The organism is Streptomyces sp. NPDC007901 (assembly GCF_042959465.1).
Taxonomy (GTDB): domain Bacteria; phylum Actinomycetota; class Actinomycetes; order Streptomycetales; family Streptomycetaceae; genus Streptomyces.
The window spans coordinates 285,229-340,736 of record NZ_JBIBKW010000009.1 but is presented as its reverse complement, the minus strand read 5'-3'; the positions used below and the strand labels follow the sequence as shown (position 1 = coordinate 340,736).

The window sequence follows — 55,508 nt, the reverse complement described above, 5'->3', positions numbered from 1 at the left end:
GCGGCGACCTCGGGGTCGGTGCCGGTGGTGGCCAGGGCCAGATGCCGGGCCCGCTCGATCGGGTCGGAGGCGGCCGTCGACAGCGCCGCGTGCGCGGCCCGGCGCTCCTGGGCGGGCGCCTCGGCGTACAGCGCGGCGGAGATCAGGGGATGCGCGAAGCGTACGGCGGGACCCTCCGGCTCGGTGGCCAGCAGCCCGAGTTCGGCCGCCTGGGCGCACTCGGCCTCGGCGTTCTCCCGGCCGGCCGCGTGCAGCAGCGCCTGGGTGGGGCGGGCGCCGGCGCTGGCCACCAGGAGGGTGCGGCGGGCCTCCACGGAGAGCATGTCGAGGCGGCTGAGCACCAGGGCGCGCAGCGAGGTCGGCACCGGGAGCGGCTCTCCCGGGCGCGGCGGGGTCGGGTTCTCGGCGAGGGCGCGGCCGAGCTCCAGGGCGAACAGCGGGTTGCCGCCGCTGGTGCGGTGGATCTCCCGGACCGCGGCCCGGGTCAGGCCGGTGTGGCCGCGGTGGTCGAGCAACTCGGCCACCTGCCGGTGGGTGAGCGGGCCGAGGCGGACGGCGACGGTGTCCGGGGGCGACGCGCGTAGGTGGCGGTCGTACTCCTGGCCCTCCGTGCGGACCGCGCACAGCAGTTGGACGGGGGTGCCGCCGAGCCGGCGGGCGGCGAAGCCCAGCAGCTCGGCGCTGGCCGGATCCAGCCACTGGAGGTCGTCGGCGACGATCAGCACGGGGCCCTCGGCGGCCAGCGCGCGCAGCGTGGAGAGCACCGCGAGGCGCAGGGCGAGGCCGTCGCGTTGGAGGGTGGACTCGCCGCGGCCGGTGAGCGCCGACTCCAGGGCGGTGCGCTGGGCGCCGGGCAGCCGGGGCGCGATCTCGTCGAGGACCAGCCCGAAGAGGTCGGCGAGCGCGAGGAAGGGCAGGTGGGATTCGGACTCGGTGGCCGAGCAGCGCAGGACCGTGCGGGCGGTGCCGGCGTATTCCGCCTCCAGCGCCCGCAGGACCGTCGATTTTCCTATTCCGGCGGGCCCGTGCAGGAGGACGCTGCCCCCCGAGGCGAGTTGCTCCCGGGCGGCCGCGACCAGTTCCGCCCGGCCGATGACCAGGTCGGGGCGGCATCTGGCAGGCTCCTGGAAGTCCCGTCGCACGGTCACCGCTCCCCTCGTGTGTCGTGTCCGGGCCAAATTCTAGGCAACGGAGCCAGGAATTCGGCCGGAAGGCGTGGTGAGGGAAATAACAGCGTGTCGGCAGCTGGAAATTCAAAGCGCGTCCGCATGAATGGAATGGGTCCCCTCCGCTACGGCAACAACCCCGTCCGACGAGCCGCCGACACCGCCTCCCCCCGGGTGTGCGCGCCCAGCTTCCGCATCGCCGAGCGCAGATAGCCCTTGACCGTCTCGGGCCGCAGCCCCAGCCGCTCGGCCACCGCCGCGTTGGTCGCACCGGCCGCCACCCACGCCAGCACATCCAGCTCCCGGGGCGCCAGTGCCGCCTCGGCCACCGGCGCCGGAGCGGTCAGCAGCCCGCAGGCGGCGAGCAGTTCGGCCCGCAGCCCGGGGTCGCCGATCCGCGGCGCCAGCGCCCGCAGTGCCGCGTGCGCCTCCCGCACCTGCTCCCAGGCGGCCCCGGGATCCGGTACGACGGCCGGTTCCGGCCGTGCCGCCGCCAGCAACCGCCTGGCCTCGTCCTGCACGACCAGCGCCTGTTCCACGTCCCGGGCCGCCGCCACCGCCGCGCCCAGCGTGCGGTCGCCCAGCGGCTGGGCGGAGCGCAGCGCGCCGTAGAGCACGCCCCGCACCCGGCGTCGTACCACCACGGGCACCGCGAGCACCGAGCGGATGCCCTCGGCGGCCACCGGGATGTCGTACTCGTGGCTGATCTGCCGGGAGACGGAGTAGTCCGTGACCGCGCACGGGCGGGCCAGTGCGACCGCCCTGCCGCCGAGGCCGTTCCCGGAGGTGACCGCGAGGGAGCGCAGGGCCGCCGTGTTGGTGCCGGTCAGTTCGCTGATCCGCACCTGGGTCCGGCCCGCCTCGACCAGCCCGCCGAAGGCGATCGGCAGCCCGGTGGCGCGCCGGAGTCTGGCCAGCGCACCGCGTATCTCCACCGCCCCCGCGACCTCTGCTGCCACCTGTCCTGCCCCTTCGACCCCGGCTTGTGCCGTCCACACCCCCGTTCGGGGGTAGTGAGACCTGCATCACGGATTACACGATGCCAGAGAGCCGCCCGGCAATGGTCCGGTACTGAAGGAGACGCGTATGACGAGTGCGACGGAGGAGTTCCGCAGGGCCCGGGACTTCCTGCTGGAACACCGTGCCGACTATGCCACCGCGTACGAGGGCTTCGTCTGGCCGCGTCCCGGCCACTTCAACTGGGCGCTGGACTGGTTCGACGTCATCGCCGAGGGCAACGACCGCACCGCCCTGCACATCGTGGAGGAGGACGGCGCCGAGACGAAGCTGTCCTTCGCCGAGCTCGCGGAGCGCTCCGACCGGGTCGCGAACCACCTGCGCGCGCGGGGCGTCGAGCCCGAGGACCGCATCCTGGTCATGCTCGGCAACCAGGCCGAGCTGTGGGAGACCGCGCTGGCCGCGATGAAGCTCCGCGCGGTCGTCATCCCGGCGACCCCGCTGCTCGGCCCCGCCGACCTGCGGGACCGTGTCGACCGGGGCCGGGTGAAGCACGTGATCGTGCGGGCCGAGGACGCGGCCAAGTTCGCCGAGGTGCCGGGGTCGTACACCCGGATCACGGTCGGCGGGCCCCCGGCGGCGGGCTGGGAGCCGTACGAGGACGCGTACACCGCTCAGGCCGGTTTCGTGCCCGACGGGCCCACCCTGGCCGACGACCCGCTGATGCTCTACTTCACCTCGGGCACCACCGCCCGCCCCAAGCTCGTCGAGCACACCCACACCTCGTACCCGATCGGGCATCTGGCCACCCTGTACTGGATCGGTCTGAAGCCGGGCGACGTGCATCTGAACATCTCGTCCCCGGGCTGGGCGAAGCACGCCTGGTCGAACCTGTTCGCGCCGTGGAACGCGGAGGCGACGGTCTTCATCCACAACTACAGCCGGTTCGACGCGGGCCGGCTGATGGCCGAGATGGACCGGCACGGGGTGACCTCCTTCTGCGCCCCGCCGACGGTGTGGCGCATGCTGATCCAGGCCGATCTCACGCAGCTGCGGACCCCGCCGCGCGAGGTGGTGGCAGCCGGGGAGCCGCTGAACCCCGAGGTGATCGAGCAGGTCCGGCGGGCCTGGGGCGTCACCATCCGGGACGGGTTCGGGCAGACGGAGACGGCGGTGCAGGTCTCCAACAGTCCCGGGCAGCCGCTGAAGACGGGGTCGATGGGCCGTCCGAGCCCGGGCTACCGGGTGGAGCTGCTGGACCCCGTGTCGGGCGCGCCGGGGGCGGTGGAGGGCGAGATCGCCCTGGACCTGTCGGCGCGGCCGGTGGGCCTGATGACCGGCTACCACGGCGACCCGGACCGTACGGCGGAGGCGATGGCCGGCGGCTACTACCGCACCGGTGACATCGGGGCGCGGGACGAGGACGGCTACATCACGTACGTGGGCCGCGCGGACGACGTGTTCAAGGCCTCCGACTACAAGATCAGCCCCTTCGAGCTGGAGAGCGCGCTGCTGGAGCACGAGGCGGTGGCCGAGGCGGCCGTCGTCCCCGCGCCGGACGAGCTGCGCCTCGCCGTCCCGAAGGCGTACATCGTGCTGGCGGCGGGCTGGGAGCCGGGACCGGACACCGCGAAGGTGCTCTTCGAGCACTCCCGGCAGGTCCTCGCGCCCTACAAGCGCGTCCGGCGGCTGGAGTTCGCCCCGCTGCCGAAGACCGTGTCCGGCAAGATCCGGCGGATCGAGCTGCGCGAGGCCACGGCCGCGGGCTCGGCGGACGAGTACCGCGAGGAGGACTTCCGATGAGCCCCGAACCGTCCGAGTCGTCGTACACGCACGGCACGAGCGGCACCGTCCTGCTCGGCGACACGATCGGCGCCAACCTGGACCGGGCCGTCGCCGCCTGGCCCGACCGCGAGGCACTGGTCGACGTGCCCACGGGACGGCGCTGGACCTACGCCCGGTTCGGCGCGGACGTGGACCGGCTGGCGCGGGCCCTGCTCGCGAGCGGGGTCGTCAAGGGCGACCGGGTGGGCATCTGGGCGGTGAACTGCGCCGAGTGGGTGCTGGTGCAGTACGCCACCGCCCGGATCGGCGCGATCATGGTCAACATCAACCCGGCCTACCGGACCCACGAGGTCGAGTACGTCCTCAAGCAGGCCGGAGTCTCGCTCCTCTTCGCCTCGCTCCGGCACAAGACGAGCGACTACCGGGCGATGGTGGAGGAAGTCCGGGGCGGCTGCCCGGAGTTGCGCGAGGTCGTGTACATCGGGGACCCCGGCTGGGAGTCACTTCTGGAGCGGGCCGCCGCCGAGGTGTCGTACGAGCCGCTGTCCTGCGACGACCCCATCAACATCCAGTACACCTCGGGGACCACCGGCTTCCCGAAGGGGGCCACGCTCTCCCACCACAACATCCTCAACAACGGTTACTTCGTCGGGGAGTTGATCTCCTACACGGAGCAGGACCGGATCTGCATCCCGGTGCCCTTCTATCACTGTTTCGGCATGGTGATGGGGAACCTGGCGGCCACCTCGCACGGCGCCTGCATGGTGATCCCGGCCCCGTCCTTCGACCCGAAGGCCACCCTGGAGGCCGTCCAGCAGGAGCGGTGCACCTCGCTCTACGGCGTCCCGACCATGTTCATCGCGGAGCTGAACCTCGCCGACTTCGCGTCGTACGACCTGTCGTCGCTGCGCACCGGCATCATGGCGGGCTCACCCTGCCCGGTCGAGGTGATGAAACGGGTGGTCGCCGAGATGCACATGGCGGAGGTCTCCATCTGCTACGGCATGACGGAGACGAGCCCGGTGTCCCTGCAGACCCGGATCGACGACGACCTGGAGCACCGCACCGGCACGGTCGGCCGGGTGCTGCCGCACCTGGAGGTCAAGGTCGTCGACCCGGCCACCGGAGTGACCCGGCCTCGAGGTACGGCGGGCGAGTTGTGCACCCGCGGCTACAGCGTGATGCTCGGCTACTGGAACGAGCCCGAGAAGACGGCGGAGGCCGTCGACCCCGGCCGCTGGATGCACACCGGCGACCTGGCGCTGATGCGCGAGGACGGGTACGTCGAGATCGTCGGCCGGATCAAGGACATGATCATCCGGGGCGGCGAGAACATCTACCCCCGCGAGGTCGAGGAGTTCCTCTACGCCCACCCCAAGATCCGGGACGTCCAGGTCGTCGGCGTCCCGCACGAGCGGTACGGCGAGGAGGTCCTGGCTTGCGTCATCCCGCACGACCCCGCCGACCCGCTCACCCTGGAGGAACTGCGGGCGTTCTGCGAGGGACGGCTGGCCCACTACAAGGTGCCGAGCCGCATCCAGATCCTGGAGGATTTCCCGATGACGGTGTCGGGGAAGGTGCGGAAGATCGAACTGAGGGAGGCTTACAGCGCCCCGTAGGGGCGCGGGGCTGTATTCGATGTGCGGCTACCGCCGCGTGGGCGCGACCAGCCCCCACCGCCCCGCGGCCGCTCACGCGCCCCTGGCGCCCAGCTCATCGGCAACCCCGTTCACCGGCTGCGGCGTCCCCGTGAGGTCCAGCACGAACAACGGCACCCCCAGCGCGTCCGCCCCCTCCTGCGCGTCCTCGGCGTACCCCGCGAGGGAGAAGTAGACGCACCCCGAGTCCTCCGTCATCGCCGTCAGCCACAGGCACTCCACGTCCCGCCGCGAGGCCGGCCGCGCGGTCGGGTCCACGTGGGCGACCAGCCCCCGCGCGGCCAGCCCGACGCCGGACGGCGGCCGCTGGTCGGCGCGGCGGATGTCCCGGTAACCCAGCCAGCGCAGATAGAGCGCGGCCGCGGTGATCGCGTCCAGGGCGGTGCGGATCGTCACGGGATGGAAGGCGGGTCGCGGCTCGGGTGCCGGCGCCGGCGCGGACGCGGTGCCGGCGACCGGGACGCGCAGCACCGCCCCGCACGGGCAGCCCAGCTCCGGCCGCGGCCACTGGTCCCGGCGGCCGCAGGAGCCACAGCTCACCGTCACCCAGTCCTCGTCCCAGGCGCGGTGCGCCACCGGCGTCGGCTCGGCCGTGTCGTCGAGGCACGGGGTCACCGGCGCGCCACAGGCGCAGGGGTACGAGGGCGCGGTGTAGACGTGCTCGCGCCGACAGGCCGGACAGCGCACCGGCACGCTCTCGGACATGGCCACCTCGGGCGTCGCGTCGGTTCAGCCGTCCCATGGTGCTCCTGTCGGGGCCCGGTTGTCCGTGCCTTGACGACGTTCGCCCCCACACCTACATTGATTTCAGATAGTAGAAGTTAATTTCCGCAATGCGGAATCAATGCGGAATCAATGCGGAAAGAATGCGACGTGATGCTCACCGCGGGGCGCGACGGGAGCAGGCATCCGACAGCCGAAAGCAGGAGTTCTCGATGGCTCGTATGACCGCTGCCCGCGCGGCAGTTGAGATCCTCAAGCGCGAGGGCGTCACCAACGCGTTCGGTGTGCCCGGCGCGGCGATCAACCCCTTCTATGCGGCGCTCAGGGCCTCCGGCGGCATCCACCACACCCTCGCCCGCCATGTGGAGGGCGCCTCGCACATGGCGGAGGGCTACACCCGTACGCACCCCGGCAACATCGGCGTCTGCGTCGGCACCTCCGGCCCGGCCGGCACTGACATGATCACCGGCCTGTACTCGGCGACCGGCGACTCCATCCCGATCCTCTGCATCACCGGCCAGGCGCCGACCGCGGTGATCCACAAGGAGGACTTCCAGGCCGTCGACATCGCCTCGATCGCCAAGCCGGTGACCAAGATGGCGGTCACCGTACTGGAGGCGGCCCAGGTGCCGGGCGTCTTCCAGCAGGCCTTCCACCTGATGCGCTCCGGCCGTCCGGGCCCGGTCCTGATCGACCTGCCGATCGACGTCCAGCTGACGGAGATCGAGTTCGATCCGGAGACATACGCGCCGCTGCCGGTCTACAAGCCGGCCGCGACCCGCGCCCAGATCGAGAAGGCGATCGGGATGCTGAACGCGTCCGAGCGCCCGCTGATCGTCGCGGGCGGCGGTGTCATCAACGCGGACGCCGCCGAACTCCTCGTCGAGTTCGCCGAGTTGACCGGCACTCCGGTCGTCCCGACCCTGATGGGCTGGGGCGTCCTCCCCGACGACCACGAGCTGAACGCCGGCATGGTGGGCCTGCAGACCTCGCACCGCTACGGCAACGCGACCTTCCTGGAGTCCGACTTCGTCCTCGGTATCGGCAACCGCTGGGCCAACCGCCACACCGGCCGGCTGGACGTCTACACGGCGGGCCGGACGTTCGTCCACGTCGACATCGAGCCGACCCAGATCGGCAAGATCTTCGCCCCGGACTACGGCATCGCGTCGGACGCGAAGGCCGCACTGGAGCTCTTCGTCGAGGTGGCGCGGGAGTCGAAGGCGTCGGGCGGCCTCCCCGACCGCTCGCGGTGGGCGGCCGCGGCGCAGGAGAAGAAGGCGACGCTGCAGCGCCGTACGCACTTCGACGACGTCCCGATCAAGCCGCAGCGCGTCTACGAGGAGATGAACAAGGCCTTCGGCCCGGAGACCCGGTACGTCTCCACGATCGGCCTCTCGCAGATCGCCGGCGCCCAGATGCTGCACGTCTTCAGGCCGCGGCACTGGATCAACTGCGGCCAGGCGGGCCCCCTCGGCTGGACGGTCCCGGCCGCGCTGGGCGTGGCGAAGGCCGACCCGGAGGCGTCCGTGGTCGCGCTCTCCGGCGACTACGACTTCCAGTTCATGCTGGAGGAGCTGGCGGTCGGCGCGCAGCACAAGATCCCGTACGTCCATGTGCTGGTCAACAACGCCTACCTGGGCCTGATCCGGCAGGCGCAGCGGGCCTTCGACATCGACTTCCAGGTCAAGCTGGAGTTCGAGAACATCAACTCGCCCGAGCTGGGCGTGTACGGCGTCGACCACGTCAAGGTCGCCGAGGGGCTGGGCTGCAAGGCGATCCGGGTGACCGACCCGGCGGAGCTGGGCGCGGCCTTCGAGGAGGCCAAGAAGCTGGCCGCGGAGCACCAGGTGCCGGTGGTGGTGGAGGCGATCCTGGAGCGGGTCACCAACATCTCCATGTCGACCACCAACGACATCTCCGACGTCGTCGAGTTCGAGGAGATCGCGACCGAGCCGGGGCACGCCCCGACCTCGATCAGGACGCTGAAGGTCTGAGCCGGCGCACGCGGGAGCGGGCGGTCCGTCCGGGGGGACGGGCCGCCCGCCGCACGTTGTCGGTGACACGGTGCCCGCCGCCCCCGTGCCGGCGGGCACCGTGTGCCGTGAATATGCCCCCTGACTGGGGCGGTTGAAGCATCCTGAACAACGTTCAGAGCATTTCTTGAGGATTCGCCACCCCCTTCACACCGGTTCATCAGCTTTCGGGATGCTCGCTCAGCCCCGGCCAGTCGTCCGGGCCGCCGCCCTGCCACTCGATGAGGTCGCTCTCCTCGACCTCGATCCGGTCCAGATCGGCCATCCGCAGGATCTCGACCACGTCGTCCAGATGCGAGGCGATCCCCAGGGTCACGTCCCCCTCGGTGACCCGTCGGGAGCCGTCCAGGGCGGGAGCGTGCACGACGATGTGCGGGAACTCGGTCGGTGGGTGCGCTGTCATGCCTTCAGCGTCCTGCGGGACGGGCGGATGCGCACGCCGGAGGCGTTGTCATCCGCGGGTGACGCCGAACGCTCCCCGTCCGGAGAGGATCCGGTGCAGGGAGCGTCGGGAGTTGGGCCGTCCGACGGCGCGAGGCTGGGCGCGTCAGGTCGTTCGCGCCGCCGGACGGGGTCGGGGGTCGGCTGGGACCGCGGCGGGTGCGACGGAGCCCGGCGTCCTTCCCGCTGGTCGGGACGGGTGCTCGGTTCCTTCACCACCGCACTGGCTCGCACGCCGCCGCGGTCCGTGCCACGCCCGCGCACCTCCGGCCGGCCACCCCTCATCCGGGCCGTCCGGCTGTGCGCGGGCCGTCTGTGTCAGTCCTCGCGCAGGGCGCGGACCGCCTCCGCCACGCGCCTGCCGTACTCCGGGCCGGCGGCGTGGAAGTGGGCCAGGTTCTTCTCGATCACGTCGTCGCGGGAGACCTGTGCGAGGCCGCCGGCGATGTCGGCGACCAGCCGGGACCGCTCCTCGGCCGACATCAGCCGGTACAGCTCGCCCGCCTGGGGGGTTTCCGGGCGGCGCCGGCACCTGGGCGCGACAGGACAGATGTCGGCGCCGACGCCGCCCGGAAGTCGGGGGGGCGGCTCAGACCTGGGCGCCGGAGAGGCGCTCGACCGCGCGCAGCAGCGCGGAGTGGTCCAGGCCGCCGTCGCCCTGCGCGCGCAGGGAGGCGACCAGTTGGGCCACCACGGCGCCGACCGGGAGCGCGGCGCCGACGGTACGGGCCGCGTCCGTGACGATGCCCATGTCCTTGTGGTGCAGGTCGATCCGGAAGCCCGGCTTGAAGTCGCGGTTCAGGAAGTTGTCCTTCTTCCGCGTCAGCACGGTCGAGCCGGCCAGGCCGCCATTGAGGACGTCCAGCGCGGCGGCCAGGTCCACGCCGGACTTCTCCAGGAAGACCACGGCCTCGGCGCACGCCTGGATGTTCACGGCGACGATCAGCTGGTTGGCGGCCTTCACGGTCTGCCCGGAGCCGTGCGGACCGCACAGCACGATGGTCCTGCCGAGGGCCTCGAAGATGGGCTCCGCGGTGTCGAAGTCGGCCTGCTCGCCGCCGGCCATGATGGACAGCACGGCCTCGACGGCGCCTGCCTCGCCGCCGGACACGGGCGCGTCCAGGACGCGGATGCCCCTGGCCGTGGCCGCCTTCGCCAGGTCGACGGAGGTCTGCGGGGTGATGGACGACATGTCGACCAGGAGCGCGCCGGGCCGCGCGTTCTCCAGGATGCCGTCCGGGCCGTACGCGATGGCCTCGACCTGCGGGGAGGCCGGCACCATCGTGATGACCACGTCGGCGTCCCGTACGGCCTCGGCGATCGAGGCGGCGGCACGGCCGCCGGCGGCGGCCAGCCGGTCCAGCTTGTCCTGCTCCAGGGTGAAGCCGGTGACGTCGTAACCCGCCTTGAGCAGGTTCTCGGACATGGGGGAGCCCATGATGCCGAGACCTATCCAGGCGATCTTGGGGAGGGTGCTCATATCGGGGATGCCTCTCTGGGTGCGTCAATCAGGCAGCCCGTCCGGTGTTTGAGGACGAGGCCGTTCAGGCCGAAGCGGGGGTCCGGGGGCGGAGGCCCCCCGGGGGGGCGGTCACATCAACGCGCGGCGCGCTGCTCCACCGGCAGCCAGTCGAACGCGTCCGCGCTCGGGCGGTCGCCCGGCTTGTACTCCAGGCCCACCCAGCCGTCGTAACCGGCCTTGCGCAGCCGGTCGAGGAGGTCCTCCAGCGGGAGCGAGCCCGTGCCCGGGGCGCCGCGGCCGGGGTTGTCGGCGATCTGGACGTGGCCGGTCTTCGACGCGTACCGGTCGATCACCGCCGGCAGGTCCTCGCCGTTCATGGACAGGTGGTAAAGGTCCATCAGGAAGCGGGCGTTGCCGAGTCCGGTCGTCTCGTTGACCTTGTCGACGACGGCGACGGCGGCCGGCGCCGACACCAGCGGGTACCGCGGCGACTCGGGCTCGTTGAGGGCCTCGATCAGCAGGATCGCGCCGTTGCGGTCGGCCGCCTCGGCCGCGAGGGCCAGGTTCTCCAGGGCCAGCGCGTCCTGCACGGCCGGGTCCACGCCCTCGACGCGGTTGCCGTAGAGCGCGTTGAGCGACCGGCAGCCCAGGGTCCGTGCGAAGCCGGCCGCCACGTCGATGTTCGCGCGGAACCTCTCCGACTCCTCGCCCGGAACCGACAGGGCGCCCCGGTCGGGTCCTGGCAGCTGTCCGGCGTAGAAGTTCAGCCCGGTCAGCCGGACGCGCGCGTCCGTGATCGCCGTCCGCAGCGCGTCGAGCTCGGACCGTTCGGGAGTGGGGGAGTCGACCCAGGGCCACCACAGCTCGACCGCCGTGAAGCCGGCCGCGGCGGCGGCCGCGGGGCGCTCCAGGAGCGGGAGTTCCGTGAAGAGGATCGACAGGTTGACGTTGAAGCGCTGCTCTGCAAATCCCATGAGGGTCGCGCTCCCTTCCGCTGCCTAGTAGCCAAGTGGTAATTCCGTATTACGGAAGTTGGTTTCTGCTTAATGGAAGACTGCCTGTGGCCGGGGAGAGCTGTCAAGAGCGCCCGTGCAAAACCCGCGCCCTACCCTGAAGGCATGGCTCGGTCCAACGACGAGGTCGCCGCCCTGCTCCAGGAGTACGCGGACCTGATCTCGATCACCGGCGGGGACGCGTTCAAGGCGCGGGTGTACGAGAAGGCCGCCCGGTCGGTCGGCGGCCACCACGCCGATGTCGCCACGCTCGACCTCAAGGGGCTGCAGGAGATCCCGAACGTCGGGAAGTCGATCGCCCAGAAGGTCCGCGAGTACCTCGACAGCGGCAGCGTGACCGCCCTCGAGGAGCTGCGGGCGAGGATCCCGGACGGGGTCCGCCGGCTGACGGCCATCCCCACCCTCGGCCCGAAGAAGGCGATGGCGGTCTACGACGAACTGGGCGTCTCGTCGGTCGAGGAGCTCGCCGACGCCATCCGCGACGAGCGGCTGCGCGACCTCAAGGGCTTCGGGCCGAAGACCGAGGAGAACATCCTGCACGGCATCGAACTGCTCCGGTCCTCGGGCGGCCGGGTGCAGATCGACGTGGCCATGGAGCTGGCCGAGGACATCGTCGGCGCGCTCTTTGGCGTGACCGGCTGCGAGCGGTGCGCGTACGCCGGATCACTGCGCCGGATGCGGGAGACCATCGGCGACATCGACATCCTCGCCGCCGCCGAGGAGTCGGCGCCGCTCATGGCGGCGTTCACCCGGCTGCCGTACGTCACCGAGGTCATCGGGCAGGGCGGGACCAAGACCTCCGTGCGCACGCGTAAGGGCCTCGACGTCGACCTGCGGGTCGTACCGCCGGACTCCTGGGGCGCCGCCCTCCAGTACTTCACCGGATCGAAGGCCCACAACATCCGCACCCGCGAGATCGCGGTGCGCCAGAAGCTCAAGCTCTCCGAGTACGGGCTCTTCGACGTCGAGAGCGGCGAGAAGATCGTCTCCGAGACCGAGGAGGAGGTCTACGCCCGGCTCGGCCTGCCCTGGATCCCGCCGACGCTCCGCGAGGACCGCGGCGAGATCGAGGCCGGGCTCCGCGACGAGCTGCCCGAGCTGGTCACCGAGGCCGACCTCCGGGGCGACCTGCACACCCACACCGACCTCACCGACGGCCTCGCCCCGCTGGAGGAGATGGCCGAGGCGGCCGCCGCGCGCGGTTACGCCTACTACGCGGTTACCGACCACGCGCCCGACCTGGTCATGCAGCGGATGACCGACGAGCGGATGCTGGCCCAGCGGGAGCGGGTCCGCGCGCTCGACGGCACCTACCCCACCAAGGGCCGGCGCGGCGGCCTGCGGCTGCTGCACGGCACCGAGCTGAACATCGGCCCGGAGGGCGAGGTGGACTGGCCGGGCGACTTCCTCGCCGGGTTCGACCTGTGCGTGGCCTCGGTCCACTCGCACTTCAAGCAGAGCCGCGAGGCCCTGACCCGGCGGCTCGTCCGCGCCTGCGAGAACCCGTACGTGAACATCATCGGCCACCCCACCACCCGCCTCATCGGCAAGCGGCCCGGCATCGACGCCGACCTGGACGCGGTCTTCGAGGCCTGCGCCCGCACCGGCACCGCCCTGGAGATCAACGCCCACCCGCACCGGCTGGACCTGCGCGACGAGGACATCCTGCGGGCCCGCCGGCACGGCGTGAGGTTCGCCGTGAACAGCGACGCCCACGCCGTGCCGCACCTGGCCAACATGCGCTACGGCATCGGCACCGCCCAGCGCGGCTGGCTCACCGGGGACGACGTGATCAACACCTGGCCCGAGCGGCGGCTGCGGACCTTCCTGCGCAAGAGCCGGTGATCCCGGAGGGCTGCCCGAACATCGGCGCCGCGCGTTAGGTTGAGCGCGTGCGATTGAGAGTGGAGTTCACGACCGAGCCCTTCGACCTCGACGAGGCCCCCGCGCACGCGCTGGTCGCCCGTGAGGTCATCGAGGCGGCCGAGCTGGACGCGGTGGACGTCGGGCCGTTCGGGAACACGGCGGAGGGCGGCGCCGACGCCGTGCTCACCGCCGTGGACGCGCTGCTGCGCCGGAGCCTGGCGGCCGGGGCCACCCGGATCTCGCTCCAGGTCAACGTGGTGGGGGAGGGTGAGGGCCGGTGACCGGACACGGCGACGAGCCCTTCATCACGGCCGTGAAGCCGCTGGTCGACGCCATGGGCGGGGAGATGCTCCCGCCGGACGAGGCCGGCCCCGACGACGTCGTGCTCGCCTGGGAGGGCGCCGACGTGGTCGCCGTACGGCTGCCCCAGCTCGCGGACTCCCTCGACCACATCCTGGCCGCCATGGAGCGCAAGCAGGGCAAGCCGCTGGCCGACCTGGACCGCAAGGCCAAGCAGGAGGTCGTCCGCATACTGGAGGCGCGCGGCGCCTTCTCCGTACGGCACGGCGTGGAGACCGTGGCGAGCGCGCTCGGTGTGAGCCGCTTCACCGTCTACAACTACCTGAACCGCGAGAAGGAGAGCTGAGCGCAGACTCCTGGGCGGGGGTTGTTACGCGGAATTTTCAACAAAGTGTTGACGCGGTGTTCCGGAGAGCGTTAGCTAACGGCAGCCCGTTCAGCACGAAGGCCGCCTACGGCCACGGAGGCTCCCGTGACGTCGACTTCCAAGCCCCCGGGCCTGGCCCGGTTCAACGATCTGGAGGAGCGCGCGGCCCTCGCCGCCCTCCACGAGGCGTGTGCCTCCACGGCCTGGGCCCGGCAGCTGCTTGCCGCCCGGCCCTACGCCACCCCCGAGGCCCTCTACTCCGCCAGCGACGCCGCCATGGCCGCGCTGGACACGGCCGACCTCGCGGAGGCCATGGCCGGACACCCGCCGATCGGCCGCCCCAAGCCGGGCGACCCGACCTCGGCCCGGGAGCAGTCCGGCATGGCCGGCGCCGCCGAGGCGCTCAAGGCCGAGATGCTCGAACTCAACCTGGCCTACCAGGAGCGGTTCGGCCATGTCTTCCTGATCTGCGCCACCGGCCGCAGCGGCGAGGAGATGCGGGACGCGGTGAAGGAGCGGATCGGCAACGCGCCCGAGCAGGAGCGGGAGATCGTCCGCACCGAACTGGGCAAGATCAACCGTATCCGGCTCGCCCGCATCGTCGAAGAGGACTGACAGCACCATGAGCACCAGCTCCACCGCCTCCGTGTCCACCCACATCCTGGACACCAGCGTCGGCCGCCCCGCCGCGGGCGTCGCCGTCCGGCTCTCCGCCCGCGGCGGCCGGGAGGCGGACTGGCAGGCGCTCGGCGGCTCCGCGACCGACGCGGACGGCCGGTGCAAGGACCTTCCGGACCTGCCGGAGGGGACGACACACGTACGGCTCGACTTCGCGGTGGAGCCGTATTTCGAGAAGCAGAAGCACAAGCAAGCCGATGCGCAGCAGGACGCCCCCGCGAACCGGGACAGCGGACCGGCCGTGTTCTTCCCGGAGGTGGCGATCACGTTCGCCGTCGTACCGGGCGAGCACTACCACGTACCGCTGCTGCTCAACCCGTTCGGCTACTCCGTTTACCGAGGGAGCTAGCTACACATGCCTACGATTCTTGGACAGAACCAGTACGGCAAGGCCGAGAACCGGGTCGTCAAGATCACGCGGGACGGCGCCACCCACCACATCAAGGACCTCAACGTCTCCGTGTCGCTCTCCGGCGACATGGACGAGGTCCACTACTCCGGCTCCAACGCCAATGTCCTGCCGACCGACACCACCAAGAACACGGTGTACGCGTTCGCCAAGGAGTACGGCATCGAGTCCGCCGAGCAGTTCGGCATCCACCTCGCCAGGCACTTCGTGACCTCGCAGGAGCCCATCCACCAGGCCCGGATCCGCATCGAGGAGTACGCTTGGGAGCGCATCGAGGCCTCTGACGCCAACTCGAAGTTCATCGGCGCCGACGAGGTCAAGCACTCGTTCGTGCGCAAGGGCCAGGAGACCCGGCTGACGCAGATCACGTACGACGGTGCGTCATGGGAGGTCGTCTCCGGCCTGAAGGACCTGGTCGTGATGAACTCGACCAACTCCGAGTTCTGGGGCTACGTCAAGGACAAGTACACGACCCTGCCCGAGGCGTACGACCGCATCCTGGCCACCCAGGTCTCCGCCCGCTGGCGGTTCAACTGGACCGACGACGAGCAGAAGATGCCCCACTGGGAGAAGTCCTACGAGCAGACGAAGAAGCACATGCTCCAGGCCTTCGCCGAGACGTACTCGCTCTCGCTCCAGCAGACCCTGTACCAGATGGGTTCGCGGATCATCGACCACCGCGGCGAGATCGACGAGGTCCGCTTCTCGCTGCCGAACAAGCACCACTTCCTCGTCGACCTGGAGCCGTTCGGGCTGAAGAACGCGACCGAGGACGGTGCCGTGTACTACGCCGCCGACCGGCCCTACGGCCTGATCGAGGCGACCATCCTCCGCGACGGCTGCGAGGCGAAGATCCCGGTGGACCTCACCAACCTCTGACCCGCTCTTTCTCGGCACCCTCGGCCGGGGAGTCCCACTCCCCGGCCGAGGCACTCAAATCCCCAGGGTCCTGCCGTGCCCACTTCCCAAGTCCACTGAGCGAAAAGGACGAATCATGGCAGCAGACCGGCGCACCGTCATCGAGAACTGTTCGATCGCGACCGTCGACGCCCACGACACCGAGTACGCCGACGGGTACGTCGTCATCGCCGGCCACCGCATCGAGTCGCTCGGCGCCGGCAAGGCCCCCGAGGGCCTGGAGAACGTCGGGCGCCGCATCGACGCCACCGGCCATCTGGTGACCCCCGGCCTGGTCAACACCCACCACCACTACTACCAGTGGATCACCCGGGGCCTGGCCACCGACCACAACCTCTTCAACTGGCTGGTCGCGCTGTACCCGACCTGGGCGCGGATCGACGAGCCGATGGTCTACGCGGCCGCGCAGGGCTCGCTCGCGATGATGGCCCGGGGCGGCGTGACCACCGCCATGGATCACCACTACGTCTACCCGAAGGACTCCGGCGACCTCTCCGGCGCGATCATCCGCGCCGCCCGTGAGACGGGCGTCCGCTTCACCCTCGCCCGCGGCTCGATGGACCGCAGCGAGAAGGACGGCGGCCTGCCCCCGGACTTCGCCGTCGAGACCCTCGAAGGCGCCCTCACCGCGACCGAGGCCACGGTGAAGGAGTACCACGACGCCTCCTTCGACGCGATGACCCAGGTGGCCGTGGCCCCCTGCTCGCCCTTCTCCGTCTCCACCGAACTCCTCCGCGAGGGCGCCGAGTTGGCCCGTCGGCTCGGAGTGCGCCTGCACACGCACGGCTCGGAGACGGTCGAGGAGGAGAAGTTCTGCCACGAGCTGTTCGGCATGGGCCCGACCGACTACTTCGAGTCCACCGGCTGGCTCGGCGAGGACGTGTGGATGGCGCACTGCGTCCACATGAACGACTCCGACATCGCCGCGTTCGGGCGGACGAAGACCGGTGTCGCCCACTGCCCGTCCTCCAACGCCCGCCTCGCGGCCGGCATCGCCCGCGTCCCCGACATGCTCGCCGCCGGTGTCCCGGTCGGCCTCGGCGTCGACGGCACCGCGTCCAACGAGTCCGGCGAACTCCACACCGAGCTGCGCAACGCGCTGCTGATCAACCGCCTCGGCGCGCACCGGGAAGCGGCCCTGAACGCCCGTCAGGCGCTGCGCCTCGGCACCTACGGCGGCGCCCAGGTCCTCGGCCGGGCAAGCCAGACCGGCTCCCTGGAACCCGGCAAGCTCGCCGACCTGGTGCTCTGGAAGCTGGACACCCTCGCCCACGCCTCGATCGCCGACCCGGTCACCGCCCTGGTCTTCGGCGCCGCCGCTCCCGTCACCGCCTCCTTCGTGAACGGCCGTCAGATCGTCGAGGCGGGCCGCCTGCTGCACGTCGACGAGGACGCGATCGCCCGCTCCACGCGGACCGAGGCCCGGCGTCTGGCACGGATCGCCGCGCAGTAACTCCTCTTCTCCACAAGGCACTTGAGCTCCGACTGGGAGGGACGGCTCCCGGTCGGTAGCCGTGGACCCGCACGGGTCCACGGCGGCCGTCTCCTGGGCGCGTACGCCGGTCGTGCGCGCCCGGGAACGGTCACCGTCCTCCTCTCGGGTCCCGCACGACCTGGATCACCCGCACCACCTCCCTGACACCCGCGTCAGAGCCGACGTGTAACCGACCGGAGGAGCCGCCGTGTCCGCGCAAGAAGTGCATCCCGTCGACGAGAAACTCCCCGCCCTGAAAATGGCGACCACGGGTCTTCAGCACGTGGCCGCCATGTACGCCGGGGTGGTCGCCCCGCCCCTGATCGTCGGCGCGGCCATCGGCCTGTCCGGCACCGAACTGACCTTCCTCACCGGCGCCTGCCTCTTCACGGCGGGCCTCGCCACCTTCCTGCAGACCCTCGGCGTCTGGAAGATCGGCGCCCGGCTGCCCTTCGTCAACGGCGTCACCTTCGCCGGGGTCGCCCCGATGACCGCGATCGCCGCCGCCACCCACGACAAGGCCGACGCCCTGCCGGTCATCTTCGGCGCGGTGATCGTCGCCGGCCTCCTCGGCTTCCTCGCCGCCCCCTTCTTCAGCAAGGCCGCCCGCTTCTTCCCGCCCGTCGTCACCGGTACGGTCATCACCCTCATCGGCGTCTCGCTGCTCCCGGTGGCCTTCGGCTGGGCGCAGGGCCCCGACCCGGCCGCCGACGACTACGGTTCGGCGACCTACCTGGGCCTGGCCGCCGCGACCCTCCTCATCGTGCTGCTCCTGCGCCGCTTCACCCGCGGCTTCGTGAAGCAGATCGCCGTGCTGATCGGCCTGGTCGCCGGCACGGTCGTCGCGATCCCGTTCGGGGTCACGGACTTCGGCCCGGTCGCGGACGCGGACGTCGTCGGCTTCCCGGCGCCCTTCCACTTCGGCGCCCCGCAGTTCCAGATCGCGGCCATCCTGTCCATGTGCGTGGTGATGATGGTCTCGATGACCGAGTCGACCGCGGACATGCTGGCGCTGGGCGAGATCGTCGAACGCCCCGCCGACGAGCGGACGATCGCCGCCGGGCTGCGCGCCGACACCCTCGGCTCGGCGATCAGCCCGCTCTTCAACGGGTTCATGTGCAGCGCCTTCGCCCAGAACATCGGGCTGGTCGCGATGACCCGGATCCGCAGCCGGTTCGTGGTCGCGGTCGGCGGCGGTTTCCTCGTCCTGATGGGGCTGTGCCCGATGGCGGCCTCCCTCATCGCCGTCGTCCCCCGGCCGGTGCTGGGCGGCGCGGGTGTGGTGCTGTTCGGCTCGGTGGCGGCCAGCGGTATCCAGACCCTGGTCAGGGCCGGCCTGGAGAAGGACGAGAACGTCCTGATCGTCGCCGTCTCGCTCGCCGTCGGCATCGTCCCGATCACCGCGCCGGACTTCTACCACGCCTTCCCGGAGACCGCCCGGATCGTCCTGGACTCGGGCATCTCGACGGGATGCGTGGCGGCCGTGGCACTCAACCTGGTCTTCCACCACCTCGGCCGGCGGCCCGAGGCGGCGAAGGGTACGACGGCGACGGCCGCCGTACCCCGTCCGGCGCCTCAGTCCATCTCGTGACTGTCCCCGTACACCTTCTACTTGAGCGGGATGTCCAGGTCGAAGTTGCCCGCCTTGAGGAAGACCCGCTGGGCCGTCTCGACCCGGCTGACGGCGTCCGTGCCGGGGCCGTGCATGACCATCGCGTCGTAGTAGACGAACTGCCCGAGCGTGCCGAGACCGTCCTTCCTTGCACGCGCCACGGCCGGGTCGAAACAGACGCGGTCGCGTTCGTGGCGCTGTGCCCTGCGGAAGGCCGCCGTCCGCGCCGCCTTCCGCCAGGCGGCGCGGAACGGCGTCCGTGCCGGGGCCGTCTCACCAGCCGCATCGCGATGTCCTTGTGCACCGGGTCGGCCGGCCCGGTCGCGTCCGCCGCCTCGGCCGCGGGCCATCGCGAGGTCAGCAGCGCGGCGCCCAGGGTGGCGAACAGCGTGCGGCACGTGCGTGCAGGATCGGCACAGGAACTCCCCAGCAGGGGGCTGTCAAAGGATGTCGAGACTGGCGCGGCACCTTGGGAGAGCGGTGGGGTGGCGGTACGAAGTCACTGTGAGCCGGCGGACTCAGCGGCGGCGGACCGCCTGGCAGGGCGCCGCCGCGGGCAGCCGGCCGGTGAAGTAGGAGCGGGGCGGGACGCCCATGAGGGCGCGGAAGTCGGACGTCATGTGCGACTGGTCGTAGTAGCCGGTGACGGCGGCCAGTTCGGCCCAGGAGACCTCGGCGGCATGGCTGACCACCGCCCGGACCCGGTCGATCCGGGCGTAGTGCTTGGGGGAGAGGCCGACCCCCTCGGTGAAGAGGTTGCGCAACTGCCTTTCACTGACCGCCAGTTCACGTGCCGTGTCGCGGACGGTGCCGGGTGTGTGGCCGGAGCGGACGGACAGCGCCGCGACGCCCGCGCGGACCAGCCCGGTCCGGCCGCCGTCCGCGAGGGATGCCAGCCGTTCCGGCAGCTCGTCCGCGAGCCGGGCCACTGCCTCCTGAGGCTCCAGCCACCGCATCTCGTGCGCGAGCCCACGGGCGGCCGCCCCGGGCACCGCCTCCAGCGGCAGGGACCGGCCCACCAGCTCGGCCGCCGGAAGACCCAGCAGCGGACGGGCCGTGCCGGGCGTGAGCCGCAGCTCCACGCAGGAGGTGAGGGGCTTGCCCTCGTGGTACGAGGCACGGACCCGCGGCCCGACGACCAGCACACTGCGGTGACCGTTCGCCGCGACCCGCAGGACCAACTTGGTGTCCGCGTCCGGGAGATGGACGTACGGCCCCTGCGCGGCGGCCTCGACGTCGAGGAGGCCTACGCGTGAGATCCAGGGGCGCAGCGGGCGGGGCACGGGCAGCGTCCGCGGGAAGACGGCGTTCGTCACCCCTTCACGGTAGGCGCCGCGCGGGGCGGACGGAGGGCCGAGCCGTGCCGGATTTTCCTAGCGCCCCGGGCCCGGCGCGGCCCACCGTGGTGGTCATGATCCTCGTGATGGGTGCCACGGGCACCACAGGCGGTGAAGTCGTACGACAGCTCGCGGCGCGCGGCGCGAAGGTGCGCGCCCTGACCCGGGACCCGGCACGGACCCAGCTGCCCCCGGGGGTGGAGGTGGTGCCGGGGCACCACCGTGACCCGGCCTCGGTGGCGGCGGCCATGGCGGGTGCCGAAGCGGCCTTCCTGGTGGGCGTGTTCGGACCGGACGACTCCGACCACGACCGGGCCCTCCCGGCGGCGGCCCGGGCCGCCGGGGTGCGGCGGGTCGTGAAGCTCTCCGGCATCGGCTGCGGCGACCCCGCCGTCGGTCCGGTCGGCACCTGGCACATGGCGGGCGAACAGGCCGTGCGGGACAGCGGACTGGAGTGGACCGTACTGCGTCCCTCGGCCTTCGCGTCGAACACGCTCGGCTGGGCGGCGGCGGTGCGCTCGGGCGGGCCGGTGCCGAACCTGAGCGGCGCCGGCGGACAGGGCGTCGTCGATCCCCGCGACGTGGCCGAGGTGGCCGTCGCCGCCCTGCTCGACGCGCGGCACGACGGGCGGCACGCGGGGCGGACGTACACCCTCACCGGCCCCGAGGTGCTCAGCGTCCCCGACCAGGCCGCCGTCCTCGCGGAAGTCCTCGGCCGCCCGGTCGGGACCCGCGAGCTCACCGCGGACGAGGCCCGGGCGCATCTGCGGACGCTGGGCTTCGACGACACGTTCGTCGACGCCTCCGAGCAGAGCCGGGCCTTCGTGCAGCGGGGCGGCAACGAGGTCGTCACCGACGACGTGCCACGGCTGCTGGGGCGGCCGGCGCGGACCTACCGGGAGTGGGCCGTGGACCACAGGGAGCTGTTCGTCGACGGCTGAGACTGGCAGGAGCGGGCTGGCAGGAGCGGGCTGGCTGGAGCGGCCCGCCCGGCTCCGTTCCGGCCGCGCTCGGTCCTGCCCGGCTCGGTCACCGGAGGGCCACCCGGCTCAGTCCTGCCCGGGCCGCAGCACGGCCGCCGCCAGGACCAGCGCCGCCACCGCGAGGCCCACCGCCACCCGGAAGGCGAGCCGGTAGCCCTCGGCGGTGGCCGGGACCAGCTCGGCGCCCCCGCCCAGCAGCGCGTCCGTGCGGCTCGCCGCCAGCGTCGACAGCACCGCGAGCCCCAGCGAACCACCCACCACCTGCGTGGTGTTGAACAGTCCCGACGCCAGACCGGCGTCCTCCTCGGGGGCGCCGGACATGGCCAGACCGGTCAGCGGGGGCATCGCGGCGGCGAACCCGGCGGCCAGCAACAGCATGGGCGGCAGGACGTCGGCCGGGTAGGAGCCGTCGGCGGGGGCCCGGCTCAGCAGCGCCATGCCGCCGGCGATCAGGACGAGGCCGGTCAGCAGCACCGGGTACGCCCCGAAGCGGCCGACCGTCCGCGCGGACAGGGTCGTCATCAGCAGCCCGATCGCCACGGGCGCCGGCAGGAAGGCGAAGCCGGTGGCCAACTCGTCGAATCCCAGGACGCGCTGGAGGTACAGCGCGCCGATGAACTGGAAGCCGTACATCGTCGCCACCATCAGGACCTGTACGGCGTTCGCGCCGGTCAGCAGCCGGGAGCGCAGCAGCCCCGGTCGCAGCAGCGGGCGGTCGGCTCGGGTCTGCCGGACGGCGAACGCCACGAAGAGGGCGAGGGCGAGCGCCGCCAGGAGCGCGGTGGCGGTCCTGCCGCGGTCGCCGGAGCCGACGACGACGTACACCGTGAGCATCAGCGCGCCGGTGACCAGCGCCGCGCCCGGGTAGTCGGCGCCGTCGCGGAGCCCGGCGCCGGGCTCGGGGGACAGCCCCCGGACCGCCGCCAGCCAGGCGACCACGCCGATCGGCAGATTGATCAGGAAGATCCAGTGCCAGCTCGCCGCCTGGGTGAGCGCCCCGCCCAGGAACGTGCCCAGCGTGGCCCCGCCCGCCCCGACCGCGCTGAACACCGCGATGGCGCGGGCCTGTTCACGCGGTTCCGGGAAGAGCGCCACCAGCATGCCGAGGACCACCGCCGACGCCATCGCCCCGCCGACCCCCTGGACGGCCCGGGCCGCGACCAGCAGTTCCCGGCTCGTCGCCAGTCCGCAGAGCACGGAGGCCACGGTGAACACGGCGATCCCGGCCGTGAACATCCGCTTGCGGCCCAGCAGGTCGCCCAGCCGGCCGGCCAGCAGGAGCAGCCCGCCGAACGGGATCAGATACGCGTTCACCACCCAGGCCAGCCCCGCCCCCGAGAAGCCCAGGTCCGTTTGCATCGCGGGCATCGCGACGGTCACGATGGTGCCGTCCAGGATCGTCATGAGGGCTCCCGCGCACAGCACGACCAGAGAGGCCCAGCGGGAGTACGTTCGGTGCGGTGTCCGGGTCCGTGTCCGTGACGAGGTGAGGGCCGTCATGGCGGCGTGGCCTCCGTTTTTTGCGTAGTCTCCGGAGGAACCGTCGGTGTCGGCTGGTATCGATCGGTTCCTTGGTGCACGACTTGTAACGGAGTTCATCGTGGGTGACCATGGAGGCCGGCGTAAGGAGGCAGGTCGATGTCCCTGAGGAACACCGGTGTTACGTCGCAGGTCGTGAACGCGGGCTCGTGCCCGGTCCGCGAGGTTCTTGACAGGGTGGCCGGCAAATGGAGCGTCCAGATCCTGGTCGCGGCCTCGCACGGCCCCATCCGCTTCACCGAGCTGGAGCGCGGCATCGAGGGCATCAGCCGCCGGATGCTCACCCTCACCCTGCGCAACCTGGAGCGGGACGGACTGATGACCCGCACCGTCCACCCGACGGTGCCCCCGAAGGTGGAGTACGAGCTCACTCCGGTGGCCTACGAGCTGCACGAGACCCTGCAGCGGCTGACCGACTGGGCCGAGCGCAACCGCGGGTACATCGCGCAGGCGCGGGCGGCCTACGACGTCGAGCACAATCCCGAACTGCTCGACGCGTAGACGGAGTCCGCGGGACCCTGGACGTTCCTAGAACCCGAACAGCTCCGGGTCCGAGGTGAGTTCCTTGAAGATCTCGCGCGGATCGGCGACCAGCTTGCGGGCCTTGAGATCGAGCAGCCCGCCGACCGCGTCCACCTCGGCGGCCAGCGTGCCGTCCGCCTTGGTCATCTGCTGCAGGATGCGGAACGCCTTGCCGCCGCTCCAGTCGAACGCACAGGTCACATCGACCTCGTCACCGGCGAGCAGCTCCCGCTTGTACCGGATGGTCGTCTCCAGCGCCACCGGGCCCACGCCCCGGCCGATCAGCCGGGCCTGGCTGATCCCGGCCGCCTGCAGCAGCGACCAGCGGGCGTGCTCCGCGTAGTTGATGTACACCGCCTGGTTCAGATGGCCCTGTACATCGGTCTCGTAACCACGGACCGTGACGCGGACGGAATACGGTTCGCTCACGACTTCCCTCTCTCGTGTACGACGCACTGATCTTCCGTCTGCATCCTGACACGCCCGTCACACCCGGCGGGGCGATGCCAGCAGATAGCGCGTTCTGGTCCGGGGCTCCGTGTACTCGCCGGTCTGCCAGCCGGCCTGCTCCAGCGTGGCCGCGCACGCCCGCAGGCGCTCGCCCTCCGGTGCGTACACGGCGACCGCCTCCGGCTGCGGGGTCGCCCGCACCCGGTAGCCGGCGGTGTCCGGCCCCTCGGGTGGCTGCCCGGCCGCCTCCAGGGCGAGCGCGGCGGCCCGCACCAGATGCGTGCGCTCCCAGCCGCACGGCCGGTCCACGGCGCCGTCGGGGTTGGTCATCCGGCGCAGTTCGAGCAGTCCCTGCCAGGCGCTGTGCACCTCCCGCACGCGGGCGGGCCCGCCGTCGGCCGTCTTCTCGCCGCCGACGCGCGAGGCGAAGACCCCGTCCGGTTCCGGTGGGGCCGCCGCCCGCGGCTGCGCGGCCGCTTCCCGGGTCCGGTGCCCCGCCGGTGTCAGGAAGTGGTCGTGCGGCGGGCGCGGGTGCCGGAAGGCGAGGCCGTGCCGCACCAGGGCGGCCAGCTGGGCCTCCGTGCCGCGCAGCCGCCCGGTGACCGGGTCGGCGGCGTCGATGACCCGCCGCTGCGCGGCGGTGGGCGGTCGGGTCACGGCGTGTTCCTTCCCGGTGTCGAGCGGTACTGATCCCTTCTTCGAAGGCTACGACCGGGGACTGACAGCGGGGTCGGACCAGCAGTGGGGCCGGACTAGGTGCCCGGGCGGATGTTCCAGCCCGCGATCACCGGCCGCGCGTGCTCCGTGCCCAGCCGGCACAGCGTCCCGGTCGCCAGCTGGAAGAGGGCCCCGGCGGACGGCTCCAGGCCCAGGCGGCGGGCGGTGAGGACCCGCAGGAAGTGGCCGTGGGCCACCAGCAGTACGACCCCCTCCGTGTTGGCCAGGGCCGCGTCGACCTTGGCCAGCATCCGGTCGGCGCGCTCCCCGACCTGCTCCGGGGTCTCCCCGGGATGCTCCGGCGGACCCGGCGCCACCCCGTCCGTGAACAGGAACCAGCCCGGCCGGGTGCGCTGGATCTCCACGGTGGTCACGCCCTCGTAGCCGCCGTAGTCCCACTCCCGCAGATCGGCGTCCACGCGCGCGTCCGGCACCCCGATCAGCTCGGCGGTCTCCCGGGCCCGCTGCAGCGGGCTGACGAAGGCGGCGCCGATGCGGTGGGAACGGATCAACGGCACCAGCCGGCGCGCCTCCTCCCTCCCGTGCTCGGTGAGGGGAACGTCGGTCCAGCCGGTATGCCGTCCGGACCGCGACCACTCGGTCTCACCGTGCCGGACGAGAAAGACATCAGCCATACGTCAGAGGCTAAGAGCCCGGCGCTCCGGTTCGGCGGACGCGCGCGCCCGGAGTGCGTACCCCGCATCCCCCGGAAGGAGCAACGCGGGGCGCGCGCGATGCCCCGCCGAATCACCCGGGGGATGGGCAACGGCCGACCAGGGTTCACACCGCTGCCGCTACTGCCGGTAGCCGCTGAGGAACCGTCCGATCCGGCCGATCGCCGTCTCCAGGTCCTCCGCGTGGGGGAGGGTGAGGATGCGGAAGTGGTCGGGGGTGGGCCAGTTGAAGCCGGTGCCCTGGACGACCTGGATCTTCTCCTGGAGGAGGAGGTCAAGGACGAACTTCTCGTCGTCGTGGATCGGGTGGACCTTGGGGTCGAGGTGCGCGAAGGCGTACAGGGCGCCCTTCGGCTTGACGCAGGAGACACCGGGGATCTCGTTGAGCTTCTCCCAGGCCACGTTGCGCTGCTCGTACAGCCGGCCGCCGGGGGTGACGAGTTCGCGGATGGACTGGCGGCCGCCGAGCGCGGCCTGGATGGCGTACTGGGCGGGCGCGTTGGCGCACAGCCGCATGGAGGCCAGCATGGTGAGGCCCTCCAGATAGTCCTTGGCGTGCTGCTTCGGGCCGGTGACGACCATCCAGCCCGAGCGGAAGCCGGCCACCCGGTAGGTCTTGGACAGGCCGCAGAAGGTGAGGACCACCAGGTCGGGGGCGAGCGCGGCGGTCGAGTGGTGGACGGCGTCGTCGTACAGGATCTGGTCGTAGATCTCGTCCGCGAAGACCATCAGGCCGTGCCGGCGGGCCAGGTCGAGGATGCCCTCCAGGATCTCCTTCGGGTAGACGGCGCCCGTCGGGTTGTTGGGGTTGATGATGACCACGGCCTTGGTGCGGTCCGTGATCTTCGACTCCATGTCGGCCAGGTCCGGGTACCAGTCGGACTGCTCGTCGCAGAGGTAGTGCACCGCCTTGCCGCCGGCGAGGGTGGTCACCGCCGTCCAGAGCGGGAAGTCGGGGGCGGGGATCAGGATCTCGTCGCCGTCCTCGATGAGCGCCTGTACGGCCATCGACACCAGCTCGGAGACGCCGTTGCCGAGGAAGACGTCGTCGACGCCGACCTCCAGGCCCAGCGTCTGGTAGCGCCCGGCCACGGCCCGGCGGGCGGAGAGGATGCCGCGCGAGTCGGTGTAGCCGTGCGCCTGCGGGAGCATCCGGATCATGTCCTGGAGGATCTCCTCCGGTGCCTCGAAGCCGAACAGCGCGGGGTTGCCGGTGTTCAGCCGCAGCACGCTGTGGCCCGCCTCCTCCAGCGCGTTGGCATGCTCGATCACCGGTCCGCGGATCTCGTAACAGACCTCGCTGAGCTTGTTGGACTGCCGGAACTCCATGCGCCCCTCCGGAAACTCGTGATGCTTGGTTTTACCAAGTAGGAGCTTGGAAAGTCCAACATCTTGTCTAGACTGCGTCGCATGCCACCTCGCCGAAGCTACGACCAGTACTGCTCCGCAGCCCGCGCCCTCGACGTCGTCGGCGACCGCTGGGCCCTGCTGATCGTCCGGGAGCTGCTCGCCGGTCCCCGCCGCTACACCGATCTGCACGCGGATCTGCCGGGGGTCAGCACGGACGTCCTCGCCTCCCGGCTGAAGGACATGGAGCGGGACGGGGTCACGGCCAGGCGGCGGCTGCCGCCCCCGGGTGCGGTGTACGTCTACGAACTCACCCCGCGTGGGCGTGAGTTGCTCCCGGTGCTGCAGGCGCTGGGCAAGTGGGGCGAGGCCGAACTGGGCGAACGCCGGCCGACCGACGCCGTGCGCGCCCACTGGTTCGCGCTGCCGCTGCTGCGGGCCCTGGAGGGCGAGGGCCTGGTCGAAGTCGGGCTGGGGGAGGGGGACTTCCATCTGTTCCTCGGCGTGGAGGACGGCCCGGTGTACGGCGACGGTCCGGCGCCCCGCGAGCCCGACGCACGGCTCGCACTCGACGCCGGGACCGGTACGGCCCTGGCCCGGGGCGAGCTGCGCCTGGTGGACGCGGTACGCGACGGGCGGGTGACGGTGACCGGCGACGGCACCCTGGCCAAGGCGCTGCGGGAGGCCTGAGACGACGACCGGGCCCCCGTGGACGGAGGCCCGGTAGGCTGAGCCGGCAGTGGATCAGGCGGTGGGTCAGGCGCCCGGCGGCACCCGGGTCGGCCGTCCCGTCCCCCGCGTCAGCGCGTACCCGCCGATGCCCGCCAGCGCGGCCAGCACACCGCCGATCCCGGTCCACACCCAGCGGTCGGTCCACCACCCGGAGGACCAGCCGTCGTCGGGCTCGATGCTGGACAGCACCGCCGACTTCGTGGACGAGGAACCGTCCTCGCCGGACGAGGAGTCCGACGCGGAGTCGGACGTGGAATCGGACGCGGAGTCCGACGCCGACGAGACCGCGATCCCGGGCACCAGCGGCTTCGCCAGTGAACCGTCCACCGCCGCCGAACCGCCGATGTCCTTGGAGTCCACCCGGACCTCGGCGCTCACCGGCTGGCCGAGGTCGGCCGAGGTCAGGTTCACCACGGTCAGCCGGATGTAGTACGTGCCGGGCAGCGGGTCGTTGGCCCACGGCTCCGACCAGGCCCGGACGGTCCGCATCACGCACGCCAGCTCCACCGACGCGGTACCCGGCGCGGCGGTGCGGGTCTGCGCGCCGTACTGGCAGGACTGGCGGCGCCGCAGACCGTCGTACACGTCGATCTGCCAGGTCTGCGCCGCGTGCGAGTCGGGGAGCTTCACCGTGGCCTTGACGTCGGGGCGTTGGCCGGCGTCGGCGGCGAACGACCAGTAGAGGTAGTCGCCGGTGGAGCCGCTGGCCGTCGCCTGCTGACCCTGGTCGACCTCCGTGGCCGTACGGAAGGACGTGCCCGCCTGGGTGGGCGCGCCGCTGTCGTCCGAGGTGCTGGGCGAGGGCGAGGCGTCGTCGGCGACCGCCGGGCCCGCCGCCAGGCCCACCGCCAGCAGGGCGGCGCTCAACACACGTGTGATCCCCATCAGTTGGTCCTCCAGACCGCGACCCGCCAGCGCGACACCCAGCCCCACACCAGACCCGCGAGGAAGCCGGTCAGCACGAGTGCGCCGAGCAGCCACCAGCCGCGGCCGAGCCCGAAGGAGGCGACGTCGCTCGCCTTCGACGGCCCGTCCACCACGTCGACCGTCAGCTCGACCGGCAGACCGGGGCTGGTCTTCACCCCGGCCGTGGCCGAGAAGGAGTTGGTCACCTGGAGGCAGACGGTCTCCGGGGTGGTGTCCTCGTCGTCGTCGCTCTCGGCCTTCGGGTACCGCAGCCCGGTCGAGACGACATCCGTACGGCCCGTGCCGGACGCCTCGCCGCGCACGATCTCGCGGCCGTGGACCGTCACCGCCCGCAGCAGGACGCCGTAGTTGGCGTTGACGGCCCGGTCGGCGGCGACGCTCACCGAAGTCCGCAGCTCCTGGCCGGGGTTGACCTCGACCTTGTACCAGCGCTCCTGGCCGAACTCCTCACGGTCGGTGTACAGCCCCGACTTCAGCGTGGGCGCCGACGAGCACTGGTCGGTGCCCTCGGTGGCCACCGGCGTCACCACGGGGTCCGCCGCCCGGTCCACCAACTGCCCGACCCGGTCGCTGAGTTCCTCCTTGTGCTGCACCGAGGTGTAGGTGCCGCCGGTAGCGTCCGCGATGCAGCTGAGCTGGTCGCGGGTCTTGGCGTCCGGCACCAGGCCGAGGGTGTCGATGGTGAGCCCGACGCCCTTGGCGGCGATCTCCCGGGCCACCTCGCACGGGTCCAGCGGCGGGCAGGTGTCCTCGCCGTCGCTGATCAGGACGATACGGCGGGTCCCGTCACCGCCTTCGAGGTCGTCGGCCGCCTTCAGCAGCGCGGGACCGATCGGGGTCCACCCGGTCGGCTGGAGCGTGGCGACGGCGGTCTTCGCCTCGGTGCGGTCCAGGGTGCTGACCGGGTAGAGCTGTGCGGTGTCCTTGCAGCCCGTCTTGCGGTCGTTGCCGTGGTAGTTGGCGCCGAGCGTGCGGATGCCGAGCTGGACCCCCTCGGGTGTCGCGTCCAGCACCTCGTTGAACGCCTGCTTGGCCGCGGCCATCCGCGTCCCGCCGTCGATGTCCGCCGTCCGCATGGACCCGCTGACGTCCAGCACGAGCTCCACCTTGGGAGCGGCCTGGTCGGTCTCGTCGGCGACCGCGCCGCCGGGGAAGGCGATCCCGGCCCCCAGGGCGGCGAGCAGAGCGCAGACTCCTGCCGCCAGCCGTTGTGTTCTGATCATCGGCGGATCCTATTGATCAGAGGGGCCGGGCTCCAAAACGGGGTCCGGGGGCCGAAACGGGAGTGACCGGCAGGCCAACACCGGGCGGCGGACTCGTCAGAGGGTGTCGACGAGCGGGTTGGGCAGCGCCGCCCACCGGTCCCCGGGAGTCTCGGGCGACAGCCGCATCAGCGTCAGCGCCTTGGCCGGGAGCGGGCCTTCGAGGAGGGCCGTCAGGTCCGGGGTCGCGGGCAGTCCCCGTACGGCCGTCTCCAGGGCCGTCGCCAGGGCCGGTCCGGAACCCGCCGTGGCCGCCAGCGCGCCCGCGACCAGGGAGCCGAACAGCTTGCGGCGCAGAGTCGTTTCGTCGTCCGTGACCAGGCGGCCTGACAGGTCGGGCGGGGTGATGCCGTGGCGGGTCAGCCGGGCCGGGCTGAGCCGGATGTCGGCCAGGTCGCGATAGACCAGGCGGACGGGCCGCCCGGTTTCCGAGAGCACCACCAGGAGGTTCTGGCCGTGTGCCTCCAAGGCCACGCCGAGGTCCAGCAGCCGCAGCCCCACCGTCAGGGCGAGCCGGGTGAACTCGGCCAGCCAGGACGGCGATCCGGGGAGGCCGGTGGTGGCCAGGGCCGCCACCGGCAGGACCAGCTCGCCGGGCGCCGCGTACACCTGCGGCGACTCGCGCAACAGCGCCGCCAGGTCGGGGGAGTGGGCGGTCGCCGCGCCCAGGGTCCGGGTGATGTGCAGCAGCCCGTCGGTGTGCGCCGCCAGGTCCGTCGCGAACGACGACAGGGTCACCGCCGCGCCCACCGAGTACGTCGAGATGTCCCGCACGGACGAGGTGAGCCGGGCGGTGAGCGCGGTCTTCACATGCGGACCGTCGGGCAGCGCGAGCGTGCGCAGGGACAGCAGCGGGTGCGCCGCCCGCCAGGGCCCGGCGGAGCCGCCTTTGAGGACGTGGGCGCTCTGCCACGGATGCACGGGGATCAACAGCCGTCCGGGCTCCCGGAGTTCGTCCGGCCACTCCCCCGTCAGCAGACAGTCGCCGGCCGCCACCGGGACCGCCTCCAGCCGCACCACCGGCCGGTGCTCCGGCCCGTACGCGAGCTCCTCCGCCACCGAGAAGCCGGGCCGGGAACGGCAGTTGGGGTGGAAGGGATGCCCGTCGACGACCCGCTGCTCCCACTCCCAGTCCCGGTCCGGCCACTCCTTCGGGCGAACCTCCCGATCGGCCCGCGACAACGCCAACGATGCCGCACTGTGACCGAGTTCGGCCGCGAACCCGGCCGAGTGCGGCCACCCCAGATCGGTCATCAGCCGCGCCGGATCGTCGTACGCCACCCCGTCCAGGCGTACCGCGGTCACATACCCGGCGGTGGCGTACGGGTCCGCGGGCGGGCCGTGCAACGCCCGCCCGTCGGCCAGCCGCACGGCCAGACTGTGCGCCCCGCGCACCCGGCGCGCCACCCAGGGCAGCGGCTCGTGGGCCAGCGCCCGCCACAGCCGGGTCAGCACCGCCGCCCGCGCTCCGGGCAGCTCGGCCGTGTACCCGTCGACGAGTTCCGGCCGCGCCTCGGCCAGCTCGGCGGCGAGCCGGTTCTCGGTGGGGGAGGGACGGTGCACGGGAGGGCTCCTCGCAGGCGGGTACGACGGTCATGATGACCGGTGACGACAGACATACTGATCACGATCGGACTGTGTGGACGTAGAGAACGAATGGAACGCGTGGACCTCATGCCCCCCAGCGACGCCGTCGGAGAACGCGCCGACGCCTACGCTGCCGCCCCCCTGCTCAACTGCCTGCTGCGGGAGGTGGCCCAGCCGCAACCGGACGCCGGGGACGGGCAGCCGGGGGAGCCGCGGGTCTACCGGCTGCCCGGCGGCGACCGGCTGCTGCGGGTGCACGGCGCGCGCCGGCCCGCCGCGCCGGAGGTGTACGCGGACGGTACCTGGCATCGCATCGGCCACACCGAGCTGGTGAAACTCGTCGCCGAGGAACTGCGCCAGCACACCGGGCTCTCCAACGGCGACCTGCCCGCCGAGATGATCGACAGCCGGGACGCGGTCGCCGTGCTGCTCACGGCACGCGCCCGGGCGACGGCGCCCGACGATCCGTATCTGCGCTCGGAGCAGTCCCTCATCACCGGCCATCCCTACCACCCCGCCCCCAAGGCGCGCGGCGGCGGCCCGGTCACCGCCTGGCTGCCCTACGCGCCCGAGGCACACGCCCGGTTCCCGCTGGTGCTGCTCGCGGTGCGCGAGGACGAGGTGGCGGAGGAGGGCGACACGACCGCGCTGGACGCGCTGGCCGCCGTACCGGAGGGCTACCGGCTGCTGCCCGCGCACCCCTGGCAGCTCGACCTGGTCGCCCGCGACCTCGCGCCGGCCTTCGCGGACGGACGGCTGCTGCGGCTGGGCGAGACCCCGTTCGCCACCTGGCCGACGGCCGCGATCCGCACGGTCTACGAGCCGGTGCGGGACCTGTTCCTCAAGTTCAGCCTGGATGTCCGGATCACCAACGACATCCGCCGGCTGTGGGCGCACGACCTGCGGAAGCTGCGCCGTACCGACACGGCGGCGACCGCCGCCTTCGCGGCCATGGACGGGCCCGCCGCCTGGCTCGGCGACCGTGGCTACCGCACCGCCCGCTTCGCCTTCGAGGAACTCGCCGTACTGGTCCGGGACGGCCTGCGCGGACCGCTGCTGCCCGGGGCGACCCCGCTGCTCGCCGCCGGCCTGGTGGAGGGCTACGACGGCGACCCGCTGGCCGCGACGGCCGACCCGGAGGCCTGGTGGGAGGCGTACCTGCGGGCGGTCGTACCGCCCGCGCTCACCGCCTTCGCCGATCACGGCGTGGTCCTGGAGGCGCATCTGCAGAACACCCTGGTCGCCGTCGACGCGGACGGCATGCCGGTGCAGGCGCTGTACCGGGACGCCGAGGGCGTGAAGCTGCTGGCCGACGTGGAGCGGGCGGCCGGCTGGGAGCGGCTGGTGTACTGCCTGGTCGTCAACCACCTGACCGAGGTCGCCGCCGCGCTCGCCGAGCGCCACGCCGGGTTCGACCCGTGGCCCGCGGCCCGGCGGGAGCTGGGACGGCACGGCCTGCCCGAGGCCGCCGAGCTGCTGGCCGCCCCGACCCTGCCCGGCAAGACCAACCTCCTGCTGCGCTGGACCGGAGCGGACGGCGCCGACGCGCGCTACCTGCCGCTGCCCAACCCCCTGGCCTGAGGCGGCCGCCTCGCCCGCCCCGGTACTGTCGCTGCGTATGACCGACTCCGAGATCCAGATCACCGCAGAGCTGGTGCACGACCTGCTGCAGGAGCAGCATCCGGACCTCGCCGGGCTGGCCGTCCGCGAGGTGGCGGGCGGCTGGGGCAACCAGATGTGGCGTCTGGGGGACGAGTTGGCCGTGCGCATGCAGCGCATGGACCCCACCCCGGAGCTCCAGCTCAAGGAGCGGCGGTGGCTGCCGGTGCTGGCCCCGCGCCTGCCGCTCCCGGTACCGATGCCGGTGCGGTCCGGTGAACCGTCCGCGCGCTTCCCCAAGCACTGGACCGTGATGACGTGGGTTCCCGGCGAGCCGCTGGACCACACCGCGATCATGCCGCGGCGACCACGCGGCCGACACACTGGCGGGCTTCCTCCGGGCGCTCCACGTGGAGGCGCCCGCCGGGGCGCCGGCCGGTTCGGACTTCGGCGCCCACCCCAAGGACTCCACAGCCGGCTTCGACCACTTCTTCCAGGCCGTCGACCTGGACGGGGTGGCCGACGAGGTCCGGGCCGTCTGGGACGACGCCGTCGCGGCCCCCGAGTGGGAGGGCCCGCCGGTATGGGTGCACGGTGATCTGCATCCCGCGAACGTCGTCGTCTCGGACGGGACGCTCTCAGGCGTGATCGACTTCGGGGCCCTGTTCGCCGGCGACCCCGCCTGGGACCTCGCGGCCGCATGGGTGCTCCTGCCCGAGGACGCCGTCTCCCGGTTCTTCGACGCGTACGCGCGGGCGGACGACGGGGCGATCCGGCGCGCCCGCGGGCTGGCCGTGGTGAAGAGCCTGTTCCTCATGCTCATGGGGCACAACGGGGACCGAGGCCTGCCCGGCGGCAAGCCGGCGTGGGGACCCGCGGGCCGGGCAGCGCTCGACCGTGTCCTGAGGTGCGCGATGGTGTAGACACGACAGGGCGGCAGGGCGTGCCCCGGCGGTGCCGGAGGCACTCCTCCCCGACTGTCACGCTCGGTTACTATGCTCATCGCACCGCATGGGAGTCGATCGTGGAACCTGACGCACGCCGGTCACGGGGGCTTGGAAGATGCTGAGAGAGGTCACCGCCACCCGCTACATCGAGCCTCTTCGGTCCGGCGGCTCCGTCCCCGGCATCGTCGAGGCCGACGACCTGGGCACCTACGTCGTCAAGTTCACCGGGTCCGCGCAGGGACGCAAGGCGCTGGTCGCCGAGGTGATCGTGGGGGAGCTGGCGCGGGCGCTGGGCCTGCGCTTCCCCGAGCTGGTCCTGGTGCACTTCGACCCGGCGATCGCCGGGCACGAACCCCACCAGGAGGTGCGCGACCTGCACGCGGCGAGCGGCGGGGTGAACCTCGGCATGGACTTCCTGCCCGGTGCGCGGGACCTCACCCCGGACATCGCCGAGGTCTTCCCGGTGCACCCTCTGGAGGCCGGCCGGATCGTCTGGCTGGACGCGCTCACCGTCAACGTCGACCGTACGGTCCACAGCTCCAACCTCATGGTCTGGCCGACCCTCGGCGTCGCGCCCCCGCACCTGTGGCTCATCGACCACGGCGCCGCCCTCGTCTTCCACCACCGCTGGGACACCTCGACACCCGAGAAGGCGTACGACTTCCGCCATCACGCCCTCGGCCGGTACGGCCCCGACACCCGGGCGGCCGACGCCGAACTCGCCCCCAGGGTCACCGAGAAGCTGCTCCGTGACATCCTCGCCGAGGTCCCGGACGCCTGGCTCACCGACTTCGGGACCCCCGACGAGATGCGCGAGGCCTACGTCGGCTACCTGCTGGCCCGGGTGCGGGCCTCCGCCGAGTGGCTCCCCACCGATTTCCCGGGCCGCGACCAGCTCGCGGCCGAGGAGGCCGCCCGTGCGGCCAGGACACAGCAAGGACGCCCGGCCTGGCTGAAGCAGGTCCCCGACCTGCACGGCAAGCCCGCGGCTCGACAGGATTGGTCGGTGCACCTCGGATGAGCGACAGCGGGCGCGTGGAGATCGAGTACTGCACCCAGTGCCGCTGGCTGCCGCGGGCGGCCTGGCTGGCGCAGGAACTGCTGACCACCTTCGAGACCGAGCTGACGGAGCTGGCGCTGAAGCCGGGCAAGGGCGGCGTCTTCGTCGTACGGGTCGGCGACGAGGTGGTGTGGGACCGGCGCGAACAGGGCTTCCCCGAGCCGACGGCCGTGAAGCAGGCCGTACGCGACCGAGTGGCCCCGGGAAGGTCCCTGGGCCACTCGGACAAGGCTGCTCCCTGAGGCTCAGCCCCGCAGCTGCTGGTACGCGGGCAGCGTCAGGAAGTCCGCGTAGTTCTCGTCGAGCGAGACCTGGAGCAGCAGGTCGTGGGCCTGCTGCCAGTGGCCGGCCGCGAAGGCCTCCTCGCCGATCTCCGCGCGGATGGCGGCGAGTTCCTCGGCGGCGACCTTGCGGGCCAGCTCGGGCGTGGCCTTCTCGCCGTTCTCGAACTGCACACCCGCGTTGATCCACTGCCAGATCTGCGAGCGGGAGATCTCGGCGGTGGCCGCGTCCTCCATGAGGTTGAAGATGGCCACCGCGCCCAGCCCGCGCAGCCACGCCTCGATGTAACGGATGCCCACCTGGACGGCGTTGACCAGCCCGGGGTAGGTCGGCTTCGCCTCCAGCGAGTCGACCGCGATCAGCTCGGCGGCCTCCACATGGACGTCCTCGCGCAGCCGGTCCTTCTGGTTCGGCCGGTCGCCGAGAACCCGGTCGAAGGACTCCAGGGCGATCGGGACCAGGTCCGGGTGGGCCACCCAGGAGCCGTCGAAACCGTCGTTCGCCTCACGGTCCTTGTCGGCGCGGACCTTCTCGAAGGCCACCTTGTTGACCTCCGCGTCCCGGCGGGACGGGATGAAGGCCGCCATGCCGCCGATCGCGTGCGCGCCGCGCTTGTGGCAGGTGCGGACGAGGAGCTCGGTGTACGCCCGCATGAACGGGGCGGTCATCGTCACGGCGTTGCGGTCCGGCAGCACGAACCGGGGCCCGCCGTCCCGGAAGTTCTTGACGATGGAGAACAGGTAGTCCCAGCGCCCGGCGTTCAACCCGGAGGCGTGGTCCCGCAGTTCGTAGAGGATCTCCTCCATCTCGTACGCGGCCGTGATCGTCTCGATCAGCACGGTGGCGCGGACGGTGCCCTGCGGGATGCCGACGTAGTCCTGCGCGAAGACGAACACGTCGTTCCAGAGCCGGGCTTCGAGGTGCGACTCGGTCTTCGGGAGGTAGAAGTACGGCCCCTTGCCGAGGTCGAGCAGCCGCTGCGCGTTGTGGAAGAAGTAGAGCCCGAAGTCCACGAAGGCGCCGGGGACCTGTTCGCCGTCGACCTCGATGTGCCGCTCGTTCAGATGCCAGCCGCGCGGCCGCATGACGACGGTCGCCAGCTCCTCGTCCGGGCGCAGCGCGTACGACTTGCCGCTCGCCGGGTCCGTGAAGTCGATGGTCCGGCGGTAGGCGTCGATCAGGTTCAGCTGGCCCAGGACGACGTTCTCCCAGGTCGGCGCGGAGGCGTCCTCGAAGTCCGCGAGCCAGATCCGGGCGCCCGAGTTGAGGGCGTTGATGGTCATCTTGCGGTCGGTGGGGCCGGTGATCTCGACCCGGCGGTCGTTGAGGGCCGCGGGGGAGGGGGCCACCTTCCAGGAGTCGTCCGCGCGGATCGCGGCGGTCTCCGGGAGGAAGTCGAGCGTGGAGGTGCGGGCGATCTCGGCGCGGCGCTCGGCGCGGCGGGCGAGGAGTTCGGCACGGCGCGGCGAGAACCGCCGGTGCAGCTCGGCCACGAAGGCGAGCGCCGCGTCGGTGAGGACCTCCTCCTGCCGGGGCAGGGGCTCGGCGTCGACGATGGCCAGCGGAGACGGCGCTGGTGCGGACATGAGCTGTCACTTCCTTCAGCGGTGGCACCGGGTGCCAGTCGTTCCGGGTAGAGCGAAGCACGCCCGATCAGGGGCAGGGTGCTTCTGAACAGTGGATACTAGTTTCCTCATTGTGGAAGTTCAATGGTTTGTTGATATCGAGATTCTCCGGGTCGAGCGAAGGTGGCGCCCGGTGCCACCCCGCTCACTCAAGGTGGCCCAGGTCGGCCTCGGTGTCGATGTCGTACGGCTCGGCGACGTCCCCGCACTCGACGAGCGTGATCGCCTCCTCGTGGGCCTTGAGATAGGCGCGGGCGCCCCGGTCCCCGGTCGCGCTCGCGGCGATCCCCGCCCAGTGGGCCGAGCCGAACAGCACGGGATGCCCGCGCACGCCGTCGTACGCGGCCGACACCAGCGAGTTCCGGTCCCGGTATCCGCCGAGCACCCGTGCCACGGCCGCGCCCCCGATCCCCGGCTGGTCCACCAGCGAGACGACCGCGGCCGGCACCCCCGCCCCCGCGAGCGACTCCAGCCCGACCCGGAGCGAGGACCCCATCCCCTCGGCCCAGTCCGGGTTCTCCACGACCACGCAGCCGACCAGCTCGGCCCGTTCCCGCACCTCGTCCGCCCAGGCCCCCAGGACCACGTGGACCGGCCCGCAGCCGCCCGCGCGCAGCACCCCGACCGCGTACTCCACGAGCGGCCGCCCCCGGTGCGTCAACAAGGCCTTGGGCCGCCCGCCGAGCCGTCTGCCGCCGCCGGCGGCGAGCAGCAGCCCGGCGATCTGGTCATGCGTGTCCGTCATGCGTCCTGCATACCCGACGCCGGACCGGGCGGCGGGTTCCGCAGGGCTGAATTTCGGTCCGTGCTGTAGCGCTCTCCGTAGGTGAGGGCGTTTACTGACCCGCGTCCCCAGGCGCCCGACCAACGCCACGGGACACCTGGCGAGGGGGGAGAGCTGTGTTGCGGAGCTTGGGACAGAGGCCAGTGACCGGCAGCGACGATGATCCGAGGGTGACGGAACTACGCACGGCGGTCTCCAGACTGCGCCGCGAACTCGCCGCACATCCGGCCGAGTTCCCGGACCGCGTCATAGCGGAGGACGAGCTGGCCGCCCTGGCGGCCATGGCGACCGGCGGCATGCCCGAAATCCCCCGCCTGCGCCGCTCCCTGTTACTGATCGCGGGCGCCATCGGCTCGGTCAGCGCCCTGTCCCGCGGCCTTTCGGACGTGCGTGAGGCGGTCGACCTGTTCGGCGAAACCCCGCGAACCTGAGCGCCCCGTCAGGGGCGCGGGGCCCCTGTCGATATGCGGCTCCGCCGCGTGGGCGCGCCCAGCCCCCACTCACCCGCACCCGCTCCAGTCGGCGCTGCCCCTTAGGCTCCCGAACTCGCCAACGCCTGAGACAACTCCACAGCCACCTGCCGCAGCACCGGCACGATCTTCTCCGTCGCCGCCTCCGTGACCCGCCCCGCGGGCCCGGAGATCGAAATAGCCGCGGCGGTAGGCGCATCGGGCACGGACACGGCAAGACACCGCACCCCGACCTCCTGCTCGTTGTCGTCCACGGCGTACCCCAGTCGGCGCACCTCCTCCAACGCGCCGAGGAAGCCGTCCGGTGTCGTAATGGTCTTCTCCGTGGCCGCAGGCATCCCCGTCCGCCCCAGCAACGCCCGCACCTCGGCGTCCGGCACGTCCGCCAGCAAGGCCTTCCCCACCCCGGTCGAGTGGGGCAGGACCCGGCGCCCCACTTCCGTGAACATCCTCATCGAGTGCTTCGACGGCACCTGCGCCACGTACACGATCTCGTCCCCGTCGAGCAGCGCCATGTTCGCCGTCTCCCCGGTCTCCTCGACCAGCCGCGCGAGGTAGGGCCGCGCCCAGGTCCCCAGCAGCCGGGACGCCGACTCGCCGAGCCGGATCAGCCGGGGTCCCAGCGCGTACCGCCGGTTGGCCTGCTGGCGCACATAGCCGCAGGCGACCAGCGTGCGCATCAGCCGGTGGATCGTCGGCAACGGCAGCCCGCTGCTCGCGGAGAGCTCGCTGAGGCCGACCTCGCCGCCCGCGTCCGCCATCCGCTCCAGCAGATCGAAGGCGCGCTCGAGGGACTGGACCCCGCCGCCGGACTTGGCGGAGTCGGTGGTGCTGGCGCTGGACGTCGGCACGGCGCGTTCCTTTCGGGGCTGGCAGGAAGGGCAGCAGCCTACCCGGCAGTCGGTTGACTCCCTGGTCGTACATAACTATGTTCTGCTTGCCGGAATTGTAATTCCGCTTTGTGGAAACGTCCAGAGTGGGCGCCCGCGTGGCCCCGAGAAGCAGTGTGCCCTTGACGGCGCGGGGGCGGGAGTGAAGACTCCTTCAACAGAACGTTGAATTCCGTTACGTGGGTGTAAATCCCGTTTCCTGGAAGTAAAACGGCGGCAGAGAGAGGGGTCCGGGTGTCCGACGCTGAACTGGTGCTGCGCTCGACGCGCGTCATCACCCCGGAGGGGACACGGGCCGCCTCGGTCGCCGTGTCCGCCGGGACGATCACGGCCGTACTGCCCCACGACGCCCCCGTCCCGGAGGGCGCCCGCCTGGAGGACCTCGGCGACGACGTCCTGCTGCCCGGCCTGGTGGACACCCACGTCCATGTGAACGATCCGGGCCGTACCGAGTGGGAGGGCTTCTGGACCGCCACGCGCGCGGCGGCGGCCGGCGGCATCACCACCCTCGTCGACATGCCGCTCAACTCCCTCCCGCCGACCACGACCGTCGACCACCTCCGGGTCAAACAGGAGGTCGCGGCCGACAAGGCACACATCGACGTCGGCTTCTGGGGCGGCGCGCTGCCCGACAACGTCAAGGACCTGCGCCCGCTGCACGAGGCCGGCGTCTTCGGCTTCAAGGCGTTCCTGTCGCCGTCCGGCGTGGACGAGTTCCCGCACCTCGACCAGGAGCAGCTCGCCCGGTCCCTGGCCGAGATCGCCTCCTTCGGCGGCCTGCTGATCGTGCACGCCGAGGACCCGCACCACCTGGAAGCCGCCCCGCAGCACGGCGGCCCGAAGTACGCCGACTTCCTGGCCTCCCGACCGCGCGACGCCGAGGACACGGCGATCGCCCAGCTGATCGCCCAGGCGAAACGCCTCGACGCGCGCGTGCACGTCCTGCACCTGTCCTCGTCCGACGCGCTGCCCCTGATCGCGGCGGCCAAGGCGGAGGGCGTCCGGCTCACCGTCGAGACCTGCCCGCACTACCTCACCCTCACCGCCGAGGAAGTACCGGACGGCGCCAGCGAGTTCAAGTGCTGCCCGCCGATCCGCGAGGCGGCCAACCAGGACCTGCTCTGGCAGGCACTGGCCGACGGCACCATCGACTGCGTGGTCACCGACCACTCGCCCTCCACGGCCGACCTGAAGACCGGCGACTTCGCGACCGCCTGGGGCGGCATCTCCGGCCTCCAGCTCAGCCTCGCCGCCGTGTGGACGGAGGCCCGCAGGCGCGGCCACGGTCTTGAGGACGTGGTCCGCTGGATGTCGGCCCGCACGGCCGCGCTCGTCGGCCTCGACGACCGCAAGGGCGCCATCGCACCCGGCCGGGACGCCGACTTCGCGGTCCTCGCACCCGACGCGACCTTCACCGTGGACCCGGCGGGCCTGCAGCACCGCAACCGGGTCACCGCGTACGCCGGCAAGACCCTGTACGGCGTCGTGCGGTCGACCTGGCTGCGCGGCGAACGCATCGTCGCGGACGGCGCGTTCACGCCCCCGACGGGCCGCCTCCTCACCCGCACCCCCTGACCTCCGCTCCCTCCCGCACCCGCAGCGGCCGACACCCGAAAGGAAGACCTTCTTTGACGGCCATCCCGAGCTTCACCGGCGACGCGCACCCCTACTCCGGCGGCGACCCGTACGCGGACTACCGCACCGCCGACTTCCCCTTCACCCAGTACGTCGACCTCGCGGGCCGGCAGCTCGGCGCCGGTGTCATCGCCGCCAACGACGAGTTCTTCGCCCAGCGGGAGAACCTGCTGGTGCACGGGCGGGCCGAGTTCGACCCCGAGCACTTCGGGCACAAGGGCAAGATCATGGACGGCTGGGAGACCCGCCGCAGGCGCGGTGTCTCGGCGGAGCACCCCTGGCCGACGGCCGAGGACCACGACTGGGCGCTGGTCCGCCTCGGCGCCCCCGGAGTCGTCCGCGGGATCGTCGTCGACACGGCCCACTTCCGCGGCAACTACCCGCAGGCGGTGTCGGTCGAGGGCACCACGGTGGCCGGCTCCCCCTCCCCGCAGGAACTGCTGGGCGACGACGTGAAGTGGACGACCCTCGTCCCTCGCACCCCCGTCGGCGGCCACGCGGCGAACGGCTTCGCCGTCTCCGTCGAACAGCGCTTCACACACCTGCGCGTCAACCAGCACCCCGACGGCGGCATCGCCCGGCTGCGGGTGTACGGCGAGGTCGTCCCGGACCCCGGGTGGCTCGCCGCGCTCGGCACCTTCGACGTGGCCGCCCTGGAGAACGGCGGCCAGGTCGAGGACGCCTCCAACCTCTTCTACTCCCCGGCCACCAACACCATCCAGCCGGGCCGCTCCCGCAAGATGGACGACGGCTGGGAGACCCGCCGGCGCCGCGACCGGGGCAACGACTGGATCCGCTACCGTCTGGCGGCCCAGTCCCAGATCCGCGCCGTCGAGATCGACACGGCGTACCTGAAGGGCAACAGCGCGGGCTGGGCGTCGGTGTCCGTCAGGGACGGCGAGGACGGCACCTGGACGGAGATCCTCCCGCGTACCCGCCTCCAGCCCGACACGAACCACCGCTTCGTCCTGGCCGCCCCGGCCGTGGGCACGCACGCGCGCGTGGACATCTTCCCGGACGGCGGCATCTCCCGCCTCCGCCTGCACGGCTCGCTCACCGAGGCGGGCGCCGCCGAACTCGCCGCCCGCCACCAGGAACTGGGCGGCTGATCCCACGAGGCGCACCGGCGCCCGGCGTCGGTGCGCCTCGCTATGGTTGCTCCCGTCGGCGTCGACGAGGCGGGGGATTCGATGGGCGTGCTGCTGTACTACCCGACGGTGAATCCGCCCACCGGGATCCTGCACCAGGCGCTGCTCTACTGGGACGGCATCGCCTCGGTCGTACCGCGCGATCCACGGGTCTACGAGGCGGTGGCGGACCGGGAGCTGAGGCTGCTGGAGGAGCACGAGCTGTACCGGCCGCTCGCCTTCGCCGACGACTCCCTGGACGTGCTGGACCACCGGTACATCGGCGGGGGCTCCTCGTGGCTCACGGGACAGGCCTCCGCCGTCCTGATCGAGGAGATCGAGCGCATCGCGGCCCGCCCCGACCCGCCGCGGCCCACCTCCCCGCCCGAGGCCGTCATCTACACCACGAAGCTCAGCCACTGGCTCGAAGCGATGCTGCTGCACCTCCGGCTCGCGGAGCCCGCCCGGCAGGAAGGGTTCGGGGCGCTCTCCGTCTCCCGTGAGGTCCAGACACTCATCATCGGCGTGCTGGCGCGCGAACTCGCCGTCAACCCCGACCTCGCCCTCTTCCCCTGCACCGACAGCGAGGACGCGTACCGCAGCAGCCTCCGCCCGGCCTCCCCGATGCGCTCGCTGGCCTGGGAGATCGAACTGGGCCGCCTGCTGCCGGTCCCCGCGCCGGACACCCCGACCGCCGAGGTCCTCGCCTTCCGGGAGCGGTACGACGACGAGCGGGTGCGGCTGATGCGCGCCCTGCACCGCCTCCTCGGCGACCTGCGCCGCGACTACGAGCACCCGGCCGACGTCTTCGCCCAGTTGCGCCGGGAGCTCTCGGCAGCCCTGGAGGACTACCGGGCCGCGGGCCGGAGCACCCGTATGGCCTGGGTGCACCGCTCGATCACGGTGTCGGTCGCGCTCGCCGCCGCCGCGGGCGGCGCCCTGCTGCTGCCGGACATCGGCTGGCTGCTGGGCACCATCGGCGGCTACGCGCTGAACATCGCCACGCGGGAGATCCGCCCGCTCGTCCGGGCCCGGGACGACCACGACTTCAGCTATCTGCACCGGGTGCGGAGCGGACTGTCCTGACGGAGGGGGCACGGTGACACTGACGACACAGGGCTTCGGCAGGGCACGGCTGGAGGAGAGCGGTTCCTGGTCGATCCGGATCGACATGGACGTCCACCGGAGCACCCGGCTCTGGATGCGTCCGGCCGGCACCACACCGACCTGGGCCGAGGTCGACCGGGCGCTCGCCCACGCGGGATACACGCGTGAGGGGCCGGCCTCCGCCGCGGAGCCGAGGGACGGTACGGAGTTCACGGTGCGGGGCTGGGTTCCGCTGCCCGGGCGCCGGCGTTTCCGGGAGGAGCCGGACACGGAGACCGGTTCGCGGACGGACACCGTCGCCGTGTCCCTGCCGGCCACGGAGGTGGCGGGGACACGGGAGGCCCTGGACGCCCTGCAGGCGTCCTCTTCGTGGCCCCGGAGTGAGTTGGTGGCGCTGCGGAAGGCCCTGGACGAGGCCGGCACGGTGACCGTGCTGCTGCCGGTCGACGTGGCGAGTTCACTGCTGTCGACCCTGATGGCGATCGAGAGCTGGCGGACGAAGATCGGCGACGACGCGGTGCACGCCCTGCGGGACCTCTACCACCGACTGGAACACGGCCGGCTGGTCGCCGACTCCTCGCCCCGCGTCGCCGACACCCTCCGGACGGCCCTGCGAGAGGCCCTCTCCCGCCCCGGCGCCGAAGGCCTGGCCGCCCGCGACGAACTGCTCGACGTCATCGGCAGGTTCGCCGACGCCCACCGCACCGCCACGGCGGCGGACGACGCCGTACAACAGCGCCTGCAAGCCGAACGGGCCGAGCCGGAGGCGCCCGGCACGGCCCGCTGAACCTCGACGTCAGGCCGCGTGTCCGCCGTCCACCGCGAACTCCGCCCCCGTGACGTAGTCCGCCCCGGCGAGATACGCCACCGTCGCGGCCACCTCGTCCGCCGTGCCGAAGCGCCCCAGCGCCGTCATCGCGGCCTGCCCTGCCGCGTGGGGGCCGTCCGCCGGGTTCATGTCGGTGTCGGTCGGACCGGGGTGCACGATGTTCGCGGTGATCCCGCGCTCCCCGAGCTCGCGCGCCAGCGCCTTCGTCAGGCCGACCAGAGCCGACTTGCTCGTCGCGTACAGGGTGCCGCCGGGCCCCGGCACCCGGTGTGTCATGCAGGTGCCGATCGTGATGATCCGCCCGCCGGACGTCATCCGCGCGGCCGCCGCCTGCGAGGCCAGGAACACCCCGCGGACGTTCACCGCCAGGACCCGGTCGACATCGTCGAGCGACAGGCCGGACAGCGGACCGAGCACGCCCAGGCCGACGTTGTTCACCAGCACGTCGAAGCCGCCCAGGGCCCGGGCCGTACGCTCCACCGCGCCCGCCGCCTCGTCCGCGTCCGCGGAGTCCGCGCGCAGCGCCACCGCCCGCCGCCCCAGCGCCTCGGCCCGCCGTACGACGTCCTCGGCCGCCTCCTTGCCGTGCGCGTAGGTGACGGCCACGTCCGCGCCCTCCCGGGCGAGCCGCAGCGCCGTCGCCGCGCCGATGCCCCGGCTGCCGCCGGTCACCAGGGCCACCTTGCCGTGCAGGGATCCGTAAGTCGTTGTCATGGATCCATCCCAGCGGCCGGGGCACAAGGGTGCTGGCGGGGAACCGACGCCGAGTTCGGGGGACGCACGGGATCGCGGACCGGCGGAACTCTTCGGACCGCTTCTGGCGTTCTCCCCTCGTGACCCTTCAGCAAGAGATCGTCGGCAACGCCATGCAGATGGCGGTCGTCAACCTGTACCCCGGCCAGACCGTGTACTGCGAGGCCGGCAAGTTCCTGTTCAAGACGGCGAACGTGACCATGGAGACCCGGCTCGGCGGCCCGAACGGCGGCGGGCAGCCGCAGGGCGGCGGTGGCGGCGGCATGGGCGGCATGCTGCGCCAGGCCATGGGCACCGCCATGCAGGTCGGCCAGCGCATGCTCGCCGGCGAGTCGCTGGCGTTCCAGTACTTCACCGCCCAGGGCGGCGAGGGCACGGTCGGCTTCGCGGGCGTGCTCCCCGGTGAGATGCGCGCGCTGGAACTGGACGGCACGCGCGCGTGGTTCGCCGAGAAGGACGCCTTCGTGGCGGCCGAGTCCAGTGTCGAGTTCGGCATCGCCTTCCAGGGCGGCCGCACCGGCATGAGCGGCGGCGAGGGCTTCATCCTGGAGAAGTTCACCGGCCGCGGCACGGTGATCATCGCCGGCGCGGGCAACTTCATCGACCTCAACCCCGCCGACTTCGGCGGCCGTATCGAGGTCGACACGGGCTGTGTCGTCGCCTTCGAGGAGGGCATCCAGTACGGCGTCCAGCGCATCGGCGGCCTCAACCGCCAGGGCCTCATGAACGCCGTCTTCGGCGGCGAGGGCCTCTCCCTGGCCACCCTGGAGGGCAACGGCCGGGTGATCCTGCAGTCGCTCACCATCGAGGGCCTCGCCAACGCCCTGAAGAAGGCCCAGGGCGGGGACAAGCAGGGCCCGACCGGCGGGCTGTTCTCGACGCACGCGGGATGAGGTGCCGGGGCGGCGACCGATGAGTTGCGGGCGCCGCGGGGGTCTGAGCTGATGACAACGGACCCCGTCCCAGGAAGCAGGAACCCGTCATGGGCAAGCTCGTCTCCACCATGTTCGTCACCCTCGACGGCGTCTACCAGGCGCCCGGCGGCCCCGAGGAGGACCCCAGCGGCGGCTTCACGCACGGCGGCTGGAGCTTCCACTACGGCGACGAGGGCTTCGGCCGGTTCGTGACCGAGGTCTTCGACCGGGCCGGCGCCTTCCTGCTGGGCCGCCGTACGTACGACATCTTCGCCGCCTACTGGCCGAAGGAGACCGACCCGGCCAACCTGATCGCCGCCAAGCTGAACGCGCTCCCGAAGTACGTCCCCTCCGCGACCCTCACCGACCCCGACTGGGCCGGCACCACGGTCCTCGGCGGCGACCTCGCCAAGGAGGTCACGGCCCTCAGGGAGCGCACCGACGGCGAACTCCAGGTGCACGGCAGCGGCGCCCTGGTCGGCTCCCTGCTGGACCTCGGCCTCCTCGACGTCCTCCACCTGGTGACGTTCCCGGTCGTGCTGGGCTCCGGCCGCCGCTTCTTCCAGGAGGGCGCCGTGCCGACGAAGTTCCGGCACACCGACGGACGGGTCACCGAGGCGGGCGTCTCCATCCAGTCGTACGAGGTCGCGGGCCGCCCCGCCTACGGCTCGTACATCGCGGAGCAGCGAAACGCGTAGTCGCAGGTTAACTCCCTGAAAACGAAAGGGACTTGACGGGAAATTCTTCGGACTTGTCATTGACATGCCACTGTCTACGCGCGTCATCATGGAGCCATGAGATTCCCCCCACGAATCACCCGCATCGGCGCCGCCGGCGCCCTGCTGTCCGCCCTCCTCGTCGGCGGCACCGTCACCGCCGCCACCACGGCGGACGCGGCTGCCGCCTCGGTCGGCAGCATCTGCTACAGCGACCTGCCCTCGCAGGCGTACGACACGCTCGACCTGATCGCGTCGGACGGTCCGTTCCCGTACTCGCAGGACGGGACCGTCTTCCGCAACCAGGAGGGCGTCCTGCCGAGCCAGCCCAGCGGCTACTACCACGAGTACACCGTGAAGACGCCCGGTTCCTCCACGCGCGGCGCACGGCGCATCGTGACCGGCGAGGAGTACCAGGAGGACTACTACACCGCGGACCACTACGCCACGTTCGACCTGATCGACTTCGGCTGCTGACACGCTGACCGAGCCGACCGGTCGACCGCCAGGAACGGTGCGACCAGCCGAGGTCCGGTCCGCGTTCAGCCGGACCTGCGGCTCTCCGCGACGGCGAACAGCGCGAACGCCGGCACGATCAGCGTGACGCTCGCGTACGCGCCGTAGCCGTCGAGGAAGCCGAGCCGGTGCAGGAGGCCCGCCCGCCAGTGGGTGAACTCGTGCAGCAGGCCCAGCACACCTTGCAGCAGAGCGACGAATCCGAGCACTTCCAGCAGCTGTCTCACGGCACGACCCTCGCCCCGCGGCTTCCCCCCATGCCATCGGCCGTGGGGCGAGTCGTCGCCGTCACAAGGCTGCGCCCCGCGCGCGTGGCCCGTCGAAAGTCCACGCGAGCACAACTTTGGTCGACGATCCCGTGCGCGGGGCGGTCCCGCGGACCGGGCCTGCGTAGATTTGTCGACCGTGAGCGGTGACATCCCCGTACGGACGTTCGAGGGCAGGCGATGGCTCTTCCCGTCCTCCGTGCTCCATGCACTCGATGCCGATCCCGACCGGGCCGGGCGGCGCCCCCGCCGTACCGCGCGGGACTGGCTCGTCGACTCCAGCTGCTTCCTGCTGGCCGTCATCGTGGGCGCGGCCGCCGCGAACACCATGCGGCATGAACCGTACCTCCCGCACGTCCTCACCGTCGTCGACGTGCTGATCGGCGGCCTCGCCTGCGGCGCGGTCTGGCTGCGCCGGCGCTGGCCGCTCGGCCTGGCGGTGGCGATGATCCCGGTCAGCTTCGTCTCCGCCACCGCGGGCGGCGCCTCCATGGTCGCCCTGTTCACGGTGGCCGTGCACCGCCCCTTCCGGCACCTGGCCTGGATCACCGTCGCCAACCTGGCCCTGATCCCACTTTTCTCCTGGCTGCGGCCCGACCCCGATCTGCCCTTCCTCGCGGTCGTCATATTCGCCTTGCTGCTGACGCTCCTGGTGGTCTGCCTCGGCATGTTCGTCCGCACCAAACGGCAGTTGATGCTCACCCTGCGCGACCGGGCCCGGCGCGCCGAGACCGAGGCCGGGCTGCGGGCCGAACGGGCCCAGCGGCTGGCCCGGGAGGCCATCGCCCGCGAGATGCACGACGTCCTCGCCCACCGGCTGACCCTGCTCAGCGTGCACGCCGGAGCCCTGGAGTTCCGGCCCGACGCGCCCCGGGAGGAGATCGCCCGGGCCGCCGGAGTCATCCGGGAGAGCGCCCACGAGGCCCTCCAGGACCTGCGCGAGATCATCGGCGTGCTGCGCGCGGCCGACGGCGACGAGGCGGGCGGCCGGCCGCAGCCCACGCTGGCCGCGCTGGAGGCGCTGGTCGCCGAATCGCGCGGGGCCGGTATGAAGGTGGTGCTGGACAGCCACGTCGGCGACCCGGCGGCCGTCCCCGCCTCCGTCGGCCGCACCGCCTACCGCATCGCCCAGGAGGGCCTCACCAACGCCCGCAAGCACGCCCCGGGAGCCGAGGTCACCGTCCGGGTCACCGGCACCCCCGGCGACGGTCTGGACATCACCGTGCGCAACCCCGCGCCCGAGACCGAGGCCCCGCACGTCCCGGGCTCCGGCCAGGGGCTGATCGGCCTGACCGAACGCGCCACGCTGGCCGGGGGACGCCTCGAACACCGGGTCACCGAGGACGGCGGCTTCGAGGTGCGGGCCCGGCTGCCCTGGCCCGCCGCCTGAACGACCCCGTGATGTCCTGCCCGCGTGATTACGTAGGAGCCATGACCGCCGCCACCGCCATCAGACTGCTGCTCGTGGACGACGACCCGCTGGTGCGGGCGGGGCTGTCCCTCATGCTGGGCGGCGCCGAGGACATCGAGATCGTCGGGGAGGGCGCCGACGGCGCCGAGGTCGAGGCACTCGTCGACCGCACCCGGCCGGACGTCGTCCTGATGGACATCCGGATGCCGTCCGTGGACGGGCTCACCGCGACCGAGCGGCTGCGCGCCCGCGCGGACGCCCCGCAGGTCGTCGTCCTGACCACCTTCCACGCCGACGAACAGGTGCTGCACGCCCTGCGCGCGGGAGCCGCCGGTTTCGTCCTCAAGGACACCCCGCCCGCCGAGATCGTCGACGCGGTCCGCCGGGTCGCGGCCGGCGACCCCGTCCTGTCGCCCGCCGTCACCCGGCAGCTCATGCGGCACGCGGCGGGCGCCCGGGCCGACACCCGGCAGGCACGCGCGCGTGACCGGCTCGCCGCCCTCAACGACCGCGAACGCGAGGTCGCCGTCGCGGTCGGCCGGGGCCTCGCCAACGCCGAGATCGCCACCGGCCTCTTCATGAGCGTCGCCACCGTCAAGACCCATGTCTCCCGCATCCTGGCCAAGCTCGGCCTCAACAACCGCGTGCAGATCGCCCTGCTGGCGTACGACGCCGGGCTGCTGGAGGGCGAGGGCACCAATTGAGGGGCCGGTGCGTTGCGGTAGTACCAGGATGACTTCGGGGGACGCGTCCTGAAGGGGGCAGCGCATGACGCGAGTGATCGACCTGAGCGAGTTCGGCGACGGCTTCCGCACCGATCCGCACCCGGTGTACGCCCGGCTGCGCGAGCGCGGCCCGGTGCACCGGGTCCGGCTGCCGGCCGCCGACCAGTACTACGAGACCTGGCTGGTCGTGGGGTACGAGGAGGCGCGCGCGGCGCTCGCCGACCCCCGACTGGCCAAGGACACCGGCAAGATCGGCTTCCGGTTCATGGACGAGGAGCTGATCGGCAGGTACCTGCTGGTTGCCGACCCGCCCCAGCACACCCGGCTGCGCGGGATCGTCACCCGCGCCTTCACCGCCCGGCGGGTGGCCGAACTGGAGCCGAGGATCCAGGAGATCACCGACCGGCTGCTCGACGAGATGCTCCCGCACGGCCGCGCCGACCTCATCGACGCCCTCGCCTACCCGCTGCCGATCACGGTGATCAGCGAACTGCTCGGCGTCCCCGAACTGGACCGCGAGCGGTTCCGGAAACTCTCCAACGAGGTCGTCGCGCCCAGCGATCCAGGCAGCGAGTACGACTCCTTCGTCGCCCTCGCCGAGTACCTGAAGGAGCTCATCGAGGACAAGCGGTGCGCGGGCCCCGGCGGCGACCTGCTCAGCGACCTGATCCGCACCACCGCCGAGGACGGCGACCGCCTCTCCGTCGAGGAACTGCGCGGTATGGCCTACGTCCTGCTGATCGCCGGCCACGAGACCACCGTCAACCTCATTGGCAACGGCGTCCTCGCCCTGCTCACCCACCCGGACCAACTCGCCGCTCTGCGCGCCGACATGAGCCTCCTGGAGGGCGCGGTCGAGGAGGTCCTGCGCTGGGAGGGCCCGGTGGAGAACGCGACGTACCGGTATGCCGCCGAGCCCCTGGAGATCGCCGGTACCGCCGTCGACCGGGGCGAGCCCGTGATGATCGGCCTCACCGCCGCCGACCGGGACGACGCCCGCTATCCCGAGCCCGACCGCTTCGACATCCGCCGGGACAACCGCGGCCACCTCGCCTTCGGCCACGGCATCCACTACTGCCTGGGCGCACCCCTGGCCCGACTGGAGGGCCGCATCGCCCTGCGCGCCCTGCTGGAGCGCACCCCGCACCTGTCCCTGGACGGCCCGCCGGGGGAGTGGCTGCCGGGCACCCTGATGAGAGGCGTGCGGCGACTCCCCGTTCGCTGGTAGCACCCCCTGTCCACTGACACCCCTCTGTCCGCCCCCGGTGCCGCCGGTCAGGCGAGGCGGTCCGGGATCTCCGCCAGCGCCACCGGTCTTCGCTCGTGCCGGGAGAGTTCGCAGGCCTCGGCGATCCGCAGCGCCTGGAGGGCCTCGCGGCCGTCGCACGGGTTGGCCAGGGCACCGCGGACCACGTCGACGAAGGCGCACAGCTCGGCCTCGTAGGCGGGCCCGAACCGCTCCAGGAAGCCGGGCCAGGGCTTGTCCGCGGGCGGCGGCCCGGTCGGCTCGGTGGAGGCCACCGGCGTCCGGTCGTCGAGGCCGACCACCACGGTGTCGCGCTCCCCGGAGAGCTCCATCCGCACGTCGTACCCGGCGCCGTTCAGCCGGGACGCCGTGGCCGTGGCCAGCATGCCGTCGTCCAGGGTGAGCACCGCCGCACCCGTGTCCACGTCCCCGGCCTCGCGGAACATCGCGGGCCCGGCGTCCGAGCCGGTCGCGTACACGTCGACGACCTCGCGGCCGGTCACCCAGCGCAGCACGTCGAAGTCGTTGATCAGGGTGTCCCGGAACAGCCCGCCGGACAGCGGCAGCCACTCCGGCGGGGGCGGCGACTGGTCGGAGGTGAGCGCCCGCACCGTGTGCAGCCGCCCGAGCCGGCCCGAGCGCACGGCCTCCCGGGCGCCGACGTACCCCTTGTCGAAGCGCCGCTGGAAGCCCATCTGCAGGACCGTGCCGGCCTTCTCCACCTCGGCCAGGGCGTGCAGCGTGCCCGGCAGGTCGAGGGCGATCGGCTTCTCGCAGAAGACCGGCAGCCCGGAGCGCGCGGCCCGGCCGATCAGGTCGGCGTGCGCGGAGGTCGCGGTGGTGATCACCACGGCGTCCACGCCCCACTTGAAGATCTCGTCCGTCCCCGGTGCCGCCGTCTCCCCGAGGCGGTGCGCCAGGTCCTGGGCCCGCGCCGGGTCCACGTCCGTCAGGATCAGCGATCCGACCTCGCGACTGCGGCTGAGCGTGTTCGCGTGGATGGTGCCGATGCGGCCCGTACCGATGACCCCGATGCGCATGGGAACAAGGTGCTGGTGCACCCCGTGCGCTGTCAATCCGTATGTCCGGACAATCGAACTACACAACTTCCCGTCAACCCGTCACGGAGATACGCTCGGGCCCGTGCCGAAACCAGATGTGGACCCGACCGTCACGCTCGACCTCAGTGTGGACCGGAGCTCGCCGGTGCCGTTGTACTTCCAGCTCGCGCAGCAGCTGGAGGCGGCCATCGAGCACGGCTCGCTCACCCCCGGCAGCCTGCTGGGCAACGAGATCGAGCTGGCCGCACGGCTCGGCCTGTCGCGCCCGACCGTCCGGCAGGCCATCCAGTCCCTCGTCGACAAGGGCCTCCTGGTCCGTCGCCGGGGTGTCGGCACCCAGGTCGTGCACAGCCAGGTGAAACGCCCCCTGGAGCTCAGCAGCCTCTATGACGACCTGGAGTCGGCCGGCCAGCGTCCCGCGACGAAGGTGCTGGTCAACACGGTCGTCCCGGCGTCCGCCGAGGTCGCCGCCGCGCTCGGGGTGGCCGAGGGCACCGAGGTGCACCGGATCGAACGGCTGCGCCTGGCGCACGGTGAGCCGATGGCGTACCTGACCAACTACCTGCCGCCCGGACTGCTCGACCTGGACACCGCGCAGCTGGAGGCGACCGGCCTCTACCGCCTGATGCGGGCCGCCGGGATCACCCTGCACAGCGCCCGCCAGTCCATCGGCGCGCGCGGCGCCACCGGCGCCGAGGGCGAGAGGCTCGCCGAGCCGGAGGGAGCCCCGCTGCTCACCATGCAGCGCACCACGTACGACGACACCGGCCGTGCCGTCGAGTTCGGCGACCACATCTACCGGCCGACGCGCTACTCCTTCGAGTTCCAGCTCCTCGTACGGTCCTGAGCACCGCCCGGATTCCGACATTCCGTCAGTCGTAATGTCCGGACAAATCGACGGTCGAGTGCACCCACCCCTGTCAGGGGTGTACCCCGTGTTCGATACTGATGCTTTTGGGGCAGGCGAGGTCGCCGCCGGTGGTCACCCACGGTGAGCTCGCCCGCCCCTCTCGCACGTATGAGCACGGCAAGAAGGGCACGGCCTCGTGGCACGGTTTCGGACCTGGGTGGGCATCGCGGTGGCGGGGGCGCTGAGCGTCACCCTCGCCGGCTGCAGCAGTACCGGCGGCAAGCGGGCGGAGGACGCCCGCAACGCCGCGGCGGCCCAGGGCAGGGCGGCGGTGAACACCCCCCGCTGGACCTTCGCGATGATCACCCACTCGGGAGACGGCGACACTTTCTGGGACATCGTGCAGAGCGGTGCCGAGCAGGCCGCCCGCAAGGACAACATCGACTTCCTCTACTCGCACGACGACGAGGCCCAGCAGCAGGCGCAGCTCGTGGACGCGGCGGTCGACAAGAAGGTCGACGGCATCATCGTCACCCTCGCCAAGCCCGACGCCCTCAAGGCGGCCGTGGCTCGGGCCGAGAAGGCCGGCATCCCGGTGATCACGGTCAACTCCGGTTCCGAGGAGTCCAAGGCCTTCGGCGCCCTCGCGCACATCGGCCAGGACGAGACCATCGCCGGCCAGGCGGTCGGCGACGAGCTGAACCGGCGGGGGAGGAAGAAGGCCCTGTGCGTCCTGCACGAGCAGGGCAACGTCGGCCACGAGCAGCGCTGCGCGGGGGTCGCCGAGAACTTCTCCGGCACGGTCGAGAACCTCTACGTCAACGGCACCAACATGCCCGACGTGCAGTCCTCGATCGAGGCCAAGCTCCAGGCGGACAAGTCCATCGACGCCGTCGTCACCCTCGGGGCGCCGTACGCCGACACCGCCGTGAAGGCGAGGACGGACGCCGGCAGCAAGGCCGAGGTCGACACCTTCGACCTCAACGCCAAGGTCGCCGCCGAACTGGAGAGCGGAACCCTCGGCTTCGCCGTGGACCAGCAGCCGTACCTCCAGGGCTACCAGGCGGTCGACCTGCTGTGGCTCTACAAGTACAACGGCGACGTCCTCGGCGGCGGCCGGCCGGTGCTCACCGGTCCGCAGATCATCACCAAGGACCAGGCGGGCGCGCTCGCGAAGTACACCGAGCGGGGCACCCGATGAGCGCGACGCTGGACAAAACCTTTGAAGAAAGGATTCTGCAAACCTCGGTCCTGCGGAAACTCCTCTCCCGTCCGGAACTGGGCTCGGTCGTCGGCGCGGTCGCCGTCTTCCTCTTCTTCGCGGTCGCCGCCGACGGCTTCCTGCGCGCCTCCAGCATCAGCACGGTCCTCTACGCCTCCTCGACGATCGGCATCATGGCCGTCCCGGTGGCGCTGCTGATGATCGGCGGCGAGTTCGACCTCTCGGCGGGCGTCCTGGTGACCTCGTCCGCGCTGGTCTCCTCGATGTTCAGCTACCAGATGACGGCGAACACCTGGGTCGGCGTCGGCGTCTCCCTGCTCGCGACCCTCGCCGTCGGCGCCTTCAACGGCTTCGTACTCACCCGCACCAGGCTGCCCAGCTTCATCGTCACCCTGGGCACCTTCCTGATGCTGACCGGCGTGAACCTGGGCCTCACCAAGCTCATCGACGGCACGGTCTCGACGAAGACCGTCGCCGACATGGAGGGCTTCGCGTCCGCCCGCGCGGTCTTCGCCTCGACCCTGACCATCGGCGGGGTCGACTTCAAGGTCACGATCCTGTGGTGGCTCGCCCTGGTGGCACTGGCCTCCTGGATCCTGCTGCGCACCCGCGCCGGCAACTGGATCTTCGCGGTCGGCGGCAACCAGGCCGCGGCCCGCGCGGTCGGCGTCCCCGTCGCCAGGACCAAGATCGGCCTCTACACGGGCGTGGCCTTCGGTGCCTGGATCTCCGGCCAGCACCTGCTCTTCTCGTACGACGCCGTCCAGTCCGGCGAGGGCGTCGGCAACGAGCTGATCTACATCATCGCGGCCGTCATCGGCGGCTGCCTGATCACCGGCGGCCACGGCAGCGCGGTCGGCTCGGCGGTCGGCGCGCTCCTCTTCGGCATGACCAGCAAGGGCATCGTCTTCGCCGAGTGGAACCCCGACTGGTTCAAGTTCTTCCTCGGAGCGATGCTGCTCCTCGCGACCCTGCTCAACACCTGGGTCCGCAAGCGCGCGGAGGCCACCGCATGACCCTCGTCCGGCTGACCGACGTCAGCAAGCACTACGGCACCGTCCGCGCCCTGGAAGGCGTCTCCCTGGAGGTCCACGCGGGCGAGATCACCTGCGTCCTCGGCGACAACGGTGCCGGCAAGTCCACCCTCATCAAGATCATCGCGGGCCTGCACCGGCACGACGGCGGCACCCTGAGCATCGAGGGCGAGGAGACCACCCTGGCCTCCCCGCGCGACGCCCTCGACCGCGGCATCGCCACCGTCCACCAGGACCTGGCCGTGGTCCCGCTCATGCCGGTCTGGCGCAACTTCTTCCTCGGCTCCGAGCCCCGCAAGGGCCTCCTCAAACGCCTCGACGTTGACTTCATGCGCCGCACCACCCACGCCGAACTCCTCCGCATGGGCATCGACCTCCGCGACGTCGACCAGCCCATCGGCACCCTGTCGGGCGGCGAACGCCAGTGCGTGGCCATCGCGCGGGCCGTGTACTTCGGCGCCAAGGTCCTGATCCTGGACGAGCCCACGGCGGCCCTGGGCGTGAAGCAGTCAGGTGTGGTCCTGAAATACGTGGCGGCGGCACGCGACCAGGGCCTGGGCGTTGTGTTGATCACCCATAACCCGCATCACGCGTACCTGGTGGGGGACAGGTTCGTGCTGTTGAGGAGGGGCACGATGGCGGGCAGCTACGACCGTGACTCGGTCACCCTGGACGAGCTGACACGGCAGATGGCGGGCGGAAGCGACCTCGAGTCTCTACGCCACGAACTGCAGCGGACTTAGGGGCGCGGGGAACTGCGCGACCAGCCACCGACCACCTGCACCCGGCGACGCACACGCACCCCCCTTTATGTCCCCCGAACGGCACTCCGCGCCGGCGTGCGGCAGAATCGAGCCCGATGAGCACCTACCGCGACCTCACCGCCCCCATCGGCTCCCGCCGTGCCCCGGTCCTGCGAACCGTCGGCACCCGGGAACGCCGCTCCCACCTGACAGCACCCCGTGTGCCAACGGTGGGCATCGACATCGGCGGCACCAAGGTCATGGCGGGCGTCGTGGACGCCGACGGCAACATCCTGGAGAAGCTCCGCACGGAGACCCCGGACAAGTCCAAGAGCCCGAAGGTCGTCGAGGACACGATCGTCGAACTCGTCCTGGACCTGTCCGACCGGCACGACGTGCACGCGGTCGGCATCGGCGCGGCCGGCTGGGTCGACGCCGACCGCAACCGCGTCCTCTTCGCCCCGCACCTGTCCTGGCGGAACGAGCCGCTGCGCGACCGCCTCGCCGGCCGCCTGGCGGTCCCCGTCCTGGTCGACAACGACGCCAACGCCGCCGCCTGGGCGGAGTGGCGGTTCGGCGCCGGCCGCGGCGAGGACCACCTGGTCATGATCACGCTCGGCACCGGCATCGGCGGCGCGATCCTGGAGGACGGCCAGGTCAAGCGCGGCAAGTACGGCGTCGCCGGCGAGTTCGGCCATATGCAGGTCGTGCCCGGCGGCCACCGCTGCCCGTGCGGCAACCGCGGCTGCTGGGA

At 71.9% G+C, this 55,508-nt stretch carries 55 protein-coding genes and 2 pseudogenes (2 of these 57 only partly in view); 34 read left to right on the top strand and 23 right to left on the bottom strand.

All coding sequences use genetic code 11. The annotated features are described in order from the left end of the window. On the bottom strand, window positions 1-1,148 hold the 5' end (the start) of the coding sequence (locus tag ACFZDK_RS29210; RefSeq protein ID WP_390976885.1) for an AAA family ATPase. The gene continues 1,654 nt to the left of window position 1, outside the view; only the first 1,148 of its 2,802 coding nucleotides appear in the window; it begins with the start codon at window positions 1,146-1,148; its stop codon lies off the left edge, out of view. Between the two features lie 143 nt (window positions 1,149-1,291). Next, a complete protein-coding gene (locus tag ACFZDK_RS29205; RefSeq protein WP_390976884.1) occupies window positions 1,292-2,125 on the bottom strand; it encodes a LuxR C-terminal-related transcriptional regulator in 834 nt (277 codons plus the stop codon). 127 nt (window positions 2,126-2,252) lie between these two features. On the opposite strand from ACFZDK_RS29205, the gene ACFZDK_RS29200 reads away from it, so the two are divergent. Together ACFZDK_RS29200 and ACFZDK_RS29195 are read left to right on the top strand one after the other, a co-directional pair. Next, complete coding sequence (locus ACFZDK_RS29200) at window positions 2,253-3,926, top strand: AMP-binding protein (protein WP_390976883.1); 1,674 nt, start codon at window positions 2,253-2,255, stop codon at window positions 3,924-3,926. Further along, on the top strand, window positions 3,923-5,527 hold the full coding sequence (locus tag ACFZDK_RS29195; protein ID WP_390976882.1) for an AMP-binding protein: 1,605 nt from the start codon (window positions 3,923-3,925) through the stop codon (window positions 5,525-5,527). Before ACFZDK_RS29200 ends, ACFZDK_RS29195 begins: the two co-directional genes overlap by 4 nt. 72 nt (window positions 5,528-5,599) lie before the next feature. Here the strand turns inward: ACFZDK_RS29195 and ACFZDK_RS29190 are convergent, their stop codons facing one another. Beyond that, complete coding sequence (locus ACFZDK_RS29190) at window positions 5,600-6,271, bottom strand: hypothetical protein (RefSeq protein ID WP_390976881.1); 672 nt, start codon at window positions 6,269-6,271, stop codon at window positions 5,600-5,602. A gap of 230 nt (window positions 6,272-6,501) precedes the next feature. On the opposite strand from ACFZDK_RS29190, the gene gcl reads away from it, so the two are divergent. Continuing rightward, window positions 6,502-8,286, top strand: coding sequence for a glyoxylate carboligase (gcl, locus tag ACFZDK_RS29185; RefSeq protein WP_390976880.1), 1,785 nt, complete (start codon window positions 6,502-6,504; stop codon window positions 8,284-8,286). Window positions 8,287-8,485: 199 nt separating this feature from the next. On the opposite strand, the gene ACFZDK_RS29180 is transcribed toward gcl, so the two are convergent. The 4 genes and pseudogenes from ACFZDK_RS29180 to ACFZDK_RS29165 all read right to left on the bottom strand — a co-directional run bounded on the left by ACFZDK_RS29180 (window position 8,486) and on the right by ACFZDK_RS29165 (window position 11,202). Then, complete coding sequence (locus tag ACFZDK_RS29180) at window positions 8,486-8,728, bottom strand: hypothetical protein (protein WP_390976879.1); 243 nt, start codon at window positions 8,726-8,728, stop codon at window positions 8,486-8,488. Window positions 8,729-9,084: 356 nt separating this feature from the next. Continuing rightward, window positions 9,085-9,273 (bottom strand): annotated as a pseudogene (locus tag ACFZDK_RS29175) (catalase-related domain-containing protein); the annotation flags it as partial. Between the two features lie 82 nt (window positions 9,274-9,355). Further along, window positions 9,356-10,246, bottom strand: a complete 891-nt coding sequence (locus ACFZDK_RS29170; RefSeq protein ID WP_390976878.1) for a 2-hydroxy-3-oxopropionate reductase — start codon at window positions 10,244-10,246, stop codon at window positions 9,356-9,358. 116 nt (window positions 10,247-10,362) lie between these two features. Next, window positions 10,363-11,202, bottom strand: a complete 840-nt coding sequence (locus ACFZDK_RS29165) for a TIM barrel protein (protein WP_390976877.1) — start codon at window positions 11,200-11,202, stop codon at window positions 10,363-10,365. Between the two features lie 144 nt (window positions 11,203-11,346). Between ACFZDK_RS29165 and polX the strand changes: the two genes are divergently transcribed. The 8 genes from polX to ACFZDK_RS29125 all read left to right on the top strand — a co-directional run bounded on the left by polX (window position 11,347) and on the right by ACFZDK_RS29125 (window position 18,844). Then, on the top strand, window positions 11,347-13,086 hold the full coding sequence (gene polX / locus ACFZDK_RS29160) for a DNA polymerase/3'-5' exonuclease PolX (protein WP_390976876.1): 1,740 nt from the start codon (window positions 11,347-11,349) through the stop codon (window positions 13,084-13,086). A gap of 47 nt (window positions 13,087-13,133) precedes the next feature. Next, window positions 13,134-13,388 (top strand): hypothetical protein, encoded by a 255-nt coding sequence (locus ACFZDK_RS29155; protein WP_390976875.1) that lies wholly within the window; start codon window positions 13,134-13,136, stop codon window positions 13,386-13,388. Next, complete coding sequence (locus tag ACFZDK_RS29150) at window positions 13,385-13,753, top strand: helix-turn-helix domain-containing protein (protein ID WP_355715013.1); 369 nt, start codon at window positions 13,385-13,387, stop codon at window positions 13,751-13,753. Before ACFZDK_RS29155 ends, ACFZDK_RS29150 begins: the two co-directional genes overlap by 4 nt. A gap of 126 nt (window positions 13,754-13,879) precedes the next feature. Beyond that, a complete protein-coding gene (uraD, locus tag ACFZDK_RS29145; RefSeq protein ID WP_390976874.1) occupies window positions 13,880-14,389 on the top strand; it encodes a 2-oxo-4-hydroxy-4-carboxy-5-ureidoimidazoline decarboxylase in 510 nt (169 codons plus the stop codon). 7 nt (window positions 14,390-14,396) lie between these two features. Next, window positions 14,397-14,801, top strand: coding sequence for a hydroxyisourate hydrolase (uraH, locus tag ACFZDK_RS29140; protein ID WP_390976873.1), 405 nt, complete (start codon window positions 14,397-14,399; stop codon window positions 14,799-14,801). Between the two features lie 6 nt (window positions 14,802-14,807). Next, complete coding sequence (pucL, locus tag ACFZDK_RS29135) at window positions 14,808-15,740, top strand: factor-independent urate hydroxylase (RefSeq protein WP_390976872.1); 933 nt, start codon at window positions 14,808-14,810, stop codon at window positions 15,738-15,740. Window positions 15,741-15,855: 115 nt separating this feature from the next. Then, complete coding sequence (locus ACFZDK_RS29130) at window positions 15,856-17,232, top strand: 8-oxoguanine deaminase (RefSeq protein WP_390976871.1); 1,377 nt, start codon at window positions 15,856-15,858, stop codon at window positions 17,230-17,232. A 280-nt stretch (window positions 17,233-17,512) separates the two neighbouring features. Then, window positions 17,513-18,844 (top strand): solute carrier family 23 protein, encoded by a 1,332-nt coding sequence (locus ACFZDK_RS29125; protein WP_390976991.1) that lies wholly within the window; start codon window positions 17,513-17,515, stop codon window positions 18,842-18,844. 17 nt (window positions 18,845-18,861) lie between these two features. On the opposite strand, the gene ACFZDK_RS29120 is transcribed toward ACFZDK_RS29125, so the two are convergent. Both ACFZDK_RS29120 and ACFZDK_RS29115 read right to left on the bottom strand, forming a co-directional pair. Then, window positions 18,862-19,215, bottom strand: coding sequence for a chitosanase (locus tag ACFZDK_RS29120; protein WP_390976870.1), 354 nt, complete (start codon window positions 19,213-19,215; stop codon window positions 18,862-18,864). 168 nt (window positions 19,216-19,383) lie between these two features. Continuing rightward, window positions 19,384-20,181, bottom strand: a complete 798-nt coding sequence (locus ACFZDK_RS29115; RefSeq protein ID WP_390976869.1) for a helix-turn-helix domain-containing protein — start codon at window positions 20,179-20,181, stop codon at window positions 19,384-19,386. Window positions 20,182-20,276: 95 nt separating this feature from the next. On the opposite strand from ACFZDK_RS29115, the gene ACFZDK_RS29110 reads away from it, so the two are divergent. Continuing rightward, window positions 20,277-21,143, top strand: coding sequence for an NAD(P)H-binding protein (locus tag ACFZDK_RS29110; RefSeq protein ID WP_390976868.1), 867 nt, complete (start codon window positions 20,277-20,279; stop codon window positions 21,141-21,143). Window positions 21,144-21,251: 108 nt separating this feature from the next. On the opposite strand, the gene ACFZDK_RS29105 is transcribed toward ACFZDK_RS29110, so the two are convergent. Beyond that, window positions 21,252-22,685 (bottom strand): MFS transporter, encoded by a 1,434-nt coding sequence (locus ACFZDK_RS29105; protein ID WP_390976867.1) that lies wholly within the window; start codon window positions 22,683-22,685, stop codon window positions 21,252-21,254. Between the two features lie 138 nt (window positions 22,686-22,823). Between ACFZDK_RS29105 and ACFZDK_RS29100 the strand changes: the two genes are divergently transcribed. Then, window positions 22,824-23,225 carry a winged helix-turn-helix transcriptional regulator gene (locus ACFZDK_RS29100; protein ID WP_390976866.1) on the top strand — a complete coding sequence of 134 codons (402 nt, stop codon included), beginning with the start codon at window positions 22,824-22,826 and terminating at the stop codon, window positions 23,223-23,225. 27 nt (window positions 23,226-23,252) lie between these two features. On the opposite strand, the gene ACFZDK_RS29095 is transcribed toward ACFZDK_RS29100, so the two are convergent. From ACFZDK_RS29095 to ACFZDK_RS29080, 4 genes are all read right to left on the bottom strand, one after another. Beyond that, window positions 23,253-23,675 (bottom strand): thioesterase family protein, encoded by a 423-nt coding sequence (locus ACFZDK_RS29095; RefSeq protein ID WP_390976865.1) that lies wholly within the window; start codon window positions 23,673-23,675, stop codon window positions 23,253-23,255. A 57-nt stretch (window positions 23,676-23,732) separates the two neighbouring features. Beyond that, a complete protein-coding gene (locus tag ACFZDK_RS29090; RefSeq protein ID WP_390976864.1) occupies window positions 23,733-24,353 on the bottom strand; it encodes a hypothetical protein in 621 nt (206 codons plus the stop codon). 95 nt (window positions 24,354-24,448) lie between these two features. Further along, the gene (locus ACFZDK_RS29085; RefSeq protein WP_359225307.1) at window positions 24,449-25,048 is read right to left on the bottom strand and encodes a histidine phosphatase family protein; all 600 of its coding nucleotides are present in this window, start codon (window positions 25,046-25,048) and stop codon (window positions 24,449-24,451) included. 159 nt (window positions 25,049-25,207) lie between these two features. Then, on the bottom strand, window positions 25,208-26,416 hold the full coding sequence (locus tag ACFZDK_RS29080; RefSeq protein ID WP_390976863.1) for an aminotransferase class I/II-fold pyridoxal phosphate-dependent enzyme: 1,209 nt from the start codon (window positions 26,414-26,416) through the stop codon (window positions 25,208-25,210). 81 nt (window positions 26,417-26,497) lie between these two features. Between ACFZDK_RS29080 and ACFZDK_RS29075 the strand changes: the two genes are divergently transcribed. Then, a complete protein-coding gene (locus tag ACFZDK_RS29075; protein ID WP_390976862.1) occupies window positions 26,498-27,124 on the top strand; it encodes a winged helix-turn-helix transcriptional regulator in 627 nt (208 codons plus the stop codon). A 66-nt stretch (window positions 27,125-27,190) separates the two neighbouring features. Here the strand turns inward: ACFZDK_RS29075 and ACFZDK_RS29070 are convergent, their stop codons facing one another. The 3 genes from ACFZDK_RS29070 to ACFZDK_RS29060 all read right to left on the bottom strand — a co-directional run bounded on the left by ACFZDK_RS29070 (window position 27,191) and on the right by ACFZDK_RS29060 (window position 30,918). Continuing rightward, the gene (locus tag ACFZDK_RS29070; RefSeq protein WP_390976861.1) at window positions 27,191-28,051 is read right to left on the bottom strand and encodes a hypothetical protein; all 861 of its coding nucleotides are present in this window, start codon (window positions 28,049-28,051) and stop codon (window positions 27,191-27,193) included. Continuing rightward, complete coding sequence (locus ACFZDK_RS29065; protein WP_390976860.1) at window positions 28,051-29,316, bottom strand: VWA domain-containing protein; 1,266 nt, start codon at window positions 29,314-29,316, stop codon at window positions 28,051-28,053. Before ACFZDK_RS29065 ends, ACFZDK_RS29070 begins: the two co-directional genes overlap by 1 nt. A 96-nt stretch (window positions 29,317-29,412) precedes the next feature. Continuing rightward, on the bottom strand, window positions 29,413-30,918 hold the full coding sequence (locus ACFZDK_RS29060; protein WP_390976859.1) for an IucA/IucC family protein: 1,506 nt from the start codon (window positions 30,916-30,918) through the stop codon (window positions 29,413-29,415). 93 nt (window positions 30,919-31,011) lie between these two features. Here ACFZDK_RS29060 and ACFZDK_RS29055 point away from each other — a divergent pair, with 93 nt between their 5' ends. The 4 genes and pseudogenes from ACFZDK_RS29055 to ACFZDK_RS29040 all read left to right on the top strand — a co-directional run bounded on the left by ACFZDK_RS29055 (window position 31,012) and on the right by ACFZDK_RS29040 (window position 34,790). Further along, window positions 31,012-32,523 (top strand): IucA/IucC family protein, encoded by a 1,512-nt coding sequence (locus ACFZDK_RS29055; RefSeq protein WP_390976858.1) that lies wholly within the window; start codon window positions 31,012-31,014, stop codon window positions 32,521-32,523. 37 nt (window positions 32,524-32,560) lie between these two features. After that, window positions 32,561-33,464 (top strand): annotated as a pseudogene (locus ACFZDK_RS29050) (aminoglycoside phosphotransferase family protein). 139 nt (window positions 33,465-33,603) lie between these two features. Beyond that, on the top strand, window positions 33,604-34,509 hold the full coding sequence (locus tag ACFZDK_RS29045) for a HipA family kinase (RefSeq protein WP_390976857.1): 906 nt from the start codon (window positions 33,604-33,606) through the stop codon (window positions 34,507-34,509). Next, window positions 34,506-34,790 (top strand): SelT/SelW/SelH family protein, encoded by a 285-nt coding sequence (locus tag ACFZDK_RS29040; protein WP_390976856.1) that lies wholly within the window; start codon window positions 34,506-34,508, stop codon window positions 34,788-34,790. The genes ACFZDK_RS29045 and ACFZDK_RS29040 overlap by 4 nt, the downstream gene beginning before the upstream one ends. 3 nt (window positions 34,791-34,793) lie before the next feature. Here the strand turns inward: ACFZDK_RS29040 and aceB are convergent, their stop codons facing one another. After that, window positions 34,794-36,416: a malate synthase A gene (gene aceB / locus ACFZDK_RS29035; RefSeq protein WP_390976855.1), complete on the bottom strand. Its 1,623-nt coding sequence runs from the start codon at window positions 36,414-36,416 to the stop codon at window positions 34,794-34,796. Between the two features lie 184 nt (window positions 36,417-36,600). Continuing rightward, window positions 36,601-37,200 (bottom strand): NTP transferase domain-containing protein, encoded by a 600-nt coding sequence (locus ACFZDK_RS29030; RefSeq protein WP_390976854.1) that lies wholly within the window; start codon window positions 37,198-37,200, stop codon window positions 36,601-36,603. Window positions 37,201-37,355: 155 nt separating this feature from the next. Between ACFZDK_RS29030 and ACFZDK_RS29025 the strand changes: the two genes are divergently transcribed. Continuing rightward, entirely contained in the window at window positions 37,356-37,670 is a 315-nt protein-coding gene (locus ACFZDK_RS29025) for a DUF5955 family protein (RefSeq protein ID WP_359225275.1), read from the top strand. 101 nt (window positions 37,671-37,771) lie between these two features. On the opposite strand, the gene ACFZDK_RS29020 is transcribed toward ACFZDK_RS29025, so the two are convergent. Continuing rightward, window positions 37,772-38,560, bottom strand: coding sequence for an IclR family transcriptional regulator C-terminal domain-containing protein (locus ACFZDK_RS29020; protein ID WP_390976853.1), 789 nt, complete (start codon window positions 38,558-38,560; stop codon window positions 37,772-37,774). 273 nt (window positions 38,561-38,833) lie between these two features. On the opposite strand from ACFZDK_RS29020, the gene allB reads away from it, so the two are divergent. Genes allB through ACFZDK_RS29000 form a run of 4 tightly spaced genes read left to right on the top strand, consistent with a single transcriptional unit; the run spans window position 38,834 to window position 43,255 of the window. Further along, entirely contained in the window at window positions 38,834-40,174 is a 1,341-nt protein-coding gene (gene allB, locus ACFZDK_RS29015) for an allantoinase AllB (RefSeq protein WP_390976852.1), read from the top strand. 53 nt (window positions 40,175-40,227) lie between these two features. Further along, a complete protein-coding gene (gene alc, locus ACFZDK_RS29010; RefSeq protein ID WP_390976851.1) occupies window positions 40,228-41,343 on the top strand; it encodes an allantoicase in 1,116 nt (371 codons plus the stop codon). A gap of 42 nt (window positions 41,344-41,385) precedes the next feature. Beyond that, the gene (locus tag ACFZDK_RS29005) at window positions 41,386-42,447 is read left to right on the top strand and encodes a DUF6236 family protein (protein ID WP_390976850.1); all 1,062 of its coding nucleotides are present in this window, start codon (window positions 41,386-41,388) and stop codon (window positions 42,445-42,447) included. Between the two features lie 13 nt (window positions 42,448-42,460). Further along, window positions 42,461-43,255 (top strand): hypothetical protein, encoded by a 795-nt coding sequence (locus ACFZDK_RS29000; protein ID WP_390976849.1) that lies wholly within the window; start codon window positions 42,461-42,463, stop codon window positions 43,253-43,255. A gap of 9 nt (window positions 43,256-43,264) precedes the next feature. Here ACFZDK_RS29000 and ACFZDK_RS28995 read toward each other — a convergent pair whose 3' ends face one another. Further along, window positions 43,265-44,011 carry an SDR family oxidoreductase gene (locus ACFZDK_RS28995; RefSeq protein WP_390976848.1) on the bottom strand — a complete coding sequence of 249 codons (747 nt, stop codon included), beginning with the start codon at window positions 44,009-44,011 and terminating at the stop codon, window positions 43,265-43,267. Between the two features lie 119 nt (window positions 44,012-44,130). Between ACFZDK_RS28995 and ACFZDK_RS28990 the strand changes: the two genes are divergently transcribed. From ACFZDK_RS28990 to ACFZDK_RS28980, 3 genes are all read left to right on the top strand, one after another. Next, the gene (locus ACFZDK_RS28990; RefSeq protein ID WP_390976847.1) at window positions 44,131-44,943 is read left to right on the top strand and encodes an AIM24 family protein; all 813 of its coding nucleotides are present in this window, start codon (window positions 44,131-44,133) and stop codon (window positions 44,941-44,943) included. A gap of 89 nt (window positions 44,944-45,032) precedes the next feature. Beyond that, window positions 45,033-45,662 carry a dihydrofolate reductase family protein gene (locus ACFZDK_RS28985; RefSeq protein WP_390976846.1) on the top strand — a complete coding sequence of 210 codons (630 nt, stop codon included), beginning with the start codon at window positions 45,033-45,035 and terminating at the stop codon, window positions 45,660-45,662. Window positions 45,663-45,758: 96 nt separating this feature from the next. Beyond that, window positions 45,759-46,157, top strand: coding sequence for a ribonuclease domain-containing protein (locus ACFZDK_RS28980; RefSeq protein WP_390976845.1), 399 nt, complete (start codon window positions 45,759-45,761; stop codon window positions 46,155-46,157). A gap of 65 nt (window positions 46,158-46,222) precedes the next feature. Here the strand turns inward: ACFZDK_RS28980 and ACFZDK_RS28975 are convergent, their stop codons facing one another. After that, a complete protein-coding gene (locus tag ACFZDK_RS28975; RefSeq protein WP_390976844.1) occupies window positions 46,223-46,423 on the bottom strand; it encodes a hypothetical protein in 201 nt (66 codons plus the stop codon). 169 nt (window positions 46,424-46,592) lie between these two features. On the opposite strand from ACFZDK_RS28975, the gene ACFZDK_RS28970 reads away from it, so the two are divergent. From ACFZDK_RS28970 to ACFZDK_RS28960, 3 genes are all read left to right on the top strand, one after another. Next, complete coding sequence (locus ACFZDK_RS28970) at window positions 46,593-47,852, top strand: histidine kinase (RefSeq protein ID WP_390976843.1); 1,260 nt, start codon at window positions 46,593-46,595, stop codon at window positions 47,850-47,852. A gap of 41 nt (window positions 47,853-47,893) precedes the next feature. Continuing rightward, a complete protein-coding gene (locus ACFZDK_RS28965; protein WP_390976842.1) occupies window positions 47,894-48,577 on the top strand; it encodes a response regulator in 684 nt (227 codons plus the stop codon). Between the two features lie 64 nt (window positions 48,578-48,641). After that, entirely contained in the window at window positions 48,642-49,826 is a 1,185-nt protein-coding gene (locus ACFZDK_RS28960; protein WP_390976841.1) for a cytochrome P450, read from the top strand. A 47-nt stretch (window positions 49,827-49,873) separates the two neighbouring features. Here the strand turns inward: ACFZDK_RS28960 and ACFZDK_RS28955 are convergent, their stop codons facing one another. Then, window positions 49,874-50,884 (bottom strand): Gfo/Idh/MocA family oxidoreductase, encoded by a 1,011-nt coding sequence (locus tag ACFZDK_RS28955; RefSeq protein ID WP_390976840.1) that lies wholly within the window; start codon window positions 50,882-50,884, stop codon window positions 49,874-49,876. A 118-nt stretch (window positions 50,885-51,002) separates the two neighbouring features. Here ACFZDK_RS28955 and ACFZDK_RS28950 point away from each other — a divergent pair, with 118 nt between their 5' ends. From ACFZDK_RS28950 to ACFZDK_RS28930, 5 genes are all read left to right on the top strand, one after another. Further along, window positions 51,003-51,752, top strand: a complete 750-nt coding sequence (locus ACFZDK_RS28950; protein WP_390976990.1) for a UTRA domain-containing protein — start codon at window positions 51,003-51,005, stop codon at window positions 51,750-51,752. A 199-nt stretch (window positions 51,753-51,951) separates the two neighbouring features. After that, window positions 51,952-52,956 (top strand): substrate-binding domain-containing protein, encoded by a 1,005-nt coding sequence (locus tag ACFZDK_RS28945; protein WP_390976839.1) that lies wholly within the window; start codon window positions 51,952-51,954, stop codon window positions 52,954-52,956. Beyond that, window positions 52,953-53,993: an ABC transporter permease gene (locus ACFZDK_RS28940; RefSeq protein WP_390976838.1), complete on the top strand. Its 1,041-nt coding sequence runs from the start codon at window positions 52,953-52,955 to the stop codon at window positions 53,991-53,993. Before ACFZDK_RS28945 ends, ACFZDK_RS28940 begins: the two co-directional genes overlap by 4 nt. Next, window positions 53,990-54,754, top strand: a complete 765-nt coding sequence (locus ACFZDK_RS28935) for an ATP-binding cassette domain-containing protein (protein ID WP_390976837.1) — start codon at window positions 53,990-53,992, stop codon at window positions 54,752-54,754. Before ACFZDK_RS28940 ends, ACFZDK_RS28935 begins: the two co-directional genes overlap by 4 nt. A 116-nt stretch (window positions 54,755-54,870) precedes the next feature. Then, window positions 54,871-55,508: the 5' portion of an ROK family glucokinase gene (locus ACFZDK_RS28930; RefSeq protein WP_351729869.1), read on the top strand. 508 nt of this gene lie beyond the right edge of the window; the window shows 638 of its 1,146 coding nt (coding positions 1-638); it begins with the start codon at window positions 54,871-54,873; the stop codon falls past the right edge of the window.

Excerpts from the sequence above, each read along its gene's own strand:
- ACFZDK_RS29200 (WP_390976883.1), top strand. The coding sequence starts at position 2,253 with ATGACGAGTGCGACGGAGGAGTTCCGCAGGGCCCGGGACTTCCTGCTG.
- ACFZDK_RS29195 (WP_390976882.1), top strand. The coding sequence starts at position 3,923 with ATGAGCCCCGAACCGTCCGAGTCGTCGTACACGCACGGCACGAGCGGC.
- ACFZDK_RS29190 (WP_390976881.1), bottom strand. The coding sequence starts at position 6,271 with ATGTCCGAGAGCGTGCCGGTGCGCTGTCCGGCCTGTCGGCGCGAGCAC.
- gcl (WP_390976880.1), top strand. The coding sequence starts at position 6,502 with ATGGCTCGTATGACCGCTGCCCGCGCGGCAGTTGAGATCCTCAAGCGC.
- ACFZDK_RS29180 (WP_390976879.1), bottom strand. The coding sequence starts at position 8,728 with ATGACAGCGCACCCACCGACCGAGTTCCCGCACATCGTCGTGCACGCT.
- ACFZDK_RS29170 (WP_390976878.1), bottom strand. The coding sequence starts at position 10,246 with ATGAGCACCCTCCCCAAGATCGCCTGGATAGGTCTCGGCATCATGGGC.
- ACFZDK_RS29165 (WP_390976877.1), bottom strand. The coding sequence starts at position 11,202 with ATGGGATTTGCAGAGCAGCGCTTCAACGTCAACCTGTCGATCCTCTTC.
- polX (WP_390976876.1), top strand. The coding sequence starts at position 11,347 with ATGGCTCGGTCCAACGACGAGGTCGCCGCCCTGCTCCAGGAGTACGCG.
- uraH (WP_390976873.1), top strand. The coding sequence starts at position 14,397 with ATGAGCACCAGCTCCACCGCCTCCGTGTCCACCCACATCCTGGACACC.
- pucL (WP_390976872.1), top strand. The coding sequence starts at position 14,808 with ATGCCTACGATTCTTGGACAGAACCAGTACGGCAAGGCCGAGAACCGG.
- ACFZDK_RS29130 (WP_390976871.1), top strand. The coding sequence starts at position 15,856 with ATGGCAGCAGACCGGCGCACCGTCATCGAGAACTGTTCGATCGCGACC.
- ACFZDK_RS29125 (WP_390976991.1), top strand. The coding sequence starts at position 17,513 with ATGGCGACCACGGGTCTTCAGCACGTGGCCGCCATGTACGCCGGGGTG.
- ACFZDK_RS29120 (WP_390976870.1), bottom strand. The coding sequence starts at position 19,215 with ATGGCCCGCGGCCGAGGCGGCGGACGCGACCGGGCCGGCCGACCCGGT.
- ACFZDK_RS29110 (WP_390976868.1), top strand. The coding sequence starts at position 20,277 with ATGATCCTCGTGATGGGTGCCACGGGCACCACAGGCGGTGAAGTCGTA.
- ACFZDK_RS29105 (WP_390976867.1), bottom strand. The coding sequence starts at position 22,685 with ATGACGGCCCTCACCTCGTCACGGACACGGACCCGGACACCGCACCGA.
- ACFZDK_RS29100 (WP_390976866.1), top strand. The coding sequence starts at position 22,824 with ATGTCCCTGAGGAACACCGGTGTTACGTCGCAGGTCGTGAACGCGGGC.
- ACFZDK_RS29085 (WP_359225307.1), bottom strand. The coding sequence starts at position 25,048 with ATGGCTGATGTCTTTCTCGTCCGGCACGGTGAGACCGAGTGGTCGCGG.
- ACFZDK_RS29080 (WP_390976863.1), bottom strand. The coding sequence starts at position 26,416 with ATGGAGTTCCGGCAGTCCAACAAGCTCAGCGAGGTCTGTTACGAGATC.
- ACFZDK_RS29075 (WP_390976862.1), top strand. The coding sequence starts at position 26,498 with ATGCCACCTCGCCGAAGCTACGACCAGTACTGCTCCGCAGCCCGCGCC.
- ACFZDK_RS29070 (WP_390976861.1), bottom strand. The coding sequence starts at position 28,051 with ATGGGGATCACACGTGTGTTGAGCGCCGCCCTGCTGGCGGTGGGCCTG.
- ACFZDK_RS29065 (WP_390976860.1), bottom strand. The coding sequence starts at position 29,316 with ATGATCAGAACACAACGGCTGGCGGCAGGAGTCTGCGCTCTGCTCGCC.
- ACFZDK_RS29055 (WP_390976858.1), top strand. The coding sequence starts at position 31,012 with ATGGAACGCGTGGACCTCATGCCCCCCAGCGACGCCGTCGGAGAACGC.
- ACFZDK_RS29045 (WP_390976857.1), top strand. The coding sequence starts at position 33,604 with ATGCTGAGAGAGGTCACCGCCACCCGCTACATCGAGCCTCTTCGGTCC.
- ACFZDK_RS29040 (WP_390976856.1), top strand. The coding sequence starts at position 34,506 with ATGAGCGACAGCGGGCGCGTGGAGATCGAGTACTGCACCCAGTGCCGC.
- aceB (WP_390976855.1), bottom strand. The coding sequence starts at position 36,416 with ATGTCCGCACCAGCGCCGTCTCCGCTGGCCATCGTCGACGCCGAGCCC.
- ACFZDK_RS29030 (WP_390976854.1), bottom strand. The coding sequence starts at position 37,200 with ATGACGGACACGCATGACCAGATCGCCGGGCTGCTGCTCGCCGCCGGC.
- ACFZDK_RS29005 (WP_390976850.1), top strand. The coding sequence starts at position 41,386 with ATGGTTGCTCCCGTCGGCGTCGACGAGGCGGGGGATTCGATGGGCGTG.
- ACFZDK_RS28995 (WP_390976848.1), bottom strand. The coding sequence starts at position 44,011 with ATGACAACGACTTACGGATCCCTGCACGGCAAGGTGGCCCTGGTGACC.
- ACFZDK_RS28985 (WP_390976846.1), top strand. The coding sequence starts at position 45,033 with ATGGGCAAGCTCGTCTCCACCATGTTCGTCACCCTCGACGGCGTCTAC.
- ACFZDK_RS28980 (WP_390976845.1), top strand. The coding sequence starts at position 45,759 with ATGAGATTCCCCCCACGAATCACCCGCATCGGCGCCGCCGGCGCCCTG.
- ACFZDK_RS28965 (WP_390976842.1), top strand. The coding sequence starts at position 47,894 with ATGACCGCCGCCACCGCCATCAGACTGCTGCTCGTGGACGACGACCCG.
- ACFZDK_RS28960 (WP_390976841.1), top strand. The coding sequence starts at position 48,642 with ATGACGCGAGTGATCGACCTGAGCGAGTTCGGCGACGGCTTCCGCACC.
- ACFZDK_RS28955 (WP_390976840.1), bottom strand. The coding sequence starts at position 50,884 with ATGCGCATCGGGGTCATCGGTACGGGCCGCATCGGCACCATCCACGCG.
- ACFZDK_RS28940 (WP_390976838.1), top strand. The coding sequence starts at position 52,953 with ATGAGCGCGACGCTGGACAAAACCTTTGAAGAAAGGATTCTGCAAACC.
- ACFZDK_RS28935 (WP_390976837.1), top strand. The coding sequence starts at position 53,990 with ATGACCCTCGTCCGGCTGACCGACGTCAGCAAGCACTACGGCACCGTC.